The sequence below is a fragment of the Rummeliibacillus sp. TYF005 genome, from assembly GCF_003844195.1.
Classification (GTDB): domain Bacteria; phylum Bacillota; class Bacilli; order Bacillales_A; family Planococcaceae; genus Rummeliibacillus.
This window is the reverse complement of record NZ_ML122546.1, coordinates 1-57,671: the sequence shown is the minus strand read 5'-3', so window position 1 is coordinate 57,671 and position 57,671 is coordinate 1. Positions and strand designations below refer to the sequence as shown.

67 protein-coding genes, 1 pseudogene and 1 other annotated feature (1 of these 69 running past the window's edge) are annotated in these 57,671 nt (G+C 31.6%); of the genes and pseudogenes, 16 read left to right on the top strand and 52 right to left on the bottom strand.

Features of this window, described 5'->3' with window-relative positions:
* Both panF and CW357_RS05575 read right to left on the bottom strand, forming a co-directional pair.
* On the bottom strand, positions 1-76 hold the start of the coding sequence (panF, locus tag CW357_RS05580; RefSeq protein WP_119417314.1) for a sodium/pantothenate symporter. Its footprint begins 1,373 nt before the window's first position; only the first 76 of its 1,449 coding nucleotides appear in the window; it begins with the start codon at positions 74-76; the stop codon falls past the left edge of the window.
* Positions 76-342: a YhdT family protein gene (locus CW357_RS05575; RefSeq protein WP_124217546.1), complete on the bottom strand. Its 267-nt coding sequence runs from the start codon at positions 340-342 to the stop codon at positions 76-78. Before CW357_RS05575 ends, panF begins: the two co-directional genes overlap by 1 nt.
* A gap of 466 nt (positions 343-808) precedes the next feature.
* On the opposite strand from CW357_RS05575, the gene CW357_RS05570 reads away from it, so the two are divergent.
* A complete protein-coding gene (locus tag CW357_RS05570; RefSeq protein ID WP_124217545.1) occupies positions 809-1,846 on the top strand; it encodes a PTS sugar transporter subunit IIC in 1,038 nt (345 codons plus the stop codon).
* A 50-nt stretch (positions 1,847-1,896) separates the two neighbouring features.
* On the opposite strand, the gene CW357_RS05565 is transcribed toward CW357_RS05570, so the two are convergent.
* From CW357_RS05565 to CW357_RS05555, 3 genes are all read right to left on the bottom strand, one after another.
* Entirely contained in the window at positions 1,897-3,438 is a 1,542-nt protein-coding gene (locus CW357_RS05565) for a methyl-accepting chemotaxis protein (RefSeq protein WP_124217544.1), read from the bottom strand.
* A 233-nt stretch (positions 3,439-3,671) separates the two neighbouring features.
* Positions 3,672-3,947 (bottom strand): DUF3221 domain-containing protein, encoded by a 276-nt coding sequence (locus CW357_RS05560; protein ID WP_164489547.1) that lies wholly within the window; start codon positions 3,945-3,947, stop codon positions 3,672-3,674.
* A 180-nt stretch (positions 3,948-4,127) separates the two neighbouring features.
* Entirely contained in the window at positions 4,128-5,078 is a 951-nt protein-coding gene (locus tag CW357_RS05555; protein WP_124217542.1) for a tyrosine recombinase XerC, read from the bottom strand.
* Positions 5,079-5,239: 161 nt separating this feature from the next.
* Between CW357_RS05555 and CW357_RS05550 the strand changes: the two genes are divergently transcribed.
* The 4 genes from CW357_RS05550 (at position 5,240) to CW357_RS05535 (ending at position 9,475) form a co-directional block, all read left to right on the top strand.
* Positions 5,240-5,677, top strand: coding sequence for a hypothetical protein (locus CW357_RS05550; protein WP_119416774.1), 438 nt, complete (start codon positions 5,240-5,242; stop codon positions 5,675-5,677).
* Between the two features lie 703 nt (positions 5,678-6,380).
* On the top strand, positions 6,381-6,779 hold the full coding sequence (locus CW357_RS05545; protein ID WP_119416773.1) for a DUF485 domain-containing protein: 399 nt from the start codon (positions 6,381-6,383) through the stop codon (positions 6,777-6,779).
* On the top strand, positions 6,779-8,311 hold the full coding sequence (locus CW357_RS05540; protein ID WP_119416772.1) for a solute symporter family protein: 1,533 nt from the start codon (positions 6,779-6,781) through the stop codon (positions 8,309-8,311). The genes CW357_RS05545 and CW357_RS05540 overlap by 1 nt, the downstream gene beginning before the upstream one ends.
* A gap of 99 nt (positions 8,312-8,410) precedes the next feature.
* Positions 8,411-9,475, top strand: a complete 1,065-nt coding sequence (locus CW357_RS05535) for an AbrB family transcriptional regulator (RefSeq protein ID WP_124217541.1) — start codon at positions 8,411-8,413, stop codon at positions 9,473-9,475.
* Between the two features lie 154 nt (positions 9,476-9,629).
* Here the strand turns inward: CW357_RS05535 and CW357_RS05530 are convergent, their stop codons facing one another.
* The 4 genes from CW357_RS05530 to CW357_RS05515 all read right to left on the bottom strand — a co-directional run bounded on the left by CW357_RS05530 (position 9,630) and on the right by CW357_RS05515 (position 12,528).
* Entirely contained in the window at positions 9,630-10,181 is a 552-nt protein-coding gene (locus CW357_RS05530) for a flavodoxin family protein (protein ID WP_124217540.1), read from the bottom strand.
* Between the two features lie 29 nt (positions 10,182-10,210).
* A complete protein-coding gene (locus tag CW357_RS05525; protein ID WP_119416770.1) occupies positions 10,211-10,633 on the bottom strand; it encodes a GNAT family N-acetyltransferase in 423 nt (140 codons plus the stop codon).
* A gap of 97 nt (positions 10,634-10,730) precedes the next feature.
* Positions 10,731-11,129: a VOC family protein gene (locus tag CW357_RS05520; protein ID WP_119416769.1), complete on the bottom strand. Its 399-nt coding sequence runs from the start codon at positions 11,127-11,129 to the stop codon at positions 10,731-10,733.
* 22 nt (positions 11,130-11,151) lie between these two features.
* Positions 11,152-12,528, bottom strand: coding sequence for a MocR-like pyridoxine biosynthesis transcription factor PdxR (locus CW357_RS05515; RefSeq protein ID WP_124217539.1), 1,377 nt, complete (start codon positions 12,526-12,528; stop codon positions 11,152-11,154).
* 108 nt (positions 12,529-12,636) lie between these two features.
* On the opposite strand from CW357_RS05515, the gene CW357_RS05510 reads away from it, so the two are divergent.
* The gene (locus tag CW357_RS05510) at positions 12,637-13,167 is read left to right on the top strand and encodes a pyridoxamine 5'-phosphate oxidase family protein (protein ID WP_124217538.1); all 531 of its coding nucleotides are present in this window, start codon (positions 12,637-12,639) and stop codon (positions 13,165-13,167) included.
* Between the two features lie 92 nt (positions 13,168-13,259).
* Here CW357_RS05510 and CW357_RS05505 read toward each other — a convergent pair whose 3' ends face one another.
* The 10 genes from CW357_RS05505 to CW357_RS05460 form a co-directional block, all read right to left on the bottom strand.
* Positions 13,260-14,777, bottom strand: coding sequence for a cobyric acid synthase (locus CW357_RS05505; protein WP_119416766.1), 1,518 nt, complete (start codon positions 14,775-14,777; stop codon positions 13,260-13,262).
* Positions 14,778-14,889: 112 nt separating this feature from the next.
* A complete protein-coding gene (locus tag CW357_RS05500) occupies positions 14,890-15,534 on the bottom strand; it encodes an NAD(P)-binding protein (protein ID WP_119416765.1) in 645 nt (214 codons plus the stop codon).
* Between the two features lie 148 nt (positions 15,535-15,682).
* On the bottom strand, positions 15,683-16,465 hold the full coding sequence (gene trpA / locus CW357_RS05495; RefSeq protein ID WP_119416764.1) for a tryptophan synthase subunit alpha: 783 nt from the start codon (positions 16,463-16,465) through the stop codon (positions 15,683-15,685).
* Positions 16,465-17,664: a tryptophan synthase subunit beta gene (gene trpB, locus CW357_RS05490; RefSeq protein ID WP_119416763.1), complete on the bottom strand. Its 1,200-nt coding sequence runs from the start codon at positions 17,662-17,664 to the stop codon at positions 16,465-16,467. Before trpB ends, trpA begins: the two co-directional genes overlap by 1 nt.
* Positions 17,657-18,283 (bottom strand): phosphoribosylanthranilate isomerase, encoded by a 627-nt coding sequence (locus CW357_RS05485; RefSeq protein ID WP_371683790.1) that lies wholly within the window; start codon positions 18,281-18,283, stop codon positions 17,657-17,659. The genes trpB and CW357_RS05485 overlap by 8 nt, the downstream gene beginning before the upstream one ends.
* Positions 18,280-19,071, bottom strand: coding sequence for an indole-3-glycerol phosphate synthase TrpC (gene trpC, locus CW357_RS05480; RefSeq protein WP_124217537.1), 792 nt, complete (start codon positions 19,069-19,071; stop codon positions 18,280-18,282). The genes CW357_RS05485 and trpC overlap by 4 nt, the downstream gene beginning before the upstream one ends.
* On the bottom strand, positions 19,068-20,096 hold the full coding sequence (gene trpD / locus CW357_RS05475; protein ID WP_124217536.1) for an anthranilate phosphoribosyltransferase: 1,029 nt from the start codon (positions 20,094-20,096) through the stop codon (positions 19,068-19,070). Before trpD ends, trpC begins: the two co-directional genes overlap by 4 nt.
* Before the next feature lie 23 nt (positions 20,097-20,119).
* Positions 20,120-21,493: a chorismate-binding protein gene (locus CW357_RS05470; protein ID WP_124217535.1), complete on the bottom strand. Its 1,374-nt coding sequence runs from the start codon at positions 21,491-21,493 to the stop codon at positions 20,120-20,122.
* A gap of 96 nt (positions 21,494-21,589) precedes the next feature.
* Positions 21,590-21,802: a binding site (T-box leader), on the bottom strand.
* Positions 21,803-22,157: 355 nt separating this feature from the next.
* Positions 22,158-23,843, bottom strand: a complete 1,686-nt coding sequence (locus CW357_RS05465; RefSeq protein WP_124217534.1) for an SH3 domain-containing protein — start codon at positions 23,841-23,843, stop codon at positions 22,158-22,160.
* 791 nt (positions 23,844-24,634) lie between these two features.
* Entirely contained in the window at positions 24,635-25,279 is a 645-nt protein-coding gene (locus CW357_RS05460) for an alpha/beta hydrolase (protein ID WP_124217533.1), read from the bottom strand.
* 155 nt (positions 25,280-25,434) lie between these two features.
* Here CW357_RS05460 and CW357_RS05455 point away from each other — a divergent pair, with 155 nt between their 5' ends.
* Positions 25,435-26,586: an acyl-CoA dehydrogenase family protein gene (locus CW357_RS05455; RefSeq protein WP_124217532.1), complete on the top strand. Its 1,152-nt coding sequence runs from the start codon at positions 25,435-25,437 to the stop codon at positions 26,584-26,586.
* Positions 26,587-26,854: 268 nt separating this feature from the next.
* Here the strand turns inward: CW357_RS05455 and CW357_RS05450 are convergent, their stop codons facing one another.
* From CW357_RS05450 to CW357_RS05440, 3 genes are all read right to left on the bottom strand, one after another.
* Positions 26,855-27,256, bottom strand: coding sequence for a DUF3139 domain-containing protein (locus CW357_RS05450; RefSeq protein WP_256386320.1), 402 nt, complete (start codon positions 27,254-27,256; stop codon positions 26,855-26,857).
* 159 nt (positions 27,257-27,415) lie between these two features.
* Positions 27,416-28,087 carry a CPBP family intramembrane glutamic endopeptidase gene (locus CW357_RS05445; RefSeq protein ID WP_124217530.1) on the bottom strand — a complete coding sequence of 224 codons (672 nt, stop codon included), beginning with the start codon at positions 28,085-28,087 and terminating at the stop codon, positions 27,416-27,418.
* Positions 28,088-28,164: 77 nt separating this feature from the next.
* Positions 28,165-28,812, bottom strand: a complete 648-nt coding sequence (locus CW357_RS05440; RefSeq protein WP_124217529.1) for a class I SAM-dependent methyltransferase — start codon at positions 28,810-28,812, stop codon at positions 28,165-28,167.
* A 1,250-nt stretch (positions 28,813-30,062) separates the two neighbouring features.
* Here CW357_RS05440 and CW357_RS18850 point away from each other — a divergent pair.
* Entirely contained in the window at positions 30,063-30,347 is a 285-nt protein-coding gene (locus tag CW357_RS18850; protein WP_367269479.1) for a DUF5658 family protein, read from the top strand.
* Between the two features lie 369 nt (positions 30,348-30,716).
* Here the strand turns inward: CW357_RS18850 and CW357_RS05435 are convergent, their stop codons facing one another.
* The 6 genes from CW357_RS05435 to CW357_RS05410 all read right to left on the bottom strand — a co-directional run bounded on the left by CW357_RS05435 (position 30,717) and on the right by CW357_RS05410 (position 35,431).
* A complete protein-coding gene (locus CW357_RS05435) occupies positions 30,717-31,682 on the bottom strand; it encodes a quinone oxidoreductase family protein (protein ID WP_124217528.1) in 966 nt (321 codons plus the stop codon).
* Between the two features lie 19 nt (positions 31,683-31,701).
* Entirely contained in the window at positions 31,702-32,934 is a 1,233-nt protein-coding gene (locus CW357_RS05430) for an MFS transporter (protein WP_124217527.1), read from the bottom strand.
* Between the two features lie 50 nt (positions 32,935-32,984).
* Positions 32,985-33,581: a DJ-1/PfpI family protein gene (locus tag CW357_RS05425; RefSeq protein WP_124217526.1), complete on the bottom strand. Its 597-nt coding sequence runs from the start codon at positions 33,579-33,581 to the stop codon at positions 32,985-32,987.
* Between the two features lie 20 nt (positions 33,582-33,601).
* Positions 33,602-34,255 (bottom strand): VOC family protein, encoded by a 654-nt coding sequence (locus tag CW357_RS05420; protein WP_124217525.1) that lies wholly within the window; start codon positions 34,253-34,255, stop codon positions 33,602-33,604.
* A 112-nt stretch (positions 34,256-34,367) separates the two neighbouring features.
* The gene (locus CW357_RS05415; RefSeq protein WP_124217524.1) at positions 34,368-34,919 is read right to left on the bottom strand and encodes a hypothetical protein; all 552 of its coding nucleotides are present in this window, start codon (positions 34,917-34,919) and stop codon (positions 34,368-34,370) included.
* 26 nt (positions 34,920-34,945) lie between these two features.
* Positions 34,946-35,431, bottom strand: a complete 486-nt coding sequence (locus CW357_RS05410) for a GNAT family N-acetyltransferase (RefSeq protein ID WP_124217523.1) — start codon at positions 35,429-35,431, stop codon at positions 34,946-34,948.
* A gap of 258 nt (positions 35,432-35,689) precedes the next feature.
* Here CW357_RS05410 and CW357_RS05405 point away from each other — a divergent pair, with 258 nt between their 5' ends.
* Entirely contained in the window at positions 35,690-36,223 is a 534-nt protein-coding gene (locus CW357_RS05405; RefSeq protein ID WP_119417284.1) for a hypothetical protein, read from the top strand.
* A gap of 298 nt (positions 36,224-36,521) precedes the next feature.
* A complete protein-coding gene (locus CW357_RS05400) occupies positions 36,522-36,959 on the top strand; it encodes a GNAT family N-acetyltransferase (protein WP_119417283.1) in 438 nt (145 codons plus the stop codon).
* A 50-nt stretch (positions 36,960-37,009) separates the two neighbouring features.
* Here CW357_RS05400 and CW357_RS05395 read toward each other — a convergent pair whose 3' ends face one another.
* The 4 genes from CW357_RS05395 to CW357_RS05380 form a co-directional block, all read right to left on the bottom strand.
* Complete coding sequence (locus CW357_RS05395; protein ID WP_119417282.1) at positions 37,010-37,378, bottom strand: hypothetical protein; 369 nt, start codon at positions 37,376-37,378, stop codon at positions 37,010-37,012.
* Between the two features lies 1 nt (position 37,379).
* The gene (locus tag CW357_RS05390) at positions 37,380-37,970 is read right to left on the bottom strand and encodes a tetratricopeptide repeat protein (RefSeq protein WP_164489546.1); all 591 of its coding nucleotides are present in this window, start codon (positions 37,968-37,970) and stop codon (positions 37,380-37,382) included.
* A 198-nt stretch (positions 37,971-38,168) separates the two neighbouring features.
* Positions 38,169-38,975, bottom strand: a complete 807-nt coding sequence (locus CW357_RS05385; protein ID WP_124217572.1) for a cytochrome c oxidase assembly protein — start codon at positions 38,973-38,975, stop codon at positions 38,169-38,171.
* The gene (locus CW357_RS05380; protein WP_124217521.1) at positions 38,965-39,456 is read right to left on the bottom strand and encodes a DUF2243 domain-containing protein; all 492 of its coding nucleotides are present in this window, start codon (positions 39,454-39,456) and stop codon (positions 38,965-38,967) included. The genes CW357_RS05385 and CW357_RS05380 overlap by 11 nt, the downstream gene beginning before the upstream one ends.
* Positions 39,457-39,734: 278 nt before the next feature.
* Between CW357_RS05380 and CW357_RS05375 the strand changes: the two genes are divergently transcribed.
* On the top strand, positions 39,735-40,226 hold the full coding sequence (locus CW357_RS05375; protein WP_124217520.1) for a GNAT family N-acetyltransferase: 492 nt from the start codon (positions 39,735-39,737) through the stop codon (positions 40,224-40,226).
* A gap of 29 nt (positions 40,227-40,255) precedes the next feature.
* On the opposite strand, the gene CW357_RS05370 is transcribed toward CW357_RS05375, so the two are convergent.
* Positions 40,256-40,825 carry a hypothetical protein gene (locus CW357_RS05370; protein WP_124217519.1) on the bottom strand — a complete coding sequence of 190 codons (570 nt, stop codon included), beginning with the start codon at positions 40,823-40,825 and terminating at the stop codon, positions 40,256-40,258.
* Between the two features lie 91 nt (positions 40,826-40,916).
* Here CW357_RS05370 and CW357_RS05365 point away from each other — a divergent pair, with 91 nt between their 5' ends.
* Both CW357_RS05365 and CW357_RS05360 read left to right on the top strand, forming a co-directional pair.
* Positions 40,917-41,375, top strand: coding sequence for a GNAT family N-acetyltransferase (locus CW357_RS05365; RefSeq protein ID WP_164489545.1), 459 nt, complete (start codon positions 40,917-40,919; stop codon positions 41,373-41,375).
* A gap of 165 nt (positions 41,376-41,540) precedes the next feature.
* Positions 41,541-41,912: a hypothetical protein gene (locus tag CW357_RS05360; RefSeq protein ID WP_124217517.1), complete on the top strand. Its 372-nt coding sequence runs from the start codon at positions 41,541-41,543 to the stop codon at positions 41,910-41,912.
* A gap of 39 nt (positions 41,913-41,951) precedes the next feature.
* Here CW357_RS05360 and CW357_RS05355 read toward each other — a convergent pair whose 3' ends face one another.
* From CW357_RS05355 to CW357_RS05310, 9 genes are all read right to left on the bottom strand, one after another.
* Positions 41,952-42,809, bottom strand: a complete 858-nt coding sequence (locus CW357_RS05355; RefSeq protein ID WP_124217516.1) for a PhzF family phenazine biosynthesis protein — start codon at positions 42,807-42,809, stop codon at positions 41,952-41,954.
* A 1-nt stretch (position 42,810) separates the two neighbouring features.
* Entirely contained in the window at positions 42,811-43,305 is a 495-nt protein-coding gene (locus CW357_RS05350; RefSeq protein ID WP_124217515.1) for a GNAT family N-acetyltransferase, read from the bottom strand.
* 267 nt (positions 43,306-43,572) lie between these two features.
* Positions 43,573-44,043 carry a hypothetical protein gene (locus CW357_RS05345; RefSeq protein WP_164489544.1) on the bottom strand — a complete coding sequence of 157 codons (471 nt, stop codon included), beginning with the start codon at positions 44,041-44,043 and terminating at the stop codon, positions 43,573-43,575.
* Positions 44,044-44,203: 160 nt separating this feature from the next.
* Positions 44,204-44,758: a GNAT family N-acetyltransferase gene (locus CW357_RS05340; protein WP_124217514.1), complete on the bottom strand. Its 555-nt coding sequence runs from the start codon at positions 44,756-44,758 to the stop codon at positions 44,204-44,206.
* 40 nt (positions 44,759-44,798) lie between these two features.
* The gene (locus CW357_RS05335) at positions 44,799-45,023 is read right to left on the bottom strand and encodes a hypothetical protein (RefSeq protein WP_124217513.1); all 225 of its coding nucleotides are present in this window, start codon (positions 45,021-45,023) and stop codon (positions 44,799-44,801) included.
* Positions 45,024-45,046: 23 nt separating this feature from the next.
* The gene (locus CW357_RS05330) at positions 45,047-45,544 is read right to left on the bottom strand and encodes a GNAT family N-acetyltransferase (RefSeq protein ID WP_124217512.1); all 498 of its coding nucleotides are present in this window, start codon (positions 45,542-45,544) and stop codon (positions 45,047-45,049) included.
* A 299-nt stretch (positions 45,545-45,843) separates the two neighbouring features.
* Entirely contained in the window at positions 45,844-46,113 is a 270-nt protein-coding gene (locus CW357_RS05320) for a YesK family protein (RefSeq protein WP_124217510.1), read from the bottom strand.
* 95 nt (positions 46,114-46,208) lie between these two features.
* Positions 46,209-46,721: a hypothetical protein gene (locus CW357_RS05315; RefSeq protein WP_124217509.1), complete on the bottom strand. Its 513-nt coding sequence runs from the start codon at positions 46,719-46,721 to the stop codon at positions 46,209-46,211.
* A 14-nt stretch (positions 46,722-46,735) separates the two neighbouring features.
* Positions 46,736-46,921, bottom strand: coding sequence for a hypothetical protein (locus CW357_RS05310; RefSeq protein WP_124217508.1), 186 nt, complete (start codon positions 46,919-46,921; stop codon positions 46,736-46,738).
* Positions 46,922-47,209: 288 nt separating this feature from the next.
* On the opposite strand from CW357_RS05310, the gene CW357_RS05305 reads away from it, so the two are divergent.
* Both CW357_RS05305 and CW357_RS05300 read left to right on the top strand, forming a co-directional pair.
* Entirely contained in the window at positions 47,210-47,515 is a 306-nt protein-coding gene (locus tag CW357_RS05305; protein ID WP_124217507.1) for a hypothetical protein, read from the top strand.
* Positions 47,516-47,697: 182 nt separating this feature from the next.
* On the top strand, positions 47,698-48,735 hold the full coding sequence (locus tag CW357_RS05300; protein ID WP_124217506.1) for a WG repeat-containing protein: 1,038 nt from the start codon (positions 47,698-47,700) through the stop codon (positions 48,733-48,735).
* A gap of 579 nt (positions 48,736-49,314) precedes the next feature.
* Here the strand turns inward: CW357_RS05300 and CW357_RS05295 are convergent.
* The 4 genes from CW357_RS05295 to CW357_RS05280 form a co-directional block, all read right to left on the bottom strand.
* Entirely contained in the window at positions 49,315-49,773 is a 459-nt protein-coding gene (locus CW357_RS05295; protein ID WP_119417373.1) for a hypothetical protein, read from the bottom strand.
* Between the two features lie 74 nt (positions 49,774-49,847).
* Complete coding sequence (locus tag CW357_RS05290; RefSeq protein WP_124217505.1) at positions 49,848-51,386, bottom strand: NAD(P)H-hydrate dehydratase; 1,539 nt, start codon at positions 51,384-51,386, stop codon at positions 49,848-49,850.
* A 542-nt stretch (positions 51,387-51,928) separates the two neighbouring features.
* Entirely contained in the window at positions 51,929-52,567 is a 639-nt protein-coding gene (locus tag CW357_RS05285; protein ID WP_164489543.1) for a hypothetical protein, read from the bottom strand.
* Positions 52,568-53,206: 639 nt separating this feature from the next.
* Positions 53,207-53,575: a hypothetical protein gene (locus tag CW357_RS05280; protein WP_119417402.1), complete on the bottom strand. Its 369-nt coding sequence runs from the start codon at positions 53,573-53,575 to the stop codon at positions 53,207-53,209.
* Positions 53,576-53,761: 186 nt separating this feature from the next.
* Between CW357_RS05280 and CW357_RS05275 the strand changes: the two genes are divergently transcribed.
* Positions 53,762-54,427 (top strand): hypothetical protein, encoded by a 666-nt coding sequence (locus CW357_RS05275; RefSeq protein WP_124217503.1) that lies wholly within the window; start codon positions 53,762-53,764, stop codon positions 54,425-54,427.
* 78 nt (positions 54,428-54,505) lie between these two features.
* Here CW357_RS05275 and CW357_RS05270 read toward each other — a convergent pair whose 3' ends face one another.
* The 6 genes and pseudogenes from CW357_RS05270 to CW357_RS05245 all read right to left on the bottom strand — a co-directional run.
* Positions 54,506-54,811: a hypothetical protein gene (locus CW357_RS05270; protein ID WP_124217502.1), complete on the bottom strand. Its 306-nt coding sequence runs from the start codon at positions 54,809-54,811 to the stop codon at positions 54,506-54,508.
* Positions 54,812-54,964: 153 nt separating this feature from the next.
* A complete protein-coding gene (locus CW357_RS05265) occupies positions 54,965-55,144 on the bottom strand; it encodes a hypothetical protein (RefSeq protein ID WP_124217501.1) in 180 nt (59 codons plus the stop codon).
* Between the two features lie 577 nt (positions 55,145-55,721).
* Positions 55,722-55,886: a GNAT family protein gene (locus CW357_RS05260; RefSeq protein WP_124217500.1), complete on the bottom strand. Its 165-nt coding sequence runs from the start codon at positions 55,884-55,886 to the stop codon at positions 55,722-55,724.
* A gap of 76 nt (positions 55,887-55,962) precedes the next feature.
* Positions 55,963-56,157, bottom strand: coding sequence for a DUF6366 family protein (locus CW357_RS05255; RefSeq protein ID WP_124217499.1), 195 nt, complete (start codon positions 56,155-56,157; stop codon positions 55,963-55,965).
* 37 nt (positions 56,158-56,194) lie between these two features.
* A complete protein-coding gene (locus tag CW357_RS05250; protein WP_124217498.1) occupies positions 56,195-56,716 on the bottom strand; it encodes an AAA family ATPase in 522 nt (173 codons plus the stop codon).
* 157 nt (positions 56,717-56,873) lie between these two features.
* Positions 56,874-57,611 (bottom strand): annotated as a pseudogene (locus tag CW357_RS05245) (alpha/beta hydrolase); the annotation flags it as partial.
* Between the last annotated feature and the right edge of the window lie 60 nt (positions 57,612-57,671).

Below are 57,671 nucleotides of genomic sequence, written 5' to 3'. Positions count from 1 at the left end.
GTTTATTTGCCCATATCCCTATTAAAAAGATAATGACTAAGAAAAAGATTAATGGAAGGATAACTTGCCAATTCATCATTGATCGTCACCATCCTCTTCTTCAAATGGTACATCTTTAAAGAAAAATTTTATAATGACCATTAATAAAACAATCATAAAAATTGTGCCAGCTATACAGCTATAGAAAAACCAAGCCGGAAAACCGAATACATATGTATACTCTTTCGGATTTCCTGAACCAAGCCCATATGCAAAGCCAAACCATATTGCAAAATTGACGACTACTAATGCAATACCAATAAGTGCTTCACGATGAGCAACCTTATAACGCTTATCGTTCATATTTTTTCTCCTTCTATTAAATCGAATACTTTACTATTTTACTTATTTGTGAATAAAAAATAAAGTAGCAGTTCCTTCTTAAAATGAATATTTAGTTTACATAATAATATTATTTAACACTATTCTTCAATTAAAATAACTTACATAAGATTGTAGTTATCAAAAAGTAGATTCCAAAAGATATATTTCTCTCTATATAAGCATAAAAACTTTTAAAAATATATAAGAAACGGCCTATATAAGATTACATTAATACGTGAAGATCTAGCTGTTATACAACTAAATAAGCGAAATGGTTTGAATTGTCAGAAAAAATATCCTCTCATTTTATATATATATTTCTCTATAAAACAGTTTTATTCTAAAATACGTCATTTGTCTATAATTTTTAGAATATTCACTATTGACTGTAACATCAAGTGTTATATAATTTAGTACATTACTCGATTGAATGGAGATTGATATTATGAAGGACTTTTTCAACAAACTATTAACCGGTATGAGTTTGGGAATCATTGTAGCCCTTATTCCAAATGCATTAGTTGGAGAAATTTTAAAATTAATTATTCCATATGTTCCTGTATTCCAACATATTTTAGACATATCAGTTTTAGCTATGAGCCTATTACCAGTAATAACAGGTGTAATGATTGGTTTAACATTTAAGTTAACACCTATTCAAACAGCAAGTGTTGGTCTGGCGTCAATGGTCGGAAGTGGCGTTTGGACAATGGGTGATGGCGGTGCTATCACAATTCAAGGTATTGGGGTTGTTATCAATACAGGTATTACAGCAGCTTTAGCAGTGGTATTTGTACAATTTATCGGCGATCGTTTCAAGGATTATACAATTCTATTAATGCCAGCTTTATCATTATTCATCCCTGGTGGTATTGGTTTAATTACACTTCCTTATGTCCGCACAGGAGCAGGTTATGTTGGAGTTGTCATTGAAAATGTTACAGAATTACAACCCGTATTAATGGGTGCGATTATTGCAGTTATCTTTAGTATTTTAATCCTTTCACCTTTATCTACAATCGGTGTTGCAACAGTTGTAATGTTATCTGGTATCGGTGCTGGTACAGCAAATCTTGGCGTTGTTGCTTCTGGAGTTGGTATGTGTATCGCAAGTTATAAAGCGAATAATTTAGGAACTGCTTTAGCTCATGTTATGGGTTCTCCTAAGATTCAAATGCGTAACTTCTTTATGAAACCAAGAATTGCGTTTCCTATGATTATCACTGCAGCAATTTTAGGTGCCTTAGGTGGTATGTTGAATATTATTGGAACTTCATATAGCGCTGGATTTGGTCTTGCAGGTTTGATCGGACCATTAAACTATATGAATTTAGCTCATGGTGGTTGGGACCTCCACAATATTACCATTATGTTAATTATGTTCTTCGCTCTACCAATTATTTTAAATACAGTTTTACTTCGTATTTTCGAACGTAAACTTAAATGGATTGATTCAAAAGACTACTCAGTTAACTATCAATAAATTAATCATATTAAAAGAGGAGAGTCCATTATGGATTCTCCTCTTTTCTTTTAATTGCCTAATCTTTTTAACTTTGATTCCAAAGTTGAAGATATATTGTTTATAGAACCAATGATATTCTTTAATGAAATATTGGTTGTATACTGCTTTTCCGATGCTTCAGAAATCGTTTGTAAATGCTTTGTTGAGTCTTGATTAGCACTGACTAAATTTTGTAGTAATGAATTGGTATGATTCGTCTGTTCGATAAATTCTGATGTTGATTGGGAAATTGCATTTACTTCGTGATCAACGATTTTAATCGTTTCAAATATACTATCAAAGGTCTCTTCAGTAACCTCCATTTGCTTATTTCCTTTTGTAATTTCTTCTATACTAACTGTCATTTTAGATGAAACTTCTTTAATATGAGATTGGATTGTTTTTATAACATTTTCAATATTTTGGGCAGATTGTTGTGTATTAACGGCCAATTTTCCAACTTCACCTGCAACAACAGCGAAACCTTTTCCTTGTTCACCTGCTCGAGCTGCTTCGATTGATGCATTAAGGGCTAACAACTTTGTTTCTTGTGTAATATCTGTAATGATGGATAGAAAATCTCCTATTTTACTTGAATAAATCATTAAATCATTTGTAACTTGTTGCATTGATAATATCGTTTTAGAAATGACTTTCATTTGCTGATTAACATGATTCAATGCATGATGCCCTTCTTGAATTTGGTCTAAACTTGTGTTGGCAATAGATGAAACATTATCTGTTCTCTTATATATCTCGTTAAATTGTAATAGTAAATTGTTATTTTCTGTAACACCTTTTTCTAAAGTTGCTAATTCTTCTTCAGTAACTGATAAGTTCTCTTTAAGTGTTTTTGAAATATTTAAACTTGTATTAGATGAATCAGCCGCATCTAATTGTAATTTTTCTAGTAATTTATTCATTTCAATACTCGTATTTTCAATCTCATTTAGTGCAAGTTGTAATCGGTTTGTAGATTCTGTACGTGCCTTTTTTAGTTTTCCCTCGGTTTGCTGTCTATTGATAATCAGCTGAATAGTAGCTAAACTTGTGAGGATTAAGTATAAGGCATGTATTAGTAGTAAAGAAAATCGATAATTAGTGGTTCCGCAAATTAGCTCAGGAAACCAAAAGTAACCAGCTAAATGTTGTATAGCAAAAATGATCGTACTGACAATCACTAGTCTAACTCTTGAAAAGCTTGAGATAATTGCTAATACCATAAATATAGAAAAATGATACTCTACTAATCCATTTCCTCCAGCAATCATAGATATACTTGAAAATGTGAAAGTTAAAGTTAACCAAGTCGGAAGTTGTTCATAATCTCGTTTATTTAAATACAGAATGGTACTAATGATCAACAGTACAATGGGAATGGCTAATAAAATATTGAGGGACAAACTATTGGAATTTGTTATATCCGCCATACCTTGTTGTATGATATAATCTTCTAAAAAGTTAAACCCCCTATGCATAATATGAATGATGATTGATAAAAGTACAGCCATCGAACTCATAATTAATAAAAGTTTGTTATTACTAGAGACAGCATTCTTTGACTTTTCCAACGTTTTCCCCTTTTAATTTATCCGATCAAATTACATCGGAATTTTTTAAGGCTTTTTGTATCAATCCTTTATACCTATTTAACAGTCCCTATATATTCTACATTCGGTATTCCCTAAATACAACAGTGATAAAATATACAAAATAAAAGAACTTATTTCCTTATAAAGTGAAATAAGTCCTTTTCAATTATTAAATATCTGATTTTTAATATATTCTTTCATATTTATATATGTCATTCGGCCTTTTCAATATTTAAAACAGGGATTTGCGGAGGGTATGATTCTAAAATTCTATCATAACTAATTGTCACCTTATCTCTAGATTTTATATTGGATGGTAGTTGAAAGGTTTTTTTCGCCCCAACTATAAAATAGTAATTACTATATTTTTCTGTAATTTCTAGAATCGATAAATAATTTAATTCTTCTGATTCGATACCACTTTCTTCTGATAAAAATATAACAGATGAAAGATCTTTATCTTCATAAAAAAATATGTAGCCATCCATATGGGCGTTATTTTTCGAGTGCTTATGATTTTTATTGTTAGTAGAACATCCAGAAATAATTAAAAGTAATAGAGATAGGTACAATAATGCCTGCTTTATAATACAGACCTCCTTAATGTATTATTTCTTATTAATAAAATCACTGTAATCATTTAGTTTACATAATATAATTATCGTAAATTAAATATTAAATGGATTGTTTTCAATTACTTGTTGAATTTCTTTATCTTCTACGTGCGTATATATCTGTGTTGTTGAAACATTTGAGTGTCCAAGTATTTGTTGTAAACTTCTAATATCCGCTCCGCTTTTATACATCATTGTTGCGGACGTATGTCTTAGTTTATGAGGTGAAAGTTTCTTCTTATCTAATCCTGATGAATGATTGATCTGCTTTACAATTTTCGCGACACGTTGTCTAGTGAGGCGAGTTCCCTTTTGAGATAAAAATAGCGCTGGATTTTTGTCTGCATCTTTTATATGAGGTCTTTCATCTTCTAAATATGTTTTTAATGCTTTTACACATGCATCATTAAGGTAAACAGTTCTTTCTTTATCACCTTTCCCTCTCACTGTTATAAATCTTTCTTGAATCGAATCTAAGTTTAAATTGCAAAGTTCACTGACACGTATTCCTAAATTCAAAAAGAAAGTCATCATACAATAATCCCGATCATGATGTGTTTTAGTTCGGATGCCTGTCATAAAGGTTTTCGCCTCATCAAAGCTTAAGTAAATGGGTTGACGCTTACTTACTTTTGGGGTTTCAAGATCTTCTGCTGGATTTTCTTCTATAATATGTCGCTTTGATCTCAAATACTTGAAGAACGATTTTAATGTAGCAACTTTACGCGCTCTCGTAGTTGCAGCGTTATTTCGACGTTCCTCACAATATTCTAAAAATAAATACATATCTTCTAATGAAATTTCTTTAAAAAATTCAGTATTTATATTGTGTATATTAATAGTTTCTATCTGATCTATATTTAAGTCTTCTTGTATAGCACGCATAAATTTCATAAATAACGTTAAATCATAATCATATTCATCTCGTGTTCTTTTTGATTTCCCTTTAATAGCAGATAAATAGACAAGAAAGTCACGAAGGATTTTAGGCTTTTGTTGATTCATATGTATATCGTCACCTTTCACCTCTTATTTTAGCATAAAAAAGGTTCCCAAATATACATTTGGGAACCTTTTTACTAATTTAATTAGTTTAAAAGGTTTTAGTATACTAAAACTAGAATATATATCCAATAATCATTTAATCAGGAAGGAGTGCGAATCTATTGGTCAGATTTAAAAATTTGAGTGTTTTCTGTTTTCTTCTACTCTCTATATTGATTTTAGGATGCTCTAAAGAGGATCAAACAGATTGGACAATAACACCGACTTTTAAATATGAAGATTCCACTTTTTACGGAATTGATGGGAAAGTTGGTTTTATAAGAGAAAACGGAGAAAAAAATGAACCTGATTCCCCTGCAAACCAAGGTAGACTTTATAAAATTTATTTATTTGAAGCTAATAAGAATTTACTTAATAAAGAAGTGAAAATTACTGCTACCAGTAAAGAGACTGGAGATACTGAAAAGCTTAGCGAGTTTATTAATCATGGAATTAACCATCAGAAATTAGGTTTTGGTCAAGAAGGTCTTTGGAAAATTGATGTTATAGTGGAAGATAAAGAATATACTAGTTTTATAATAAAAACAGAGAAACCTTAAAAATCGCTGGTAGGCTTATTTTATCTCAAATGAGTTTATCAGCTTTCGTTCTTTTCATGATAAGTCATGCGCGAATTTTATTAAAAAGTCCATATTTCTTTAATTCTAAAAATAATAGAATTTATTGATATTAAACAGAAAATATCAATCATTAAATAGATTCGACTTTCTAATACTTCATAAATCGTTTTTAAAACTAATAATTATTAAAAAAATGGTAAATTCTCCATTTAATTTAGGATTTTTAAAAGTAGTACGTAAATCTTTATCGGCTCTTCAATATAAAATTCATGCCAAATGTATAAAAACTTAAAATTCAAAAAATACGCTTCCTTAATATAACTGATTCATATATTAATCTTTTTAAGGTAGTTATCCAGAAATCGTACTTAAAATCCCATATTTTAACGATTCTAAAAATAGTAGAATTTTTATGTTTAATTCAGAATTAATATTACATATAGAAGGTATTTTAGAAGACATTAATTTTCAAACTCTCTATTTCAATAATTAAACTTTTAAAATCAGATAATTTTTACGTGAAAAACTAATATTAATGATTTTAAGAGAAAATGCAATACATATTACAGAAAATACTAATTTTTATCGAAAAATTTGTTGCTATTTTTGTCAAATTTGAATATTATTATCTCAAGGATTTGAAAGTGCTTTCAAATTCTTAATAGACAAAGGGGGAATTTTTATGGGGCAAAACCTAACAAGTGTTTTAGGAGAAGATCAAGTAATTGATCTTAATCGAAACTCGAAACAAGGTCCAGGGAAAAAAGTAGATTTCGCAGCGGAAGAGTATATTAATATTTCAGAGAGTTCAGAATTTAAAAGTTTAGTAAAAAAGAAAAATAAATTTATAGTACCTATTTCAATTATTTTTTTAGGGCTTTATATTCTATTACCTATTTTGACTTCTTTTACATCCGCTTTAGATGGTAAAGCTTTTGGGGATATTACATGGGTTTGGATTTATTCAATCGGTCTTTTCATTATGACATGGGTTTTATGTATGACTTATGTTAAAAAAGCAGCTTCGTTTGATGGAGATGCACAAAAAATAATCGAGAAGGCTAAGGATGGTGGATATTAATGAGTGGAATTGGCATATTTTTCTTTGTAGCAATAGTAGGCCTAACATTAGTTGTAACATACATTGCCTCTAAACGAACAAACTCTGCAAGTGAGTTTTATACAGCAGGCGGCGGACTTACGGGATGGCAAAACGGTATTGCAATTGCTGGTGATTATCTATCTGCAGCATCCTTCTTAGGTATTGCGGGTGCAATTGCATTATTTGGGTTTGACGGTTTCTTCTATAGTATTGGTTATTTAGTAGCTTATTTAGTAGTTTTATATATTGTGGCTGAACCTTTACGAAATCTTGGACGCTATACATTAGCAGATATGATTACTGCACGTTTTGATCAAAAGAAGGTTCGTGGTACTGCTGCAGTTAGTACAATTGTAATCGTTTTATTTTATATGATTGCTCAGTTAGTTGGGGCAGGTGCACTTATTCAATTATTATTAGGTATTCCATATTGGGTAGCTGTTTTACTAGTTGGTATCATGATGACTATTTATGTTCTTTGGGGCGGTATGGCAGCTACTAGTTGGGTGCAAATTATCAAAGCCGTATTGTTAATGATTGGTACTGTCATTATTTCATTCCTAGTGCTTATGAAATTTAATTTTAATATTTTAGAAATGTTCACTTCTGTAAAAACGGCAACTTCACATGGTGATGCGTATTTAAATGCAGGGGTAAAATATACAAACGGTTTAGACACATTATCAATGATGATTGCTTTAGTATTAGGAACTGCTGGACTTCCTCACATCTTAATGCGATTCTTTACAGTTAAAGATGCAAAAACTGCACGTAGTTCAGTAGTTACAGCAACTTGGATTGTTGGGATATTCTATATCTTAACTATTTTCTTAGGATTCGGTGCTGCTAAATTTGTTGGAGCTGAAAAAATAGTTGCTGCGAATGCTGCAGGTAATATGGCTGCTCCTCTTTTAGCTGAAGCTTTAGGTGGAGACTTACTAATGTCATTTGTTTGTGCGGTAGCATTTGCGACAATTCTTGCAGTAGTAGCAGGTCTTGTATTATCAGGTGCCTCTGCATTTGCCCATGATATTTATGGTCAAATTTTCAAGAAAGGAAACATTACTGAAAAACAACAAATGGTAGCTGCTCGTTGGGCTTCTGTTGGTGTATCAGTATTCTCTATTTTACTTGCTTTAGGTGCACAAACGTTAAACGTTGCGTTCTTAGTATCTCTTGCTTTCTGTATTGCTGCAAGTGCAAACCTACCTGTTATTATTTACACAATCTATTACAAGAAGTTCAATACTACAGGTGCAGTATCCGCAATGATAACAGGTTTAGTTTCTGCACTAGTTCTAGTTATATTAAGCCCTAACATTTGGAGTCCAGAAGGAACTGCGATTTTAACTGGTACTGCCTTATTCCCATTAACAAATCCAGCTATTATTTCAGTACCTCTAGGATTTTTAGCAGGATGGATTGGCTCACTAGTCGGTGCAAAATCGGATGCTAAAAAATATGCAGAGGTTGAGGTTAAAGCGAATACAGGTTTGAAACCAAATCTATAATATAAAAAAGATTAGGGGTATTCTATATTCCTAATCTTTTTTATATTAGTTCTTTCCTTTCTAAGTATGATTCTGTCATAATATTAGTATAGAAAGGATATGATCAACATAAAATTCGACGTAAAAACATTTTTAAAAACAGCTATGATTGGAATAGTTGGCGTCCTCTTGTTTAAATTGCTCCATGCTCCAGTTCCCTATTTACTTGGTCCAATGCTTGCTGTACTATTGGCAAATCGTGTTTTCCACCTACAAATGTACTGGCCTAAACCAATACAAAATACAGGTTTAATAGTAATTGGATATTCACTTGGAATATCATTTAATAAAGAAATTTTAAAGGCTATGTTTCAAGACATCCCTCTTATGTTCTTGTTAACAACAATATTATGCGTATTTAGTTGTATCTTTGCTTTCTTCATATCTAAATATGGAAAAATAGACTTTCCAACGGCCTTAACTAGTAGTGTGCCAGGTGGCCTTACTCAAATTATTATTTTTGCTCAAGATATGAAAGGTATTGACCTATCAACTGTAACGTTCTTTCATGCAATTCGAGTAATCATGGTTGTGTTATTGGTTCCAATTGTTGTTCATCTTCCATTTTTACAAACGACTACTCAATCTGCTGCTGCAAACATTCAAAGTAATTTAGAAATATTAAATTGGAATCATTTCTTTATTTATATGATATTATGTACTATTGCAGCTCTTATCGGAAAGAAGATAAAATTACCAGCAGCATACATGTTAGCGCCTATTATTTTAACAATTTTATTGAATGTTACAATATTTCCTGCTTCTTCTATGCCCCCTGGGTTACTAAATATCTGTCAATTTGTTGTTGGAATACATATTGGATTACTTTTACATCCAGAATCATTAAAACATAAAGGTAGACTATTCAGTTTTGCTATATTCAGTAGTCTGATTTTAGTTTCTGCTTCTTTTATCATGAGCTTGTTAATCATGAAAAACTTAGAAGGTACATCTATTATAACTGGGTTCTTAAGTCTAGCACCTGGTGGCATGGACCAAATGGGCATTATCGGACATGAAGTTCATGCAGATATTGCTACGATTACCATTTATCAATTATTTAGAATTTTGTATATCTATATATTAATACCACCTGCACTTACACTAGTTAATAAAAAGTTTTAAAAGGTAGATGACTAGTAGAAGGTTGAATGTAGTTTGGCGTCCCAAATCACATATAGTAAAAAACAGATATAAGAAAAACCGATTTTCCCTACATTAAGGCTAAATCGGTTTTATAGTTATGTTTAGAATGTAACATTATTTTAATCCGTTTCTTCTACAATAATCCTTCTTTAAGTTTTTCATTTAACCAAACAGCTTCTGATAAAGCTCGTTTGTCTTTTAGAATATCACCAGGTCTATTGGCTTCTCCTATAATATAAGATAAAAAAGGCATATTCAAAAATTCAAATATGTACTGAAACTGCTGTATAAGTGGCATTCCTTTAATCCTTGGTTCATCACCACCAACAGCTACAACGATTGTTCGGATTGTTTTTAAATGCTCTTTCAAATTTGGATATCTTTCATCTCGAATTGCTTGACTAAGTCGGTCTATCATATTTTTCATTATACCTGACATGCTATACCAGTAAATAGGTGTTGCAAAGATTACCACATCGCTTTTCTCTATAACTTCAATCAACTGGTCGTAATCATCATTTACAGTTTCAAACCCTTGTTTAGTATGACGTAAATCTTCTATTGGTAGAATATTTAAGTCTTTTATATATACTTTTTCATGTTCGATATCTTGGACAACTAAGTCCGTCAATAACTCGCTATTTCCACCTTTTCTTGAACTTCCAACCAATACTGTAATCTTCATCTTCGAGTTCCTCCTATAAATTCCTGTCATTAAGTAAGTCTTTTCGAAAGATAATACTGCTTATGATCTTTAGTAGGATGTTCTTCTATTACACCAATTATTTCATAACCATACTTTTGATAAAAATTTGGTGCCTGAAAGCTAAATGTATCCAGTTGAATAAGATTGCATTTATTCTTTTGTGCAATATCCTCTATATATTCTAACAACTGACTTCCGTATCCTTTACCTCTAAGAGATTCATCTACCCACAAAAAATCTATATGTAAGTGATACCAAAAAATTGTTCCAGTAATACCACCTAAAATTTCATCCTCTTCATCTCTAAGTATAAAACTAATGTTCTTGACTGGGTGTTTGACGTCGTCTGGTAGTTTAGAAAAATTGTGTTCTATTACTTTTTTGCGAATATAATCACTGTCTTCTTGATCCCATTGTTGATATATTTTCATAATTTTAACTCTATTCAGTTTATATTTTGGATATATATTTTACCATTATTACCATTTTTATACACATTAGAAAAAGGAAGATTTTTTATAAAAGTTTCTAAACATCTTTCGACCCAATTATCATTTTAATGCGCTTCTGTTCCTCACTTTTATCCATATATTCAAAAAGTCCAAGTTGATTACCCCAAGGATCTTTGAAGGTTCCCCATTTCACTGGTACTTCTGGTCTTGAGTGTATTTCAAAGTGATCAATATTCAATATTTTTACAAGTCTATCTCTTTCAGCTTCAATATTAGGAACCCCTAATCGTAATGGTCCATTACCCTCAGTAATTGTTCCTTCAACGACTTGTAACCAACAACCAGGAATGATTTCCCACTCTGCAAATCCTTCGTGAGGAATAAAATCCGGTTTCTTATTAAACAGTGTTTCATACCATTCTTGCCCTTCTTTAATATTAGAAACCCGAAACTGTGTAGTCATTTCAAAAATCATTGATAACCCCTCCTAAATTTTATTATTTAAAACAACTTTCTAATTTAGTGACTCCTGTTACTATTTCTTCATTAGTTAACCCACCAAATCCAAGCATAATATAGCTGTTTGATAATTCAGACGAATTCATCCAATATTTTCGAGTAGAATATAATTTAACTCCGACTTTTCTTGCACGATTTATTAATGTTTCAGCATCTATATTTTTTAATCTTAATAATATATGTAAACCGCCTTGTTGCCCTATTATATCGACTTCATCCTTTAACTTTTCTTTAATATTTTTTATAAGTAGCTGTTGTTTCTTTTGATAGGTTGTCTTCATTTTTCGTACATGCTTTTCAAAAAATCCCTCCCTCATAAAAATAGCAATAGCCTTTTGTAAAATAGGAGAGCAATTTTGTGTTTGCTGATTAATCATTATTCTACCTTTATTAATTATTGACTCAGGTAGTATCATATATGAACATCTAACAGCTGGAAGTAAGCTTTTTGAAAATGTTCCTAAATAAATAACCCTTTGCAACTGATCTAATGATTTTAATGAAGGAATTGGTTTTCCTAGATAACGGAATTCACTATTGTAATCATCTTTTATAATATATGAATCTCGTATTTCTGCCCATTTTAATAACTCATATCGTTTTTGAATAGATAATATGCTTCCTAATGGAAACTGATGCGAAGGGGTTACATATAACGCTTTAGCTTCGTTTTTATTAAGAATACTTACACATACACCATCATTTTCTACCGGTAAAGGTATAATATCACAATTTGAAACTTGAAAGACATTTCGAGTTTCGTTATAACCAGGGTTCTCAAAAAACACAGGGTGATTCATTAACTTTAAAAGCTGAATAATAAATGCTACTGAGCTCTGTGTACCATTGTTGATCAAAATCTGATTTACTGTACAAGAGATTCCTCTTGAACGAGCAACATATTTTTTAATTTCTTCTCTTAAGTCTAAATCTCCTTCAGGCTCTCCATATTGTAAATTATTCAAATCTTCTTCCATCGCTTGCTTTATACATTTGCTCCAATTAGTTAAGGGGAAATTGTTAACATCAATCGTTCCATAATGGAAATCAATGAAAGGATGTTTTTCTCTATTTATGCAAAGTGGTTTTTGAATCACTTCTTGTGTAATTTGAAAATTTTCGATTGGTAATACATATAAACCACTTCTAGCTTCACTTTTTATATAGCCTTCTGCTAATAATTGTTGATATGCCGCATCAATTGTATGTTTACTTAGCTTTAGTTCTTGAGCCAAATAACGAATAGATGGAAGTTTCTCTCCGGCAACTAATTCACGATGCATAATTTTGTCTTTTAGTTGTTCATATATTTGTATGTATTTAGGCTTTCCCTTTGAATTTAAAAATAGCTCCATATTTACACCCCTTCAAACTGTCCTGTTTATAATATTTGAATCTGTCTATTTTGACATGGTCAAATAAATGTTTAAATAAACTATATCATAATAAAGGGAGGAAATAAGATGAGAATGCAAGATAGAATTTGTAATGACAAACAAAAAATAGAAGGATTATTATCTTCAGCAAAAACCGGATTTCTAGGATTAACGAATAATGATGTACCCTATGTTGTTCCTTTAAATTTCGTTTGGTATGAAGGAAGTATCTATTTTCATGGGGCTTCTGAGGGGAAAAAGATAAATTACATAAAAAATAATCCTGTGGCTACTTTCGTTATTAGTGAGTTTCAAGGTACTATGGTGTCACCAATTCCTGCTAATACGGATACTGCTTACTTAAGCATTATGTTATTTGGAGATATTGAAATTGTAAATAATCTAAGTGAGGCAACCAATGCGATGCAAGCTCTCTTAGATAAATATGTAGCAGGATATTACAACATGCCCTTATCTTTCCAACATGTAGCACGCCATCAATCTTCACTAGGAAGTAAAACGTGCATATTTAAGCTAACCCCAACTGAAACAACAGCGAAAGAAAATATTAAAATTGAAGAACAATTATATTTTCAAGGAAGAAATATAGATCATTAAACTTATCAAAACAAAATGAAACTACGCTTATAAAAAAGGCTATAAACAAACTTTAGATAATTGGTTTGTTTATAGTCTAATAAAATACTGCATTATTTTGATACAAGTGGAATGTCGATTAGGTTGTACACCTTTTCTATATCAATATGTTTTCTTACATGGTCTGCTAATAGCTGGTAGGCAGATTCTCTACGTTCAGCATCAGTTTGAACTTTTTGATTGAGTGGTTGCAACCCTTTTTGGATTCGTAATTCATTAACAAATTTTCGAGTGAATTCACGGTTATTAAATACACCATGAAAATAAGTACCAATTACCTTACCATTCTCTGAAATAGCACCATCATAACGTCCATCAGATAGCTTCAAAAATGGTAGAACAGTTGCATCATCAATAACTGTCTTGCCAAGATGGATTTCATAACCAGTTAACGATAACACGCCAAAACTTTCAGACACTATTTCTCCAGTCATTTGAACAGTTTTTTTCTCTTTATTGAAAATAGTTGTGACTGGTAATAAGGAAAGTCCTATTGCACTTCTGCCATCTCCCTCAACTGCATCAGGATCATGGAGGAATTGCCCTAACATTTGAAATCCACCACAAATCCCCAAAATACGTGTTTCTCTTGCGAATAGTTTATGAATTGCCTGTTCAAAGCCTTCATCTTTTAACCATTGCAAATCATCAATTGTATTCTTGGTACCTGGGATGATCAAAAGATCAGGTTCGCCCAGTTCCTTTAAATTACGAACTAAACGGACTCCTACTTCAGGTTCATCAAAAAATGGATCGATGTCTGTGAAATTTGAAATATGAGGTAATTGTATCATCGCAACGTCTATTGAAAACTCACCTTGTTTTGGTTTTTTAAAACGTAGTGATGAAAGGGCTAAAGAATCTTCAGCTTCTATATTAATATCTATATAGGGGATAATGCCAAGAACAGGAATTCCCGTTTCTTTTTCAAGCCACTTAACACCATCATCTAAAAGCTCCCGCATACCTCTAAACTTATTAATAATTATTCCCTTTACCCTTGCTCTTTCATCTTCATCAAGAAGAGCTAATGTACCAACTATAGAAGCGAACATTCCACCGCGATCAATATCAGCTACCAAAATAACAGCAGCATCTGTGAGATGAGCCATACGCATATTTGCAATATCTCGATCTTTCAGATTAATCTCAGCAGGGCTACCAGCGCCTTCCAATACGATTATGTCATATTCATTTTGTAATTTATCTATAGATTGCTCGACAATTGGCATCGCATTTTGTACAAAATCATTACGATAACTCATGGCACCCATGTCCATAAAATGCTTACCATGCACAATGACTTCTGATACCATGTCTTGCTTTGGTTTTAACAATATCGGATTCATGTCTGTAGTAGCGATGACTCTTGCTGCTTCTGCTTGTACGCCTTGAGCGCGTCCAATTTCACCACCATCAATCGTTACAAAAGAATTCAATGCCATATTTTGCGATTTAAAAGGGACCACTTTCATTCCGTCATCCGAAAAAATGCGGCAAAAAGCTGTACAGATTAAACTTTTACCTACATCCGATGCAGTTCCCTGAATCATTAATGCCTTTGCAGTCATATTTATCCTTCTTCCTTTAAAAGTCTAATTCTTAGAGTGCAGATATTTCATAATACTTTATTATATTGTAGATACATAATCAGCAAGTTCGATGATCTTTTATGTATTTCAGTTATTTAGAAAATGTCTTCGTTTTTAAAATTCTCTTTAACAACTGTTCACGCTCATCGAATTTTTTTGCTTTTGTGAGTGTTAAAAATTGTGAATCTAGTAGTTGTTCTAAAAGTTCACTTTTCGCTTTTGGTTCTTTTATTTTCTCTATAATTTGACGTCTGGCTTTTTGTAAGAATAATATATAATCCTCGTATGTATCATCATACTGTACTTCTAATTCTTGTTTGATTTTCTTTGCTAGTTTTGGATTCGCACCAGAGGTTGAAACCGCGATTGTTAATGGTCCACGCTGTACAACAGAAGGGACAATAAATTGACTTAATGCTTCATTGTCTACAATATTGCAAAGCTGATTTGGACTAGCAGATTTTGAAACAAGTTTATTAACATTTGTAGAATTTGTAGCAGCAATGATCAAAAATGCATCCTTTATATCTTCAGAAGAAAATGATTTTTTTCTCCATTGAATCACATTTTCCTTTGCTAATTGTTGCAGCTTAGGTGAGAGTTCAGGACTGACTACTGTTACTAGAGCTTCAGCTTTAATTAAACTTGTGACTTTTCTAGTCGCAACAGAACCACCACCTACAACTACGACTTGTTTTCCTGAAATATTTAACATAATGGGATAGTAACTAGTCATAGTATCCACAGCCTTCCAATATATTATAATATGTCTCTATTTTAATGCTAATTCTACAAGGTCTCCAGTTTTTCTAATTTTCCCAATATAAAAACCCGTTATTGCAACCATTAAATGCATAACGGGTTCTTCTTTTTTAATACGGTTCTTATTCAGTCACTTTAACTTTTGGAATTAGCTCTCTGATAAATTTCTCGTTTCCTTCATGAAAGGCTTTTACAATGGCACTTCCTACTATAACGCCATCTGCTAAAGAACCTATTTCTTCTACCTGTTCAGGTGTAGAAATACCAAAGCCTGCAATAACTGGTACCGTGCTAATTTCCTTTAAAGCGTGTATATGTTCATCCAAAGATTTTCCGAATTCGCTACGTACTCCAGTTATTCCATTTACCGTTACAGCATAGATAAATCCTTCCGCAACTTCTGCTATTTTTTGAATCCGGTCTTCTTTACTTGTTAAAGAAACAAGTTGAATAAGAGCAATGGATGTTTCCTTTATTTTATCTTGAATCAATTTCGCTTCTTCAATAGGCACATCAGGAATGATTAAACCCGTAATTCCTACCTCTTCACATTTTGCAACGAATTTTTCGATTCCGTATGCAAGTATTGGATTTAAATATGTCATAACAATTAAAGGAACTTGAATTTCTTCTTTAAATGCTGCAATTTCAGCTAAAATCACTTTTAAGTTCGCACCTTCTTTTAAAGCACGATTGCCAGCTTCCTCTATGACTGGACCATCTGCAACAGGATCAGTAAATGGAATCCCTACTTCAATCGCAGTTGCACCGGCATCTTGTAAGAAAAGAATTTGTTTCCTTATTGCTTTTAATCCGCCATCTCCTGCCATAATGTATGGGATAAATGCTTTTTGACCTGTGTTTACTTTTTTCTCTATAGCTATTTGTAACGGTTTTACTGTCATTATTTTTCCCCTCCCATTGCAGCTCTTACTGTTTCTACGTCTTTGTCTCCACGACCAGATAGATTTATGACCAGAATTTCCTCAGGTTTCATTTTTTTTGCAATCTCTGCAGCTCTATAAATTGCATGAGAACTTTCTAACGCTGGGATAATCCCCTCTGTGCGAGACAATAATTTTAAACCTTCTAAGGCTTCATCATCCGTCACAGACGAATATTTTACTCGACCAATGTCATGTAAATAACAATGTTCTGGACCAACAGCTGGGTAATCTAAACCTGCTGAAATGGAATGTGCCTCTTGGATAAATCCATTGTCATCTTGTAATAAGTACATATAAGCACCGTGTAATACCCCTTCTTTTAAATCTGCAAATGCAGCAGCGTGGAGTCCTGTTTGGATACCACTACCAGCAGCTTCTACGCCATATAATTTGACTAATTCATCATTGACAAATGGATGGAACATACCAATTGCGTTACTACCGCCGCCAACACATGCAACAATTGCATCTGGTAACCTTCCTTCTTTTTCTAAAATTTGTTTTCGTGTTTCCACCCCAATAATTCGTTGGAAATCACGTACTATTCTAGGAAATGGGTGGGGGCCAGTAGCAGAACCTAAAATATAGTGTGTATCTTCTACATTTGTTACCCAGTAGCGGAGCGCTTCATTGACTGCGTCTTTTAAAGTACCGCCGCCTTTATCAACGGAAACAACCTTAGCACCTAGTAACTCCATCCGAAAAACATTTAATGCTTGGCGTTTTACATCTTCTTTCCCCATAAATACTACACATTCAAGATCAAAAAGTGCACAGACAGTAGCGGTTGCAACGCCGTGTTGACCTGCACCTGTTTCCGCAACAATTTTCTTTTTGCCCATTCTTATTGCTAATAGTGCCTGCCCTAATGCGTTATTAATCTTGTGCGCACCTGTATGATTCAAATCTTCGCGCTTTAAGTATATTTTTGCTCCTCCAATTTTCTTTGTTAGACGTTCAGCAAAATAGAGAGGATTTTCTCGACCTACATAATCTTTTAGATAATATTGCAATTCTTTATAAAAAGATGGATCTTTTGTTGCTTCATTGTAAGCTATTTCTAATTCATTTAAGGCAGTCATCAAAGTTTCTGGAACAAATTGTCCACCAAATTTTCCATATCGTCCTGTTTCTTGCTCATTTAATTCTTTAACCATTAGCGATACACTCTCCTTTTACTGTTTCCATAAAACGATGTATTAAAAGATTATCTTTCTTTCCGTTATTTTCTACGCCACTTGAAACATCTAGCATATAGGGATGTGCAATGTTAATGGCATTTTTTACATTCGAAGCATTTAAACCACCTGCAAGAATTACTTTTCTATCTTTTAATAAGGGGTTATTTAATAAATCCCAATTAAAAGTTTTGCCACTTCCACCAGCAAATTGAACCCCAGGTGCATCTAAAAGTAAAAAGTCTGTGTCATATGTTAGTGCTCTTTCTATATCCTCTTCACTTTTCACTGAACATGCTTTAATTGAAGGAACACCGATTTTCTTAATATCCTCATTCGATTCATTTCCATGAAATTGAACATAATCTAGAGGCACTTCTTTAAAAGCTTGTAGTATATATTCAGAAGGTGCATCTACAAATACACCAATTTTTAATACATGATCTGGGATATGTCTTGCTAACTGTGCCGCTTTCTCTATGGAAATTTGTCTTTTACTTTTTGCAAAAACAAATCCAATAGCATCAGCACCGGATTTAACAGCCGAAATGACATTTTCTTCTTCCATCAGTCCACAAATTTTAACTTTTGGAATCATATTCGTACACTTCTTTTTGGAACTTGAAGTGAGTGTAATGTTGTTTCAATATCACCACTACGCATTAATGTCTCTCCAACTAAAACTGCACTTGCTCCAATTTCTGCAACAAACTTTGCGTCAGTAGAATCCTTAATACCACTTTCACTGATTAATACTCGATCTTCATGAAATGGGAATAATTTAGCTACTCTTTCTGTATGCTTTAAATCAACTTCAAAAGTTTTTAAATTACGATTATTGATGCCAATCAGTTTTGCATCAATTTCTAACGCGACTTTAAGTTCTTCTTCATCGTGAACTTCTACTAATACTTCCAATCCTTGATCAGTCGCATAATGATATAATTTTGACAAGTCCTCTTTAGAAAGTGCTGCAACGATTAGTAGAATAACAGAAGCCCCATGTGCTTTTGCAAAGTCAATTTGAACTTCATCAATGATAAAATCTTTACAAAGAACAGGGATTTTTACAATTTGAGTGACATTTTTCAAATCATTAAAACTTCCATTAAAAAACGGTTGATCGGTTAAAACAGAAATACATGCTGCACCAGCCTTTTCATAATCTAGTGCCTGATGAACTGGATTTACGGTACTATTGATAACCCCTTTTGATGGTGAAGACCTTTTAATTTCTGAAATGATTTGAAGATTTTTAGCATTTTTTAATTTTTCAAAAAGAGAAGGCTTTTTTGATACTTCAAAACTTAGTTGAGTAGATTCCTTTTTAAGTCTTAAAACCTCATTTCTTTTTTCAGCAATAATTTTATCTAAGATAGTTGTCATAGGATTTTCTCCTTTCGATGTGCTTCGCTAAAGGCTATTACAGCTTCCAATTTTTCTAATGCTTTTCCAGACTCAATCGTATCGATTGCAAGTTCAACGCCTTCTTTAATTTTGCTAACAGTTCCATATGCAAATAATCCAATTCCTGTATTAAGAGCAACTGCATCAAAGTAAGCATCTCTTTTACCTTTTAACAATTCTCTTAATATAATCGCGTTGTCATCAGGATTACCACCTCGAATAGCGCTTATAGGTGCTTCTTTTAATCCAACATCTTCAGGACGAAGAGAAAAAGGAATTAAATCTTCATGATCAACAAGAACAAACTGATTTTGTCCTGCTAGAGAAGCCTCATCCATTCCACCTGCACCTGTAACAACAATCCCTCTTTTTCTTCCTAACATTTTCATCACAGTTGCATATTCCATCAGAAAATCTTGTCGATATATACCAGTAAATTGAGTTTCTAAATCAACAGGATTTGTTAACGGCCCTACTAAGTTGAATAATGTCGGTTTACCAATTTTTCTTCTTACTTGACCAATTCGTTTTAGCTTTGGATGCACATTCGGTGCGTATAAAAAAGTAACATTTTCTTGTTCCAATAATTTAAGAGTTTCTGGAATAGTCAAATCAGTATGGATGCCTAATGCTTCTAGTACATCTGAACTTCCAGCGGCACTTGAAATTTTACGATTTCCATGCTTGGTAATTTTAGCCCCCGCAGCAGCTAAAACAAGAGCAGATGTCGTACTAATATTAAAGCTATTGCACCCATCTCCTCCTGTTCCACAATTATCCATATAACGATCCATTTCAGCCGGAACCGATAAAGCAAATGATTTCATGATTGTGGCAAGACCTGCAACTTCTTGAGCGGTTTCTCCCTTTTTCGATAAAGCTATCAAAAACTCTTCTATTTCTTCAAGTGGTGTATCATCTTGGAACATTTCCTTTGCGGCATCTAACATCTCCTCATAAAATAGATGTTTGTTGTTTTTAACCTTTTCAATCGCTTGTTGCATTGACAACCTCTCCTCTCTCAGCTCTACTCAACATTTGACAATGCGGTCAAAGAATTTGTTTTTTCGATTGTCTCTTCAAATTCTCTTTCCACTTCTGAATCTTCGACAATACCAGCCCCAGATTGTATATAAGCAATTCCATCTTTTAATAGCATCGATCTAATGGTAATAGCAAAGTCGATATTGCCATTAAAACCTATATATCCAATTGCTCCACCAAAAATATTCCGGTGAGCAGTTTCTATTTGATCGATTAATTCTATTGCAGTTCTTTTTGACAAACCTGTTATCGCACCAGCAGGATAAGTTGACATTAAAGCATCTAATGAGTGATAAACAGGCGATAACTTTCCTTGAATAGTAGAAACTAAATGCATGACATGCTCGTATCTTTCTAATTTCATATATTGTTTTACTTGCAATGTTCCTGGTTGAATCACTTGAAGTAAATCCTTTTTGGCTACTTCTAATAACATGCCGTGTTCATTTTGTTCTTTAGCATTATTTAATAATTCTTTAGCAAGAAGTTGATCTTCCGCTTCATTCATGCCACGTTTTCTAGTTCCACCTATTGGATTTACAGTAATTACATCATCTGTGACTTTAATTAGACTTTCTGGTGATGTACCTAAAACAATATGATCATCAAAATCCATGTAATACATATATGGAGATGGGTTTTGTTTTCTTAATTTTCTGTATATAGAAAATGCATTTCCTGAATAAGTTGCTTGTTGCTGTCTTGATATCACGATTTGACTAACCTTTTTATCCAGAATATAAGATTTTGCTTTTTCTATTTGTTTTAAGAATTGTTCCTTTGAAATGTCGCTTGTAAAAGATGAAAGCACATAACCTTTCTCTTCTTTATCGGTAAGCGGCGTTTGGATTTCCTTAACTAAATAATCTAAATCAACTTTTTGTTGTTCTGGATTTATTTCTGTATGAATAATGATTACTTCATCTTGCAGGTGATCGAATATAACAAGCGTTTCGTAGATAAAGAAATTTACACTAGGGATTTTTAAGGTATTAGGATGCTGCGAATTCACCGCTGTATTATATGAGATATATCCAACTGCGCCCCCAGTAAAAGGAAACTCGGAAGGACCAGTGATTCTAGGCATTACTCGTTTTAAAAGTAATAGTAAATCTCCTTCATAACTGTATTCTTTTCCCGTATAGAATTGTTTTTCTATTAGCTTATTATCACTACCACTATACGATTTGATCGGGTTAACGCCGATCATAGAATATCTGCCATCTTCTTGGAACTTCGCAGCAGATTCAAGTAAGAATTTCCGTTTTCCCTTTAATCTTTGAAAGATTAAGATGGGCGTTAAAGAATCACCATTGAGCTTTTTTACAGTCGTTCTATAATTTTCTTGCTCGATCATCAAAAATCATCTCCTATTAATGTTCAAATTTGAGAAAAAAGATTCAAATCGTTTAGCTAAAAAAATAAAAAAGCCCTCATGAAAGATGTACTCTTTCATGAGGACGATATTGACCGCGTTGCCACCTCAAGTTGAAGTTTTGAAACTCCCTCTTAAATCCGTAACGAGGATTAGACGTCATCCATTACTCACTTTGTTTTGACGGATGCTCTCATAAGTCCATTCACACACTACATTGATCAGCTTACACCAAACGCTGACTCTCTATACAATGTCAAATATGCTACTACTCTTATTCTTCAATTTCTCAGCTATGCTTAACTATTCTAATCTCAACTCATCGGACCAATCTCGCTACCGAAATTGCTATCCATTCGAACCATTTATTAACTGTTATATTAAAGATTCAACATGAAAATGTCAACCTTTTTTATTATTCTGAATTATATTTTAATTAATTTTTAGTTTTTAAGTGTTGGCATTACAAACCATCCCTTTAAGTATTTACTTTGTATGTTTGCCCATTTCACTTTTTAATAATCTTTGTTACTTTTATTTCTAATTCTAAGCCATTTGGAATAATTGCAATGATACTGCTTTTGTTATCTGGCTCATTATATAATTTTGTTTGTTCATCTAAAATGATGCTGTTAGTTACTAAACTTTATTTACTTGCTGTTGTATTTGTTGCTTTTGTTAAATAAGAATAACATATCCAACCTTTTTTCCCGTTATAGCTTCCATAAGCCCATTTCACATTATTAACCGTCGTAGTTTTAGAAATAGTAAGTTTTGTACCTTTAGGAATTGTCACTAAAATAGCCGTTTTTGTTGATGCTGTTTTACGTAGGTTTACATTCGCTGTCGTTAACACTGTCTCTTTTACTGATAATGTCGTTAATGTTGTGGCTTGATATTTTTTTAAATAGGAATATGAAACCCAGCCTTTTTTCCCGTTATAACTTACATAAGCCCATTTCACATTATTAATTGTCATAGTTTTTGTAACGGTAAGTTTTGTTCCATTCGGAATTGTCGCCAATTTTGTTGTTTTTGTTGATGCTGATTTACGTAGGTTGACATTCGCTGTTGTTTTCACTGTTTCTTTCATTGATAATGTCGTAAATGTTGTGGCTTGGTATTTTTTTAAATATGAATATGAAACCCAGCCTTTTTTCCCGTTATAACTTACATAAGCCCATTTCATATTATTAACCGTTGTGGTCTTTGTAACAGTAAGTTTGGTTCCATTCGGAATTGTCGCCAATTTCGTTGTTTTTGTTGATGCTGATTTACGTAGGTTTACATTCGCTGTCGTTAACACTGTCTCTTTCACTGATAATGTCGTTAATGTTGTGGCTTGATATTTTTTTAAATAGGAATATGAAACCCAGCCTTTTTTCCCGTTATAACTTACATAAGCCCATTTCACATTATTAATTGTCATAGTTTTTGTAACGGTAAGTTTTGTTCCATTCGGAATTGTCGCCAATTTTGTTGTTTTTGTTGATGCTGATTTACGTAGGTTGACATTCGCTGTTGTTTTCACTGTTTCTTTCATTGATAATGTCGTAAATGTTGTGGCTTGGTATTTTTTTAAATATGAATATGAAACCCAGCCTTTTTTCCCGTTATAACTTACATAAGCCCATTTCATATTATTAACCGTTGTGGTCTTTGTAACAGTAAGTTTGGTTCCATTCGGAATTGTCGCCAATTTCGTTGTTTTTGTTGATGCTGATTTACGTAGGTTTACATTCGCTGTCGTTAACACTGTCTCTTTCACTGATAATGTCGTTAATGTTGTGGCTTGATATTTTTTTAAATAGGAATATGAAACCCAGCCTTTTTTCCCGTTATAACTTACATAAGCCCATTTCACATTATTAACCGTTGTGGTCTTTGTAACAGTAAGTTTGGTTCCATTCGGAATTGTCGCCAATTTTGTTGTTTTTGTTGATGCTGATTGTCGTAGGTTGACATTCGCTGTTGTTTTCACTGTTTCTTTTACGGAAATTGTTGTATTTTTAGGTTCTTCGTTTAATTTTAAATAATTTTTTGCTACCCAGCCCACATGATCTTGCCATTGTATTTTAGCCCAATTAATGCCGTCAACCTTTTTAGTTGAAATAACTTTCACTTTATTTCCTTTTTTTAATACAAAGAGCAGTTTACCATTTAAACCAGCTGCTTGACGGAACTTCACATTTGCTGTTGTTAAGTAGTTTGCAGTTGCTGCTTTTGCTTGTAATTCTTGCAAATTGAATGGATTTTCAACATAAAAAGCTGTTCCGACAGAACCTGTAATTGCACTAATTAACACTAATTTCGATAATTTTTTAAATGACAAAGTAAAAATCCCCTTTTATCTCTTTATTGATTAGATTTTTGTCAGGTACAACTATTGATCCTTCTCCAACAAAGAATAATTCTATATTGCAAGTCAAATTAATGAATGAGTTATCATTCAGTTAATTTCCATAACGTTAATTTTTAGTATAAAATTATTAATTTATTTATATTTTAAATCATATTCTATTTTCTGCTTGCAAGAATATGAAAATAGGCTTATAGTAATCGCAATTTTATAGTTATAAAACGCTAAAACGAATGACCCTAATAACTAAGCATTTCCATATATTTCATTCTAAAAATCCTGGAGTATTGGTTTAACTTTTTTGACTTATTTATCTTATCTAACTATACTAAATGTTTTTTACATAACATTGTATATGTGTTTGATCTTTATAATTTTTATAAATAGCCAAAGCTAATACATTAAATACCTACCAATAACCTCTATCTGTAAGAATCAAATTCTACGAACATATTTAAATTATTTCATGCCTTATTTAAGCAATATAGATAATATATACCCTTTGCATAGTTTAAATGAATAAAACCTAATTAGTGCATCTTCTAATTATTTTTTTAAATATTTATTCTATGTAAAAATAGTAATACTTTTAGTGGATAAACTATCAATAGAGACCAATGACGACACCTGAATAAGTATAGCACCAATATGTAAAATTATGTATATATCTTTATAACCACCATGGTAATAATGTTATATTATGGATATGCAAAAAAAGAAAAGACCATTTTCTATATAAGAAAATGGTCTTGGTAATTTTATTATTATAACATATTCTCTTTTAAGAATATGACCAATGAACTAGCTATTTCTGGTGTAACACCATGTCCGTCTTCAAAACGTTTGAATGTAACATCTGCACCGTTTTCAATAAAGAAGTCTCTACTTGCTTCTCCCCATTGATATGGAAGTGCCATATCATATGTACCATGTGATATGAAAACAGGCATACCTTCAATAGAATGTTTTTTGTATTCATTTTTAACGAATTCCGGAATATAACCGCTTAATGCTACAATTCCAGCTAACTTTTCTTTTCCCATTGCAAAAGCTAAAGATTTTGCTAAAATTGCACCTTGACTGAATCCCATTAAAAAGATTTTTTCTGCATCAATTGAATATTCGGTAAGAGCTTCTTCTATAAAATTCATAATATGGAGTACAACTTGATCAAATACTTTTCTATGAGGTTTGCCAAACTCTTCAATTGTAAAGAATGCATAACCTGGTTCATGTATGATGGGGCCTTGTAGACTAAATATGTGACATTGATCTTTAATATCATTTAATAATCCTGGTAAATCATGTTCGTCGCTTCCCATACCATGCATTAAAAAAACGGCAGGATATAATTTTCCATGCTCCATATCTTTTGGCGCAGAATGTATAAATGTGAATGGTGAATTCATTAATATCTTCCTTTCAGGATAATCTGGTTCTATGATAACATACTATTTTTTTAAGTCATAACAAGCTTTCTCGAATTCGACAATTTTTCACATTAAGCATAGAAATAAAGTAGGAATAAGATGTATGATATGAATAAAGATTGGGAGGCGTTATCATGGATAGTTTTTTACGAACAGATACTCAAAGAGACTTAATAGCAAAGCTTGAGGAATTAATCCCTGTTTTTCAAAAGCGTGAACCTCAATTAGACATTCGAGGATCTTTTCCATTTGAAAATCTTGAGGATTTGAAAAAAATAGATTATACAAAATTGACATTACCTAAGGAATATGGTGGTCTAGGTCTTGGCTTATATGAATATATTCTAGCTCAAGAAACTATTGCAGTTGGATGTGGTTCTACAGCTCTTGCTCTTGGTTGGTCAAATGGTACGATTCTAGAATATGTGGAAAGTCAACATTGGAATCCAGAAGCTGCTAAAATCGTACTAAATGCCATCGCGGATGGTGGCCTTATCAATACAGCAGCATCAGAAAGAAATGCAGGGAGTCCAACTCGCGGAGCTTTACCTACGACAACTGTTGTAAAAGATGGCGATGAGTTAATTATTACGGGAGAAAAAATCTTCACATCTGCAGCTCCGGCCCTAACTCATTTCATCATTACTGCCACAAATAGAGATAATGAAGTGGAATCTATACTTGTTCCAAGTAATACTAAAGGCATTTCATTGGAAGATTCATGGGATTCACTAGCCATGAGAGGAACTGCCAGTCAAACGTTGATATTAGATCATGTACGTGTTCCAAGTACATACATTTTGCAAACAAGCGCTCAAAGAGCCAAAGGAACGAAAGGTTGGCAATTACACATTCCTGCATGTTATATAGGGATAGCAAGAGCAGCTCGAAACTATGCGATGAAATTTGCTACATCTTATATTCCAACTTCTTTAGGTAAACCTATTGCTGAAGCACCTAATATTAAGCACATGATAGGAGAAATGGAACTAACTCTCACAACAGCAAGACATATGTTATATGGAACGATCGAGAGATATGAACATTGTGATGATAAAGCGAACTTTAAGGAACCTTTAGAAGTTACAAAAATTCACGTAACAAATGCAGCGATGAAAGTTGTTGATCTTGCGATGAGAATTGTAGGAGCAAGGGCATTATCAGAATCCAATCCAATGCACCGTTATTATTTAAATGTGCGTGCAGGATTATATAATCCTCCGATGACTGATGTGATTCAAACAAAATTAGCGAATGAAGCAATTAATACGTTTTTGAATAAATAGAAGCAAAAAGCCGATTCTCAACTAAGAGGATCGGCTTTTTCATTCGTAGAAATCCATATACTTTTTATCTCCTTATATTAAGCTAACCTATATTCTATTGTACCTGTGTGGAATTCGCACATGCATTTACGAGATCTTGCCGTCTTCCGCTCCACAATTATTAATGTTGCTTTGAGCTAAAAATTTGATCGTTTTTTCTGTTATTCATAATCGTACCTGTTTATTTAATTAAGCAATGATAAATTTTAGAGATTTCATTGAATCACATTTAATTTCGATTTTCTAGAGAATTAACACATTTTCCTTCACTGTGTTTTGTCTTACCTTCAAAAATATCTGTAACACCATCAGATAATAATTTATCTTTTTCACAAAATTGTTTAACTGTTTTCCTTTTTTTGGTGATTCCATAATAGTATGTCACATCTTGTTCATCTTTAAAAATAACCATGTAATGGCCATGATAAAAATCTTTATTTATAATATATTTCGGCTCTACGTAACTTGCTTCCATTATGTCCTTTTTCGTATAACCCTTTTTCTCTAAATAGACTGGAACATTTTTATTTGCTATATATTTTGTATAAGGATTTCCGTTATTTAATACATAAAAGAAACCAAAAGGAAACGCCACGATAATGAATATAATTAGACCAACAGCAAACCATATAATTTTCTTCTTGATATCATTTTCCTCCCTATTAATAAGGCATTAATTTAGAGTTTAAAAAAACTTTACTTAAAGTCGTGCCTCAATTGTTGTTCGATGAAGTCAAACTTGTTCGTTTATTGGTTTTTACATTATTTACTTGAACCCATATTTTAAAAGCTAACTGATCGTAACAATAAAATTATGAAATATATGTAAAATAACAACTGACCATAATGAACCCGTCTTCTTGTAAACAAAACCAAAAAGTAAACCAACAGCGAAAATATATATATGACTCCCAAACACGAAAAACTCTGAATTATAAATCCAAATTGGATAGTGTATTATTAAAAATAATAAAGCTGTAATGATATTCGCTTTCCAAAAAGTAAATTTTTTATTAATCTCTTGTAAAATTAATCCCCTGAAAACAATTTCTTCAGCAATACCTGCCATAAGAAAAGAATTAAGATAGTCGTCAAAAGACAGTGAAAATTGAAACGATTTTCCATTAAGAATATAAGTTCCAAATGCAAAATATAAACCAAGCACGAGTGATAGAACTGCTCCCCATAGTAATCCTTTCTTTACATTAACATTCAGTTTTAAATAGTGAACTGGTGAATTGTTTAGATAGTATTTTATATATAACCAAGCAGGAACTATCCAAATTAAAAACTTAACTATTGCCTCAAATATCGCTGAGGTTTTTTCATCAAATAAATCAATATACTTTACAAACCAAAGTTCTTTTAGAGCCCACATCAAGTAAAATATTAATAGATACATCAGCATTATTTTTACTTCACTAATTCTATCTCTTTTTTTGATACTTAACTTTGATTGCATAACCCCCTCCATAAACCATAAATTTAAAATTTAAAAATTTGCTTAGATTACCAATAGAAATGAACAAAATGAATATATTATTTTCTCGATAAGATCTCAAAACTGCTGTGATAATGTGGTTTACCATGCGATAAATCCAAAGAATATGAATTGGAAAAACTAATAATTTCATATTCAGAAACTAATCCTTTAAACTCAGTTTCCGTGAAATAATGTAGATTCATGTTTTTGTTATGATTAAAATATGTATTCTCATCTATTTCTTCATATTTCTTCTTTATATTTTTAATACTAGCTTCATCTATATTAAAAGCACTTATGTAAACATGTCCATTCTTTCGTAAGCCTGCATTTACTTTATTGATAATTTTACTTATTGCATCTGGTGTGAAAAAATTTAATACATTAGATAAAATGATTAAGTCGTATTTTTCAGAAGAAATATCGAATGATAGAATATCATTTACACTGGCATTTATTTGAACGTCCAACTTATTAGATAATTCTTTACATCTTTGAACTGCAGTTTGCGAGAGGTCTATCCCCTCTACTTCAAAGCCAAGCTTCGCAAAAAATAGTGCGTTTCTACCTTCACCAATTCCTATATCCAAAACCTTTCCGTTATCCGGTAGTAATTTTACATATCTAGTCAACACTTCATTTGGCTTTAATCCCCATAAAATGTCGTTTGATTTGTAATCCTCTTCCCAATTATATTGATTCATAAGTACCTCCACCCACGCGAAATTTTTATAAAGAAAATAATTCAATTTTCAATTTAATTAACATATAATAATAGAATATCGCATTTATAATACATAATTATACCATATATACATTTTAGAGGGATTTATTAAATGGATTTTAACGGAGGTTTCAATGAGGAAGTATACAGGGATTTTATCAATATTATTGCTTCTTTTTAGTATCAGTTCACTTTTCTTAGGGTCTCAATTCAAATTTTTTTCTGATTACTTATACCAAATTATGTTTCTTTCATATATATTATCTTGGATCTTTACACTTATTTCAAAAAAGGGCATCTGGAAAACATTATCTCTAATTGCATTAATACTCGTCTCTATTGCATTCATCGGATTCTTTCTAATAATGACTATACTTTGGGATAGACCATAATCGTTCTTCTTTATTTTAGGCTGATTTATAGCTATTTTGCGTCTATAAAAAGTTTCCACGAATTAAAGGATTACATCACGAAACTATCAATGAACGTCAGAACACCATCATAAGAAAATTGGATGAAACATTTTCAAGGTGTAGGTCGCTAATTCGAGGCCATCTATTAGGTACAGAAGTATTCTAAAAAGAAAAAGCAAACAAACGTTGGTAAACCAAAGTTTGTTTGCTTACTTTATTGGGGCAATGCTCTAGAATTTTTCCGATTCTTTTACTGAAATACTGTTATTTTTTATAAGACGATAGTGAAATTATTTAATTTCGAGTATTTTTCAAATTTATATATAAATCTAAGGTAAATTTCCTATACTAATAACACCATTCACAGGAGCGTCATCATGATTTCATTCATCCTAACTAGAAACCGATACTTAAAGATTTAATGCATTCATTCAAAGAAAAAGTGTTTTTATCTTTCCTATCAACGTTACTTCTCATTAATTTACCTAGTGTTCTCTATTACACATAAATTGAAGGCTGGCGCACTCTGGAGGCGACCTACTTCTCACGGGTTAGCTTGATCCCAAGTAGCCTTGAAATTGAGCTATTTCCGCGAACCAATCCAAGAAAAATCTTTACAATGTGATGTATTTAATAGTCGGCGTAGGAGTCATGATTGGGCTTTTGGCGATTAATGCAAAAGAGTTCATTAATTTTGTTTAATAACTTGATAAAAAAGAACATCCTATGGAGAGTTTGAAAGAAAAGTGCGACAAGGAGAGCTTGCGCTTATAGCGAGGAGTGATATACAACGATTCATTTGTTCGATATCAAAAGGATGCTGTTGGTCATTTTGGTGTTAAATCTAATAGATGGCATTTGTACGGCTTGGGGACTCAGCAATCAATGGATTGAAGAAGCGAACCCACTGTTGAGTTCGTTTTCGCCCTTAACGATTCTTGGAATAAAGGTTTTCTTATCTGGTTTCATTTTGTTTTTGTGGAAATCAAATTTCCCTACAAGGTTAACGAATGTTTGGCGTGTAGTACTTTCTTTCATCATGTTCTTATATAGCGGGATATTCTTTCTACACATGACATGGATGGTTCTTGTGCTAATATAATTTGTTAGAAATATAGTCCCTCAATAGACTATAAATCTGTGAATTAAGATACTACACCAAATAATCTATATATGAATTCAATCTCGCTTTTGACAGACTTCTCCCTTTTGGGAAGTTGTCCTTTTCTGAACGTATGTATAAGATATAGATAATTTGTTTGGTTGTTCGAAATGTTTTTGTTCCAAGCATAGAACTATCTGTTTCTTAATTTATCCTACAAGGATGCGCTATATGAATTGCTCTTTCTTTATAGCCAAGTATACGCGGTGAAGTTTTCCTAACAACCAAAGGCAAAACAATTTAATAGTTTTAAAAGAATTAGGGGCTGATCCACTCATTTTGTTAGCCCCTAAGCCTTATATCAAATCATCATACCTTCAACAAAATCTTGCCTTGATATTGACGGCTTTCCATTAAATCATGAGCCTTAGGTGCATCACATAATTCAAATATACGTGCAATTGGTAGTTTTAATAAGTCTTCTTCAAATAGTTTACATACCTTTTCAGCAACAGGTTTTAAACGTTCAGGATGGTGCTTTCTAGTTGTTCCTAAACTGAACCCTTTTACATTTCTACAACTAGAATGAACATCACTCGTTTTAAAGTGTCCTACTCTCCCACTACTATTTCCAAATTGCACAAGTGTCCCATAGAACGCTAAACACTCCATGCTTTGACTTGTCACATCACCAGCGACAGAATCGAAGATAACATTGGCACCTTCTCCATCTGTCAAATTTAATACAGTTTCAACAAATGTGTCATATGTAGTCACTACGTCTGCACCTAGTTCTTTTACATAGGCTTCTTTTTCAAAATTTCCTACTACACCTATAATTCTTTTTACTTTTGCTAGTTTTGCAAGTTGAACAAGCATTGATCCTACTCCACCGGCAGCACTATGAATGACAACTGTATCTGTTTCTTGTACCTGTCCTATTTCATGAATAAGTATGTATGACAATATTGCAACTGTTGGAAAAGTTGCAGCAATATCAAATGACAAAGCATCAGGAATTTGATAAACGAGAGCGTCTTTTGCAACTACATATTCTGCGTAAGAGCCATTTTTAGGAAACGCAATCACTCGATCCCCTTTTGAAAAAGAACTATTTTCACCCACCTCCTCAATTGTCCCAGCTACATCTAAACCTAAAACCATTGGGAAATTTCCTTTAGCTTTCTTTCCCGTTCTATTTTTTACATCTGCAAAATTCACGCTTGTAAAGGCTGTGCGAATTAATACTTCATCCTCACCTAATACAGGTTTTACTACATCTGTATACTTTAATACATTTGAATCACCGAATTCATTTTGAATAACTGCTTTCATCATTATTCCTCCCTCGTATTTATCTCTCTAGGGTGTTCTTTATTGGTTCATTATTTCTTAACGAATTAATCCCCATCAAACCAATAAGTACAATAACTCCTCCTCCGACTAAAAATATACTAGTTGTAGAAAGAAGAGGTAACACACTACCAATGACCATTAAAGATAACGTATCACTAGTATAATTAATAGATGATGATATGCTGAACATTTTGCCTAACATATTGCTAGGAGCATGCTTTTGGATGATGACAATTCTTGCAAGGCCTTCACTCGCCTGACCTATTCCAATAATAATTGCGGCTAAATAGATCACAAAAATCGTTGGTGATAACCCCATTATCAATAAACCACTACCCCATAGAGTGATTCCTATATTAAAAACTATTATTGGATTAAAACTTTTCAGTGTACCTAGACTAATAGAAGTCGAGAATGCTGCAGCACCAAGTATCCCTGTAATAATCCCGAAAGTTGAAATATCTTTACCTAAATTGGAATCTAAATAAATGGGCAATCCCACACGCCATAATCCTGTATTGATCAGTATACTGATTCCTTGAACAAATACAATGAAGAGAATACTTCTATTTGATGTTAAGAAAGATAAAGTAGATTTAATTTCGCCTATTGTTCCTTGTTCACTTTGATTCGTATCAAAATGAGTATGATAGTTAATCAGTAAATGAAAGATAATCGATATACTTATTAAAATAAATGCTAGTGTTAGAATATGAATTTGATATGTAAACTTAACAACTATACCTACTGAAGCTGGAATTAGAATACTAGCACCACGTTGAATTGAATCTAAAAGGGCGTTACTTCTTTGTAATTTAATATTCGTAACTAATTCTGGCAACAAAGCTCGAAAACTAGGTTCTGCAAAACAATTTAGAACACTTATTAAGATTGCTATACAGATTAGTAAAACATAATTTAGAACCCCGGAAAAATACATAATCGGAATAGCACCAATTAAAATCGCAATTAGAAAATCACAATTAATCATTAATCTTTTTTTGTTCCATTTATCAGCTTTCACGCCCCCATAAATACCTAAAATAATAAATGGCAAAGTTTCAGCCATAACCATGAAAGACAAATACAATGGTGAATTATTCGTTAACTCCATCGTTAACCAAATTAGTTCCAAGCTAAATAATATTAAAGAGCTTCTTTTAAAGAATCTACCCATTAATAAAAAGATAAAATTTCTCTCACTTAAAGTATGTTTAAATGGAAGTTTCAATTGCAAGCATCCTTTCCGGTAAAGTTTACAAGTCTATTAATAAGATTGTTTTACTTCGATGCATAAAAAGTTAACTCCTCTTCTGAATATGGTGGTTCTTTACGAATACCAGAAAATAATGACTCATCAACAGGTATATTGAGCATTTGACCAACCTTAATCGCAAATTCACGATACGCGAAGGCGATTGCTGTAATGATATTCTTATCTACAGTAATTGGTTGCCGAACAACATTCCTTTTAGAAAGAAATTCAAACATATCAAATGCTTCCTCAAACAATCCTGAACTAAATTTTGTGTCTTCTAACAATCCTGCTTTCGCTAACAAAACAGGAGAACTTGAAATACTTGCTATTAGAATATTCTTATTATTTTTTAGACTTTTTAAGAATTGTATATTACGTTCATCTTCTATCGCTTCTTTAAAATCAATCATTCCCGGTAAGACAAGTACATCATATTCAGCTTGATTGAATTCAGCAAAGGTCTTATTAGGAATAACTTGGATATAATCCTCACTCATATAAATTTTATGTTCTGCACCGAACACATCCAACTGCTTATTATGAAACATAAACAATGACGTGAGACAGGTAACTTCTTGTAATGAAAAGTTTGGATATATCATAAGTGCTGCTTTTTTCACTATATTTCCCCCTCTAAGACTCAATTTTCACTAGAGTTAATAACGCCTCGATTTGTTTTAATGAGTAAAGGTGCTACGATTCCTTTCTTGTCTGAGAAAATCCATCTTCTCCCCACAGGCGCTACAATTATATAAACCCCATCTTCATATTCACCCATAAAGTTTAGGTATTGATCATACGAAATTGGTTCATTATTTTTGGATGATATACCTAGTTTCTGAATCTTTTCGATATTCTTTTTAATATCTTGTGAGGTTAATCCAATTTCACTTATATTGACAACATGCATAGGGGTAAATGTTTCTTCAGTTGCAGGTGCAGTTGTTTCTCTAGCAATGTACTCTACAATATTGCCTGCAGGATCTTCAAAGTAAAATGATTTCGCTTTCGATTCAACAAAGTGTACTTCATCTTCACCATCTTCTGTTGCTAAAGATATTCGTTGTTGAATCCATTTTTTTGCCTCATTAAAAAGATTAGGTGGAATATTAAATGCAAAATGATAATAATAAGAATTGTTTTCGTCCTTATGCAAAGTTAAAATACTACTGCCTGTTTGAAAATTTGCAACTATATTATTTTCAGAAATACATCTAAACTCCAAAATATTTTTATAAAAAGAAACTGTTTCTTCGTAATTCGAAATATAAAGCTCAATTTGTTCAATTTTCACATTAATCTCCCCCTTTTTCCCTATCATAAATTGGAAACGGAAGGATTAACATACATCATTAGATTGAACTTCAAGTTTAAGATTCAAAACTATAAATCTGTACTTACTATATTTAAAACATTATTTTTGTTTTCTTTTTCTTCGGCCATATAAAATAAGAAATCGTAAAAAGAAAATCAATGCCTAGTACTAGCGCCCATATTTTAATCACATCAAGTAGTGCTTCCGTTCGTGTTGTATCTTTTATTAAGCTAATCATCATTATTATTAAGCCAGCACCAAGTAGAAATGATAATATGTGCTTACTAAAACCTTTTAAATAATGCAATGCATAATCCATTCCGGATAACACAACTGGCTTTGTACCTTCCTTTTTAACATAGAAAAGGAATCTCTTATCTGCCCAATCAATCATACTTTTTCCAAATCCAATTGATATACCGATATAAACGGCAGCGATACCATGCGATACTGTCGCAGTAGCACCACGATATAAATCGAAAGTTGTTATGATTAATAAAATCAAATCAATAACAGGTGTTAAAGCCATTAAGAATAGCCCTAATTTTTTTCGATTGAACACATATCGTGTGACAAGTCCTAAAATAATAACAATCCAAAACATGATTTCACATGCTACAATCATCCATGCTACAAAATTCAAAGAAACCCTCCATATCTAATTATTTTCTATAAGTCTTTATATAATATCTCCCCAGGTAAACCATCAATCTCGCATACCTTTAGAGAATGAAAACCTAAGCTTATTAATATTTTCCTCGATGCTACATTATTTGGGTCAATAATGGCAGTCAATTTTTTTAATCCATCTTCTTTTGCTTTTTCAACTAAGGCATTAGCTATTTCACTACCAAATCCCTTTCCCCAATATTTTGGTAGGAGCATATAGCCTATTTCCGCTTCATTATCATTATCTTTATTGATAGTTAGATTACCTGAACTTAGAAATTCATTTGTGGCATTATTAAAAACTTTGAAGCTTCCATACTTATCAAAAAGTGCTTTTTGTTTAATCATTTTATTGAATCTTTCCCTAGCAACTTCTAATGGAATGGCCTTTTCAGTAATCATGGCCATTACCTTTTCATTTGAAACCAACGAATAATAAAGTTCAAAATCATTTACAATAAATTTAGCTAATTTAAGATTCGACAATTTATTTAATCCTTTCTATAAATTTCCTATTTTAAATAGATAATATCTATTATAGTATAAAGATGGTTTTAAGTTTCAAAAGAATATTCTATAATTATTTAATATCTTATTGCGCTCTTCTTTTTTTGTTTATATAGACTATCGAGGTCTGTAATTTTAATAAAAATCAATTTTTATTATTAAAAATATGAACGATTTACATAATATTCGTATTTTGAATCAGCCTAACTATAAATAATTTATATAGAGGTGATTCGAATGAATAAATACTTCGTTTTTCTGTTTACATTTATGCTCACTTTTTTCTCACTCTCATTTTCATCAAATGCTGATTCAACAAGTGATGACATTGAGTTGTATTATTACGACATCGGCTATAAAGATGTGGCAAATGCTGTTATAGATGGTCAAAAACATTTCAAGAAACAAATATCTTTGCCATCAAAATTGCCGGAAGTAACGTTTACACATGCTTTTGGCCGGATGAATGACTTAGAAGGTGATGAAAGTGATGAATTAGAGTTTACTTTTTTACACGAAGACAAGGCACAAAACCATTTTAAAATTCTCATTAAACCAGTGAAGTATCAGCTTCCTTTTGAAGAAAAACATATTAAGCAAAAGATCAAACTCAATAATGGAGATGAAGCTATATATAGTAAAAGGTTTACTGGATTTGATACTATTGCTTTCGAAAAAAATGGATTTCAATATCTATTAAGCATGGATGAAGACTGTGGGAAGAAAATGTCTGTTGATGCACTAATTGATATAGCTAACTCCATTAAGTAAAACAATTCAATTAGTGTTGTGACCTTATCCCTACATTTGGACATTTAGGTTATTACAGAACTGAATATAGATGAAATTAAAAGAAAGACTTGACTCAACACCTTTTGTTGAATCAAGTCTTCAAAATTTTGATGATTTATAATATAGTTTATTGTATTATTCATTTGCAATTAAACTTAAAATTGTATAAGATTTTGTCTATGCAATTATAAGCTTGTTATTTGGTATGCTCATTTACTAAATTACCTTTTAAGCATAATAGTCAATTTTAAATACAATTACCAATAAAGGAGAAGCCATGGACATTTTAATAAGACCTATTAAGAGAACTGATTATAGTAAGCTCAAACCGTTATTAGATGAGTTAGGTTATCCTTCTTCAGCTGAGGATATTACTAATCGTTTTATTGAATTACAGAAACATCCTGATTATGAGGGTTTGGTAGCCATAAAAAACAGGCAAATCGTTGGTTTCGCAGGAGTTTGTAAAGCTTATTACTTCGAAATGACAGGTAAATACAGTAGAATCTTAGCATTTATCGTAAGGTCAAAAGAACGTCAACAAGGTATTGGAACAAAATTACTAAAATCATGTGAGCAATGGGCTATCGATCAAGGTTGTAATGCAATCACACTTAATAGTGGTAATCGTGAAGAACGTCAAATTGCACATACTTTTTATAAAGGAAATGGCTATACTGGAAAAAGTACAGGGTTTGTTAAGAAACTTACTTAATCCATTAAATGAATAAATCGTACATATCATTGATCAATAAGACGACTATCTCACTCTAATAAATCTGATATTTCATTTTCTGTAATTGGTTTATTTAGTGAATAGTAAATGTCATTGATTTCAATTCCATCATCTAAAAATGTAATAGAAAATTCTTTTTCGTCACTAAAAAGGTTTGCATGATATATATACCCCTTTGTTTTTTCATGATGTTTCATTTTCTTATATATTCTCTCGGTTAATAGATCAACAAATTGTTGTTTATCTTCTTTTAAACTGTATCGTTTACCATTTCTTCCATCAATGACATCTATTTTGGATAATGATTTCACGTCAACAATCTCTTTAAATTCCTTTGAGTTTGTCTGAGTGCAGCCGCTAAGGGTTAAAAGAAATACAAACGCAACTACTTTTTTCATATTATTTTTCCCTTTCATTCTGCACTAAGTTAGAGTTTCTACCTATAAAATCAATTACTTGGCGAGTTGAATAAATTAACGCATCATTTTCTATTTTCTCTCTTATACTGAGTGCATCATGAAGATTATCTTTTGCTAATGTTACATCACCTAATTCTAAGAAACATTTCCCTTTGTGTTGATAAATGTAATGCTTGTAATCTTCTATTTGATATACATTTGATATATTTATAGCATCATCCAACAATTCGAGTGCTTTTTTATGTAAATTCGCATATTTGTATGCTTCACCCAAACGTATCATTGTTATGATCTGCTTCCGTGGTTCATGTTGACTAATGGTTAAACATTTTTGGAAATATTTAATTCCTTCAGTAGGATTGTTTAGTATGCGATATGAGTAACCTAGAAAGCTAAATATACAATATTGTTCATCCATTGTTAGTGAAGTTTCTAGTAAAATCTCTGTCTCTTGAATAAAGATATGAAAATGTGATTTTGAATTTGTTTGTTCCCTAAAATATTGATCCTCATCAAAGAATACATGTTGACTTAACCTATTAAAATCTTTCTTCACTTTTTCTATACTCATGACTACCTCCATCACTAATTTTCAGTAAGTCCTTTCTTGAATAAACCATTTTACTAATATCACGATACTCAGCTATTTTGAGTGATAAAGCCCCAAAAAAGAATATATTATACTAAAAGCTTAAATTTCCTGCTTTAGCAAAGAAAATTTAGGCTTCACACTCAAAATTTCATTGACGATTATTTTTTCAATTACTGATCAATGGGCTAGCATTGTTCGAGGTCGAGTTGCCTTAAACCAATGTAAACAAAGTATGAAAATGATTACGATATCAATAATATCTCCCCCATAATACATGAGCATGCCACCAAGTTCTGCTTGATCTACGGTTACTCCATTAGGCGGGTTCGCATAAATATACTTTGATAGAATACCATGGCCAGCTAAGGCAGCGACTAATACGATTGCTCGGGTTCTAAAAGAAATTCTATGAGGTATTGGATCGATATAAATCATTGATACTGTAAACAAATAACCGGCCAAAAATATATGGAAATGGACAATTAGATGTAAAAGGATATACTCATGCATAAGTGAGAATAGATTGGTAGTGTATAAAATCCAAAGCCCTCCTATGTTAAGAAGGGATGCAACAACAGGATTAGTAATTATACGGAATGGCCAGCTTCTTATAACTTTTGAAAATCTTCTAGCTATTGGAACACTTAACGTTCGTAGTAAAAGTGTCATTGGCGCAGCAAGGACCATAAGCAGCGGCGCAAGCATGCCTAAAAAAAGATGTCCAAACATGTGAGCTGTAAAATCTACATGTGCGCGATTTGCTAAAGGGCCTACAACTGAAAAAGTTGCTAAAATACAACCAAGAGCCCAACAGAAAATACGATGGATTGGCCAAGGTTTGTAACGCTTATTGGATACCACAACAGCAACGATATACATGACCAAAGCCAATACAAACGGTAGTCCCAAGACAAGCTGGGGAATTATTTCGACTATATTGTGGAATTGTGTTCCATTGCTATGATGAATATGGTTATTGATAATCATGCGAGATATCCTTCCTCAATTGATGTCTATCTCTTGTACTTACAAGAAGACGAAGACCATTTATAATCATTAAAAACGCCAATATATTCCATATTAAATCGTAAATAATTACATTCTCTACATAACGAATTTGGTGTATCTCCATTATCTTGTGTTGAATGGTACCGTCATATAATTGAAATCCGCCAGAACCTGTAAACACTCCTCCTAACCATCTCTTAAACCACAGTGCATTTCGTCGCCTGAGATCTGCGAAAAGAAATAATCCTCCAATAGTTGCAAACCAACTAAATGCATGAAATAGTCCGTCTGAAATGAGTCCAATATCAGTTGTGGATTTGTCATAAAAATGATGCCATCGTAGAAGTTGATGAAAAACTGTCTCGTCTATAAAGGCTGCTAGCCCCATTCCAAATAGAACTCCAGACCACAAATTACGACTTAAATAAACAGATTGAACATTATTTTTGTCAGCCATTTTTTACTCCCTTATAACATAATTATCTATATTCAGTGTAACCTCCAATTTTCCTAATTAAACAAGGCTATTCAGGATTATCAGAAAAATGGCCATCTATTTTCTTAGTTAACGCTTGCTCAAATACTAACAATCTATCAAATTCAAAGTTTATTATTAATTTGTAGGTCTGACTTTTTTATCACCATACAAAATAAACCGAATTATTTTATTTCTATTTACTTACCAATTAACAAGTGATAGAATTTTCAATTAATATATAATGCGAGGTGATAACCATGAACTATACGATTAGAAAAATGGATAAAAAAGATATATCCGGAGTACAACAGGTGGCCAAAACAAGTTGGCATCATACATATGCTGGGATCATACCTTTTGATATTCAAGAGAATTTTTTAAACATGGCATATAATGACGAAAGGTTGCAAAGAAGGTTAGAACTATCGCATATGTTTGTTGCGGTTTCAGAAGGTAAAATAGTTGGTTTTGCTAATTACTCCCCTTTAAAAGAGGATGCAACAGCTGAACTTTCTGCCATTTATCTATATCCTGAATATCAAGGATTCGGCATAGGCACTTCCCTTTTACACGAAGGCATAAAACTTCTAAATGGTGTTAAAGAGATATATATTAACGTTGAACGCGATAACAAATCTGGAAGAGATTTTTATCACGCAAAAGGATTTACAATTGTTTCAGAATTCGATGATAACTTTGATGGCCATATTTTAAAAACTGTTAGAATGGTTTTGAAAGTTTCATCATAACAACTAAAAATGCAGAAATATAGATAATACTATTTCTGCATTACTTTTATTTCTTTATGATCTTGATCATAAGTAATGATATTTTCCGAAGCATCATTTGATTTTATAGCTTTCGGTAATCGATCAATTTTCATAAAAAAATCCTGGTTTGAATTGATATTAGTCGAATATTGATAGTCATAGCTTAATAATTTTACTTTTATAGAGTGGATTTTCCCCTGTGGATTAGAACCATAGACAATACCAAATCGTCCATCTTTGGTATTAACTGTTCGATATTTTAAATGATTTGTTCCATACCCAGCAGATATTATTTGAAATTTCCCGTTCCATCCTTTATCTAGTTTCACTATGCCAAGTTTTTTAGATTTGAATTGTAGAAAACCAATATATGAATTTGAATTGCCTAATTGATGTAACTTAACGTGATTATTTAGAGTGATCTTTTCATTTCCTCTACTTAACCATTCTTCTATATTTTCTGTTAGATGTTCGTCATTTTTCACATTGAAACGATGGTTATAATTTAAAATATAGATAACACCTATAACAATCAATATTCCAATAACAGAAAAGAACACGACTTTTTTATGTTTCATAGTAACCCCCTTATTCACAAGAAATTTATTCCATTAATGTAATTAGTATTATATACTAAAAGAATCAATAAACGAATATGGAGAGATGAAATTGAAGCTATTAGTGAAAATGAATGAAACAGAATTTGAAGAATATATAGGAGACAAAGAAAAAAGATATGCTGAAACTTTAGCATCTCATACATATGAAATCACAGAATCAGCAGATATCCGTGCGAAAAAATCGATACAACAATATTTACCAAATGGTTTTTATACTAAACAACATGAATTCTATAAGATTGTATATAACAGTGAAGATTGTGGTTATGTATGGATTAAGATCGATGAGGAAAAAAAGAGTGCCTTTTTATATGAGATTTTCATCTTTGATCAATTCCGTTCTAATGGGATTGGCACAATGGTAATGAATGAAATTCAAGAATATTTATCATGTAAAGAAATTCAATACTTTAAGCTACATGTATTTGGGACAAATGTGAAAGCTATAAAACTGTATGAAACACTGGGATTTGAAGTAGCTGGGATTAATATGTACAAAAAAATTTAATCATTTATAAGTTGCCCCCGAAAAATTCATCCTATTAGGTGGCAAGTACATTTCATAAGATGTACAAATAGTATTCCTAATCCAATAAAGAACCCGTATATTCCGTATACCCTGATATTTTTTCCATTTTATCCCTCCAAATGATATTTTGAAAGGATTATTTTTATGAAATTATATTGGCAAGCTTATAAATATATTTTAAAAAAGGATATAATGTTACTGATTATAGCTTGTTTTATGTTATTTTTTACATTTGGTCTTTGGCTCGGCATACCTGTGTGGGTTATATCAACCTATGTAGAAAAGTATACAAATAATATTATTCTTGTGATTATAATTGTTCCTATATCAGTTGGAATATTTTTTTCACTATATTTTATGCCTATTAATATCAAAGTCGCTAGAAGAATAGCACATATCAAAAAAAGCAGCACATGGAAAATATTACTCAAAATTGAGAGTGTATTTGTCTTGATGATTGTTATTATTTTTATTTTAATAGTTTTTATTATTCTTTTATTGAATCAATTATTATGAAAAGAGCCATTGCAACTTGTTACGTATTCGATGAAATAATTAGTAGATTTCCCCTTTTGTTAAGATTACAGCGTTCCCACCTACTATAACAGTTGGATATCTTTTATCCACAATCTTTGCAACAATTGTTGACGGTCTCCCCATACTGTATCCTTGTAGGAAAGTATATTCTTTGTCAAAATCATTTAATACTTTGTTCTTGAATAGATAATAGGTTAGTGCACCAGTAGAAGTGCCTGTAGCTGATTCCTCATTAATCCCATAAAGTGGACAGAAGTTTCTGGATTCTGCTATTCCTTTACTACAATCAAGTGTAAATGCATGAATTCCACCAATTGCATTATTTTCTGTGTATTTAGCAATTGCTTTAAAATCAGGTTTTAATGCATATAGTGTTTCTTTTGTTTTTATCGGTAGCATAATATCCCAAAGACCTGTGCTTGCGGCCTGAGGTACTAGATGGAATTCTTTACTACCTATTTGATCTTTATCAATGCTAAAAAGATTTGCCAAAGCCTCATAATCTTTAAATAATCCCCCTAACTTTGGCTTATCTTGTTCCATCAAAAAGAATGAACGATTGACTTCAACTGGAAGTATCCCTGCAAGTGTTTTCATAAAATATGTATGATTTTCCTTAATATCATTGTTATCTAATAATGCTTTAAAGGCTGCAATTGTTGCATGACCACATAGTTCAACTTCATTTGTTGGTGTAAAGAATTTTATTTCAAAAGTATTATTATTTATGTTCTTAACAAAGGCAGTTTCAAAAAAGCGAACTTCTGCAGCAAATTTTTGCATGAACTTTTCATCTAAATCTTTATGAATTACTACTCCTGCTGGATTTCCACCAAATTTACTTTCTGTAAATGCATCAATTACATAATAGTCCATACTATTTCCCCTTTTCCATTGTTACTGTCGCCATTGTAAAACCCGTTGGACTAGTTGTGAGTTCCTCTTTTGTAATGTGATAGCCAAGCTTGTTATATAATTGAATATTATCTTTTTCAGATTTTCTAACTTTGCATTGGACACATTTAAAATTCTCTTCAGAGGCTACTTTTTCAATATAAGTCACTAATGCCGAAGCAATACCTTTTCCTTGATATATAGGCAGTACCGATAATCTAGAAAAATATAAAAAATCTTTTTGGTTCTTTACTTTAACAACACCAACTAATTGTTCTTTTACATAAGCTCCAAAAATACGTATGCCATTTTCTAAATTTTCTTCGATTGTCATACTTGTTTCAGATAAAGCACTCGAAGGCATCGGATCAGATTCGTATCGTTTAAATGCTGCATGAATAACATCAATTATTTGTTTTGAGTTTGTTACGGTTTGGATACTCTCAATAAGATTTAATTCTTTTTGGTTGATTTGCATAATAGCCTCCTAATTTTTTGAAATATTTTGCAAGTTCCCTTTGATTATATAAAAGATTAGTGATCTTCTGAAATTTTTATTCGCTTTTGACAAGAACTTATTTGCTAATTAGGAGGTTTTATTCGCTCCTGCAGTCAGTTTATTCGCTCGAAATGAAATTGAATTCGCTCTTTCGAAAATTTAAGTCCTTATAGGAAGGCAACTTAATAAGAAATCCAGCTCAATAATCTGGTCCTTTTGCTAAGTAGCGGAGTCGATGGAATGGTACTACTCAACTTCTATAACAAATGCATAAGAAGCATCACCTTTAGACATATTCGAATCTTTTTCATCCGTCCATCTAACTCCATATGAATAATAATAAATACCTTTTTTCATGGGTGCTTTTATCTCGTTATCTATTATTTCTATATCCGATACTTTGTTGTTCATAAACTGTTCTACCGTAAATTCTGTTGGTTTAGGTTCATAGTCCATCAGGAATGATATTGTTTCACCAGGTTTCACCTTAATAGGATCTTTTCCTTCTAAAAGTTTAACTGGTCCAACAGTATCAACACATCTTGCTTTATTCGTTTCTTTCCAACAATAAGTTCCTAATTTCGTTTCATACTTTTCATTTCCGATTTGAAGCCATACTTTTGGTGGCTTTCCATCAGTCATCTCATTATCATTATTAGAACACCCTATTAGAAAACATCCTACAAGAATTACTAAAACAAACATCCACCTACTCATATAACACCCCTTTTAATTATTAACCAATTTCTATGAAAATCACTGTCTTAGTTTTCTTTTTCTCAGGAGCTTCTTTCCTCTTGGGTTATAAGTAAAGGTAACTAAAAAAATAATAGCTATAACGCCTTTCTGATTAATCTATTTTAATCCCCTTTGTTGATCAAGCTTTCGTATTCTGCTCCCACTCATTAGCTAGTAAACTATAAGTAACAATATCTTCATAATGATCGTATAGCCATTGCCCATGTCTTTTAATGCCTTCTTTTACAAAACCTAATCTTTCAGGTATTGCTATGCTTTTATGATTATTTACTGCACATTGAATTTCGACCCTAGTTAAGTTCAAATTTTTAAATATGTATTCCAATAAAGCTGTTATTGTTCTTGTAATAATTCCCTTCCCTTGAGCCTCTTCAGCAAGAAAGTAACCTATACTTGTTGCTCTATTATTCCAATCTATATAGTGAAGTCCAACCATGCCGACTAATTGATCATGGTATAGAATCCCTGCATCAAAACCGTTATTATTGGCATAATTACTGATCCAAATCGGAATAATTGGTTCAAAATCTTGAGCAGACTTCCTTTTATCTACCCATAGCAACCATTTTCTTAAATGTTCTCGATTAGTATCTATAAGCTTGAATAATTCTTCCTTATGATGTTGTTGTAATAATACAATAGAAATTTCTTCATCTACTTTAAATGAAAACACAAATATCCCCCTTTGTAATTCCCAACTGATTAACTAGACATCATTTCATCATTTGATAAGAAATATAGATGTTATATAATAAAGGAACTAATAAAGCTATAGCTAAACAAAGTACTGCCCCTTTTTTGGCTTGCGCTGTCTGACTTTTGTCATCAGCTTTTAAATATTGTAAGAATGTCAATGTAAAATAAAAACATAATACTATAAATACATTTGAAACAATTCCAATCCACCCTGCTGAACTTAGTATATTTAAATTATCCATTTATTTATCTCTCTTTCTATTATTTAAATTGTAAAAATCTTCACCTGTTTACCTTTTAAATCAATCTCCCTTTCCTCTTTCATCCCTATATTTCTTGCTACTTTTTGGGAAGCCAAATTATCAACTTGTATAAGCGCAATCATCTTTTGTAAATGCAATTCTTTTTCTCCATAATCTCTTAATGCTTTTGCTACTTCAGTTGCGAATCCTTCCCCCCAGTAATTTGTACTTATCCAATATCCGATTTCTATAAGCTCTTCACCATTGATTATTTGCGGTACTAATCCTGCATGTCCAATTCGTTCCCCTGTGTCCTTTAATTCAATTATTTTCAAACCATAATCTTTGTTTTGATCATAGGATGCTTTGATCCAATCATAAAACGCTTTTGCTTCTGTTTCATTTTTAGTTTTACCATTGCCGATAAATCTCACCATTTCGGGGGCTTTTAAAAGCGAATTTAAAAAATGAAAATCATCCGTATTATAATCTCTAAGTTTTATTCTTTTAGTTTCAATCATTAACGTCTCTCCTAACTCCAAATTATATTAAGACAACTATTTTACTTAATCGAAAATCTGAACATTTCGATTAGGATAGTCAATAACCAAGCGTTTTCCCTTTATAATATCAATTCCAAAAACACCGTCCAACTTGAAAAACGTTGCAAATTCACTTAACACTTGATTTAACTTTTCAAATTGGATTGCTTGATTTGTATTAAAAAGAACAGGAAATTTTCTATATGTTTTACGCATTAAAAAAATGGGTCAGCTTGTAAAACTGCTGACCTTATTAGAACTAGTCATCTTGAAATGCCTTAATGAGTAGATTGAATTTTTCTAAAATTCAACACAAACGTTACTATTGAAAAGACCACAATCGGAAAGCCTAAAAGTAAATATGCAAACCCTTCAAATCCTCTAACAACTAAATAACCATAGAATGCGATTGCTACACCAAGAATCATAGTTCCTAAAGAATAGATTTGTATATAGGTTTTAGAAACACCATTCTTATTTAACACTGTAGCAATGACAGTCAAAATAATCCCGGCCAATACGCCGAGTAATAAAGGCACAAAAATCATTTTTTCACCACCTTTAAAATCTAATTATAAAAAGGCTCTACTTATTATATTATACAAATTATTGTAGAAAAACATGATTTTGTATATACGGATTATTACTTAGTTTTTTTAAATTCCATTATTTCGCTTAATTGAAACTGTTGATTTACTTTCTTATTATTTTTATCAGTCCAAGAAATAGTTGTGTGGGCATTTTTAAATTTGGCTTTGAGCTCTTTTTCAGATAATCCTTTTGCATAAAAAACAATTTTCGCTTTATGTTCTATAGAATTTTCTGTTGGACGTTCTTCTTCCATTATATTACCGAACCAGTATCTCTTAATATCATCAGTATCTCCTAGAGCTTTTTTCCAATCATCGTATGAATGAATTTTAAGGTTCTTTATTGTATTCGTGTTTGTAATTCGCAATTTATAGTTAATTTTTTGAAAATCTGTTTGCTTTGGGTTATTTAACTCTTTGGTCCCGATAACTCCATATTCTTCTGCACTTATTGGTGAAATTTTAAATTGTACATTAATTATTGGCTCTTCGCTCTTACTACAGGCTGTTACAAGAAAAAACGTCAACATTCCAACAAAAATCATGAATATCCTTTCAATCTTCATCTTCATCTCCCCTCTTATTCATTTAGAATCCCTACAATTATTAGGGCTAAAATAATGGCAAATATGATAATACCACCCACAGTTGGGCTACCGAAATATGTTCGATTATAATAATCATGACCATCGATTATTCTCTTTTGTTTTTCGTTCCACTTCTCTCTATCCTTTTCAAACATATCCATTTTTTTCTTATCAAGCATTTTCCTACCCCCTAAAGAGAAAACAGACAGACATCACAGTTCTTCAAAAATGATATCTTAATAATTTATTTTAACATTCCGGCCTCATCATTTACAGTAATTTCTAATTATAGAAGTTCAATAATTAGACAATTTTTAGAAAAATAGATGTTAAAATCAATTCTGCTATCATATTATTTTATAAGATGATTTATTGAAACGTAGGCTTATTTATCCCTAATTATAATGGAATTACTGTTTTTCTTAGACTGAAGTGAATGACCATTTCTTTTTAGGGGGGAATATTGATTGGATAATAGGCTGTTGAATTTTATTTCGATTATTTCTTTCGTAACTACAATTGTCTCTTTTCTAGTTTGCTTTTTATTGTATCGATTCACAAATGATACAAAGGCAATCGCTGAATTTAGTAATACTGGATTTATTGGTTATATCTTTTTCATCTTGGTATTTACAGCACCATTAGCTGGAATCCTATTTGCAATACTAAGTAAGAAGACAACTCTAAAACCTGCATTAATTTTAGGAAATACAGTTGCTTTTTTAACGCTTGCCTTAATCGTAGCAAGTAAAGCATTTTATGATTTTATATAACAATTGAAGAGTTCGTCCATCATAAAAACACCTTATTTTTAAGGTGTTTTTTCTTGTATCCTCTTAACATTCCATTAATAATTAGCCTCCTTTACATTTATCTGGTAGAATAATCTTTACCATTTCTATAACTCTTAATATTATGCAATTAATTCAAAGATTCCAAGATAGGAGAGTTTTATATGAAGAAAATTATCGGCAGTATTATTGCAGGGATCATATTAAGCTTTACAGTTCTTACAGATGCAAATGCTGAAAATAACTTTTTGCCTTACAATGAAGTAAGAAATTTTAGTGAAGGTTTAGCTCCTGTTTCAATTTTAAAGAAAAATGATAAAGGCATTGAATTCGAGCTATATGGATTTATGGATGAAAAAGCTAAAGAAGTAATTGCACCGAAATATGAGGATGTCGGTAAATTTAGTGAAGGTTTAGCAAAGGTACAACTAGAAGGAAAATGGGGATTTATTGACCAAACAGGTAGGCTTATAGTTTCCAATAAATACGATCAAGCTGATAAATTTAAAAATGGCTTAGCAGCTGTTCGTAAGAATGGAAAATGGGGGTATATTAATACAAAAGGTAAAGAAGTGGTTAAACCTCAATACGATAAAGCTTATGCATTCAGCTATAATTTAGGCGCAGTTAAGAAAAATGGTCATTGGAGTTACATTAATAAAAAAGGAACAGCGGTTATTAAAACGAAATACACAAGTGTTAAACGTTTTATCAGTGGATACGCTGCTATCAAGCACAATGGGAAATGGGGGTATATTGATACAAAAGGAAATGTGGTAATTCAACCTCAATACAAGAAGGTCCACTCTTTTTATGAAGGGCTTGCGGCAGTTTATAAAGATGGAAAATGGGGTTTTATCGATAAAAACAATCATGTGAAAATCAAATTCAAATATGAAGATATAACAGATTTTAGCGAAGGACTTGCGGGATTTCAAAAAAATTGGCATTGGGGTTTTATCGATAAAAAAGGAAATGTAAAAATTAAAAACAACTATTTACAAATTTACTCAGGCTTTAGTGAAGGCTTTGCTAGTATTATGAATCGAGCTGAAAATGGCGGTTATATTGATCAAAATGGCAATGCTTTTCCTAAGTTTGAAACGGATTTCGTTGGTTATCCATTCCAAAATGGAAAAGCAATCGTAAATGTTGGCGGAGATGGTCAATACTATATCTTAAAAGTACTTAGTTTGCATTAGATCAAAAAATTTTATAACGATAGAAGCCTTGCTACTAGTTAATAATTAGTAAGGCTTTTTATTTTTATCTCATTCCTCACGTAAGCTTCTTTTTCCCTTCTAAATATTCATTTAAGTTATTATAATTAATTAATTGATTAGTTATATTTTCCTGATTACTATGCAATAATCTATCGACTCTCTCAATATACTACTATATACATTTATGCAATATATATTAAAAGTGGAGGTGTATAACCATTAAGAAAAAAATATTGCTAGGCTGGAGAATTTTTTTAATACATGCAATAGTCTTATTGTTTGTTGCTGGAAAGATTAATTTCTTTTATTTCTCATCTTTTATAAGTGGATTATTGATTATGTTTGTAGTGGATGTGTTACAAAAAAGAAAAAAATCAAAAAAAATAACTGTAATTGAAAATGCGGAAAATATAGACTGAATATACCTCAAAGCCATGGATAAATCATTCACTTTTCGGCGATATTTTTGTGTCATTCTTATAACTTGTCTATAAAATTCCTAATATAAAAGCAGCTCATACTTAGTATGGGCTGCTTCTCTTTAAATCTCCATAAATTCTAATGCATATCAATTTTTCTACCAAAGAATCCGCAAAAGAATGCAAGAAGATGTATTAGTAAGAATGTATTTTCATTAAAGTACCAATTATTCGTATAATAATTTAAAGCCCCTTTTCCAAAAATAACCGAACTTGGATTTTGCCAATTACCATGTAATTCATTTAGGGAATTTTGTAAAAGTTGATACTCTCCCGTTATACCGATTAAAAGTATTAAGACTGTAATAAATATCAACAACCAAAGCTTTTCTAGGGGTTTAATTGCAAAATAATCTCTTCCAACCGTCCACGTGATAAAAAGACTTAATATTAAAAATGGGATTAGAAGTGTAATTGGTATAAGTGCTTCATTTCCGTGTTGATCAGTTTTTGTTGGATCAAGTGTAAAATAAAATTCAATGATGATAAATCCGAAAAATGTAATTGCCAAAGATATGTACCATGCTAAGTTTCGCAAGCTAATTCTCCTTTCGAAGACAAGATTCTTCAAATTTCGCAAATAGCATAGAGTATATTCGACAAAATTAGTTATTAAAACATTTTGTTTAAAATTTGAGGTATTCCATCAATTACGTTGTTTGGTGTTACGCCATAATGAGATAATTCATTTGCTTTAACTTCTGCAGTTTTTGCATGTAAATAGGAAGCACAAACTACCGCCTCTTCTGGTGTTGCACCTTGGCATAATAATGATAATATTACGCCAGTTAAAACATCTCCACTACCGCCTTTTCCAAGTGCATCATGACCTAACGGATTGATCCAAGTCTTGCCATTAGGATTTGCGATTATTGAACGGTGCCCTTTTAATAAAACATAAACATTAAATTCTCTAGCAAATTGTTGAGCGACTTCGATTCTATTTTCTTCAACTTCTTTTACTGTTGTATTAAGTAATCTAGCCATTTCACCAGGATGTGGTGTAATAATTACTGAACCTTCATAATTCCTTACTAAATGCATCTGATTTCTTAATATAGTAAGTCCATCCGCATCTACTATGATTGGCTGACCATTAAGTCGTTGAAATAGACTTTGTACTAATTTTTCCGCGCCTGTAAATCTCCCCATACCTGGTCCAAAAGCAATCGCTTTGTAAGATGATAAATCGATTTCATCTAGTGCAGTTACTGTAAAATGTCCCTCTTCAGATTTTAATGGTAAAAATAACACTTCTGGAACTTGAATAGCGGATAATTCGTAATTACTTTCTGGCACAGCTAAAGTGATTAAACCAATTCCTGTTTGAAATGCAGCTTTTGCAGAATACAAAGGTGCACCTACATATTGTTTCGATCCACCGATGACTAAACCATGTCCAAAAGTTCCCTTATGCCCATTTTGTGGTCTTTTTGGCATTTGCGCAAAGACATCACTTATTGTAATACATTTTGGTAAGTCCATATTCAATTTCTCAACCAATGATAGCGGAACTGAAATATCTACTACTTTCCAATTCCCTATATAATCGGGTCCATTATGTAAAAAGAAACCTTTTTTCGGCATTACAAACGTAATGGTTTCATCAGCTTTGACAGCAAGTTCCTCAATACGTCCATCATCTGCCTGAAGACCAGATGGAATATCTACCGATAAAACAAAAGCTGTAGATTGATTGACCATTTGAATTACAGATCGGTAAGGTTCTCTTATGATGCCATGAGCACCAGTTCCTAACATAGCATCTACTATGATGGTTGCACAATTTACTTTTGCTTGAAGTTCAGATAAATTTTCTGTTGTCAATTGGAAAAAAGGTAATTCACGGTTACGATAAACAGTTAGATTAATCAATGCATCCCCTTTAACCTTATTTTCATCAACTAGCAGACAAAGTTCAACATTCATACCTCGTTCATAGAGTTTTCTTGCTATAACAAAACCATCGCCACCATTGTTACCAGCACCAGATAAAATAAGAATTCTTGCTTCGACATCTTCAAAATGCTCTAATAACGTCTCCGCAACTGCAGTACCTGCATTTTCCATCAAAACAATTCCTGGTAAACCTAATGATTCTGCTGTATATGTATCTAAAATTTGCAAGTCTTTTTGACCACCTATGTACATACAATACCTCCCATTATCCAATTTCCCACTTACTTTAATCTAAAAGTTCGTAAACTATTGAAAATACTTGATACAAATAGTCTAAAGGTGATAAATACATTCTTAAGAATAAGTCTACCTCTAAGTAAGAAATTTGTACACAACACAAATTTCCTCTTTTAATATTTAAGTGTAGCGTTTTCTTACTACCTATTCTAACGAAATTATATTAACTTTAATATTGAGGAATGTTAATAGTTTCAAATTTTCTATCAAAAGCGACATTATTTTCTATATTATTACAAAATTTCTACAAAATCAATACCATCAATTACCAAAAACTTGAACTCCATTAATGCAGTTGCTTATCCCGTATATTTTTAGTAGTGTACTCTTCCAAAGCTAAGGTAAATAGAAATAAAGCTTCGTGTACACAATTTTCAAAATCTTATCGCTTTATTTTCGAAATAATCAGAGTAGTGTAACAAAAATATTAAATTATAACATATTAAAAGCAGCCCATTCTTCTTTTGTGTTTAAAGAAGAGGACTGCTCTATACTTTTTAACTATTCTTTCTGATATTATCCATTAATCCGCCATCATCAAAATATTTGATTTCACTTATTTTTCCGCTTTCCGGAAGTGTTGCTACACCTTTGATATTATATTTTTTCTCAGTACTACCATCTTCTTTATATTTTACTTTAACAACAAAATCAAAATCTTCATCATCATTTTTATTCTTTTTTATCTTAATATCATCAACTTTTATATGAATATCTTTAGATTGCAGTGTATAGTTAAAAGCAGAGCTGATAAAGAACTTTTCAAATCCGGATTGTGTAAAGTAAGGTTGGTATAAATCTTCAACGTATTCGTAAAGTTCGCTTCCGCTCGATGCTTTTACGACAGTTTTCCCATCTACATTTGTAAGATTTTTGGGGTTTTGAATGATTTTATTGTACTTTTGCTTCGGACTGGTAAATTCCGATTTTAGTACTTCTTCTATTGATTGAACGCTTTTTTTATCAATAATTTTATCGTTTTTTTCAACTATAACAGAATCTGCTTGTACCTTTTGATCGCTGACCATTTCTTTATTTTGAGAACAACCAGCTGCTACTAGTAATATAGAAAACAGAATACCTATCTTATAAAAAGCATTAAAATTGATCAATTTATTGAAGTGTCTATTTAACATTGAACATCACCTTTCGCTCTAGTTATTTGAGTATTCCAAAATTCTAATTAAAATCGCCGATTAATAATCTTTAAAGCTTTTAACTTACTTTTATCACTCCCAGTTAATATTACGAAGTGCCAATTAATCGCTTTCTTCCAGTTCTCTCTGCATGTTGATAATCTATTATTTTTTGTTGTTATACATCTTATTGAGAACTTCAAGACATTATCATTACAGTGTGTTTAAAAATTGGTATTCATTTGATATGTATTTGTAACATGATTGTAATCTTTTGTTTTAAGATCTATATATCTTGTTATTGAAACTAGATGCGATTTTAAAAATACTTTAAATACATACAAATAGGTAAAGCCTTGATGGCAATTATAAAGGATTACATTTACAGGATTTAGACAATAGTTGAGAGGGTATTTTCTTCATTTTAGAAATATGAGCTGACTAGTGTAACATTCAAAGAAATAGTTTTCATAAATCGAAGTTTTGGCATTTATAGCTTGAGAAGAAATAAAGATACTAAGATTTTTTATTCAAACAAAACAGTAATTAAAATAAGTCAGTAGCTACCAAATTATAAATGGTCACCCCCTTTGAGAAATATTAACTTGTTTTCCTTCTATAAATACACGATTCTTGATTTTAATCAAGAGGTATCGTTTCAATCTTTCCATTAGAGTTTGGTAACGGATTTGGTCCGAATCCACTTCGAGCATCTTCTCCACTGAACTTTTCTGATTGAACAGTAGATTGTTCTGCAACTTTATACTGTTCCCTCATCGTTATTGCAAATTCTCTTGGTGTCATACTTTTCACACTATCGTAAAACCTTTCCTTATTTTCTTCAGCCACATAATGAGTCACACCTAATTCTTCACTAAGTTGACTAAGTACTTTTAAGTATGGAATCATTTGAATTTCTAATTCATTTAATCGATTGTTAGAGGCCATAGTTAAGGAACTAGATATCCATAGTAACATTATGCTTAATATAACAGTTTTCTTTAACATGCTTTGCTTTTCACCTCTCAAACACAAAACTTTCTTTTTTGTGATACCTTCTTATATATTCTTTCTCTCGTAATTTATACGAAGAATATTCTTTTTTTATAATAATCTTTCTAAAAACTGTCCATGATGAATATGATATGACAACAGAATTTTTACTATATATTCTGAATAGGATGGTATATATCCATGAAATTATTACGATTTATATTTTTTGTAATCTTCGTATTTTGCTTTTGGTACTCTGTCAATATAGAAAAATTTCAATACGTTGAAAAAGCTGCTGTTTTTCAAGAAAAGATTGAACCAATGAGTGAATTCACTGTAGATTCTTCGAAGGAAATACCAGATAGAGAAATTACATTACGAGAAGCAATTTTAATTTCTATAGAAATAGCAAAACAATATGATCCTAATCCAGAACTATTAAATATTAATAGTGTGGCGGATAAAAAAGGAACTGGAAAAGATGGTAAAAAACCAAATTGGAATAGCATGGTTAGCTTACCTCATGCAAATTATCGTATGAGTGTCACCATTGTAAATGGAAAACTTAAAGAATATAAATTTTTAGATCCATCTGATGATAAACCAATTAAGAATATAGATATTAGTATTGACAGTGATACATTTATTCAAAAGGCAATACAAAAATACAATCTCAAACCAATTAAAGCAAAAAATTCCGCCAAAGAAAACTACCATTTTAAGATTCAACGAAACGATGAACAGATGCCAATTTTTAGTATTGAAGGCTATACAAAATCTGGTGAATATATGGAAATTTACTTTAATCCATTGAATGGAAGCTATTTAGGTAAAGGAATTAAACAATTTGAAAATGGGGAAAAGTGATTGATCTATATCTTTATTAAAGACTTGAAGTATGTATTTTTTCTCCCCTTTCCAGATTCACTTTAGCTATATTATTATTTAATGTTCATGTTCTTCACAATTACATGCTTCTGGAATAATGTAACCGTCTAAAATGAGTTCTACCTCATCTTTGGATTGGTCAATACCTATCGTAATATCTTTTAAGTCATCAACCACTGCTTGTTCAATAGCTATCTGGATACCTTCAACAATTTCAATTTTATCACCAGGCTCAGCTGGTTCAAATTCGGCTGTCAATGTTGGATGACAACACCCCGCTAAATTATAAAAACGTATCGTGTCATAGTTATTTTCCTCCATTTCTTTTTTGAAGAATTCAGATGCTTGTTCTGTCATTTTCATTCAAGTCGCCTCCAAATATTTGAAAGTCTTTGCCGCATTATCCTTATTGTTACCACTTGGATTTTGCTTCATACATTATTAAGCAAAACATAATTTTTTCGTAAAGATTAAGACATCTCTTTTCGGCGAACTCTTAATTTTTGAGTACTTAGTTTATTTTTTAGGAAGATTTTCATAAATATTAATCAGTTCTAATAATTTTTCTTTATATTTTCCTTCCATATCATTTCCATATATTGCTGCATCAATAACTGTATAGATAATCATAAGAAGACTTTTTGCTTCATTTTCATTTAATTTCACAATATTTTCCCTTGCTTCCTCTATTTTCAAAATACGATTCCCACCTTAGCTTTTTTCATTTACAATAATTAATTTTGATCATGATATATTTATAACCAACATTATCTAAATTGAAGAAACTTGCCTTATAAATTACTAAATTTCGATAAAAAGTAGGTTTTACCTTTAATAAATTTCTGCTATTCATAACATTTTTTTGAACATTACAAAGATATTTATAGCATATTCAAAATTAACATTATTTACCTCACCCCCTATTTTTGTTATATTATTTTACAAAGTAATAATTGGGCCAAAGACTTCAGAAAGAAAAGAATGAGGTGATATAATGAGTAAAATTGATTCTCCATTATAGCTAATTGGTGGATTGCTTAATATTGGATATTATATTTTTATAGTTTTTGCTTTAATCTACATAATTATTTTATTAAAACAAATAAAAAATAAACTATAACTCTCTCGCTCTTTCTTATGATAAAAAATGCCCTAACATCATTTCGGATGACAGGGCTTTGACCGTATTATAAGTTATATATTTACTCAACAAATTCTTTATTTACAGTAATAATTAGACCATGAACCAGATTTAGCATAGCAGATGCTCCACTTATTTTAAAAACTCATTGTTTAGAATACTTATTCTTAAACGGTCTACAAATTTACCATTTGTGAAATAATCATGTCTTAAAATAACTTCTTCAACATATCCCATTTTTTTAATTGCCTTTTGGTTATCAACTTCCACTCTTATCCGAGTTTTGTTAAGCTTCAAAATGTTAAATCCTCAAAGAAGCATTTCATTCATTGCTGTATATTGTTAAATACCAAATGTTTGCCTTTTAGCAGATTTAATTGAAAAAACTTAAATATATAATAATACCAACTATTATTACTATAATAAGAATTCCTGTTCCTTTCCATCCTAAATCCCCGATTAAATCGTGAAGTCCTCCACCATGAATACTTCCTGCTGGGTTTCTTTTTAATTCTTCTTGTCTTAATCTTTCTCTTCTTGCTGCGGGAGTTTCTTTAGCTTTGTTCATCAATACACCTCTACTCTTAAATGGAAAGGGAGCACACCTATGAAAGAAACGCGCACTTTTTAATACAATTTACGTTTTTAATAACTTCTATCTTGTCTTTATGTATGCCATAATTGTTGAAAAAATCAACTTTACTAACTTCTTCAAAATAACGATTCCATTTAAACATTTTAAAAAATATTTCTAATGTTGGTTTGTAATTTGCTTCCTCTAATTTAAGTTTTTGTTTGAGAAACCTTTTTATAATTCGGTATGTTCTTATTGAATATTTTGTATCTAAAAAGATAATTAAATCTGCACTATTAAAACAATTGCTTACCCATTCTTCATTGTGCACTCCTTCAATTATCCAACTGTCGGTTTGTATTATACTGGTTAGATACTCTTTTCTTTCTTGTTCAGTTCTTTTTATATCACCAGACTTATTCCTTATCCAAACTACATTATCCAATTCGTAATACGGTATACCTAACTTTGAAGATATTTCTTTTGCTAAAGTTGTTTTACCACTTCCAACTGAGCCGATAATATGTATCCTTTTGTATATTTTCTTTTTCATAAAAGCACCAATTCCGTAATGACTTTTTCAAAAGACAATTCGACATTACAGTTGGATTTACCTCTTATTAATTGAAATGGAAATTCTATTACCTTTGAATAAATAAGCACAAATCTATTTTTCTAGAAATGCGTCCAAATTATTGAATAAAATTATATTAAAAGAATTGGTTCGATTTACGAGATAAAAATGTAAATAGTTTAGGGACTCTATCCCTAAAGGCCAAATAGTTATGTTCTGCTTCTTTAATAATTTGAAACTTTGTATTTGGTATTTTCTCTTTTAAGATTTCATATATGGCTTTATTCGAAGCTAAAAATTCCACACTTATTGCTTCGGCATCTCCAGCTTCCTTAGTACCGCAGTCTAAGTAGACACTTTCAATCAGTGATAAATCAGTACATTGTATTAACTTTTCAATTTCCTCCTGGTTACGATAAAATGCTGAAGACAGAATTGCTATATTTCTGAAAATTTCAGGATAGCGACACATTGCATAAGTTGAAATGAGTCCTCCTAAGGAAATCCCTGCCATAGCAGTATGCTCTTTTAATGTCCTATAATTATTATCTATGAATGGCTTAAGTTCATTCACTATAAACTCAACATATTGTATCCCTCTTCCACCATCTATTGATTCCTTACCTAAAAATTTCTTACTATATTCCCCACATGTCCAAGGACAATATTCATTTATTCTTTCTTCACTATTTTGGTCTATCCCGACAACGATAACATTTAATTCATTTTCATCTAAATATTTTTCGAGTTTTAAAGAAGTACCCCTAATTGCATCATTATCTTGGAAGACATTCTGACCATCGTGCATATACAACACTGGGTAGCTCTGATCTTCGATAGTGTAATTTTTGGGTAGATATATTCTAATAAATCTTTCTTGTTGTAAACGTTAAACTAAAATAGACAGTTATCGCTAAATAAGATTGAACACTTT

Excerpts from the sequence above, each read along its gene's own strand:
- CW357_RS05575 (WP_124217546.1), bottom strand. The coding sequence starts at position 342 with ATGAACGATAAGCGTTATAAGGTTGCTCATCGTGAAGCACTTATTGGT.
- CW357_RS05570 (WP_124217545.1), top strand. The coding sequence starts at position 809 with ATGAAGGACTTTTTCAACAAACTATTAACCGGTATGAGTTTGGGAATC.
- CW357_RS05560 (WP_164489547.1), bottom strand. The coding sequence starts at position 3,947 with ATGGATGGCTACATATTTTTTTATGAAGATAAAGATCTTTCATCTGTT.
- CW357_RS05555 (WP_124217542.1), bottom strand. The coding sequence starts at position 5,078 with ATGAATCAACAAAAGCCTAAAATCCTTCGTGACTTTCTTGTCTATTTA.
- CW357_RS05545 (WP_119416773.1), top strand. The coding sequence starts at position 6,381 with ATGGGGCAAAACCTAACAAGTGTTTTAGGAGAAGATCAAGTAATTGAT.
- CW357_RS05540 (WP_119416772.1), top strand. The coding sequence starts at position 6,779 with ATGAGTGGAATTGGCATATTTTTCTTTGTAGCAATAGTAGGCCTAACA.
- CW357_RS05535 (WP_124217541.1), top strand. The coding sequence starts at position 8,411 with ATGATCAACATAAAATTCGACGTAAAAACATTTTTAAAAACAGCTATG.
- CW357_RS05530 (WP_124217540.1), bottom strand. The coding sequence starts at position 10,181 with ATGAAGATTACAGTATTGGTTGGAAGTTCAAGAAAAGGTGGAAATAGC.
- CW357_RS05525 (WP_119416770.1), bottom strand. The coding sequence starts at position 10,633 with ATGAAAATATATCAACAATGGGATCAAGAAGACAGTGATTATATTCGC.
- CW357_RS05520 (WP_119416769.1), bottom strand. The coding sequence starts at position 11,129 with ATGATTTTTGAAATGACTACACAGTTTCGGGTTTCTAATATTAAAGAA.
- CW357_RS05515 (WP_124217539.1), bottom strand. The coding sequence starts at position 12,528 with ATGGAGCTATTTTTAAATTCAAAGGGAAAGCCTAAATACATACAAATA.
- CW357_RS05510 (WP_124217538.1), top strand. The coding sequence starts at position 12,637 with ATGAGAATGCAAGATAGAATTTGTAATGACAAACAAAAAATAGAAGGA.
- CW357_RS05505 (WP_119416766.1), bottom strand. The coding sequence starts at position 14,777 with ATGACTGCAAAGGCATTAATGATTCAGGGAACTGCATCGGATGTAGGT.
- CW357_RS05500 (WP_119416765.1), bottom strand. The coding sequence starts at position 15,534 with ATGACTAGTTACTATCCCATTATGTTAAATATTTCAGGAAAACAAGTC.
- trpA (WP_119416764.1), bottom strand. The coding sequence starts at position 16,465 with ATGACAGTAAAACCGTTACAAATAGCTATAGAGAAAAAAGTAAACACA.
- trpB (WP_119416763.1), bottom strand. The coding sequence starts at position 17,664 with ATGGTTAAAGAATTAAATGAGCAAGAAACAGGACGATATGGAAAATTT.
- CW357_RS05485 (WP_371683790.1), bottom strand. The coding sequence starts at position 18,283 with ATGATTCCAAAAGTTAAAATTTGTGGACTGATGGAAGAAGAAAATGTC.
- trpC (WP_124217537.1), bottom strand. The coding sequence starts at position 19,071 with ATGACAACTATCTTAGATAAAATTATTGCTGAAAAAAGAAATGAGGTT.
- trpD (WP_124217536.1), bottom strand. The coding sequence starts at position 20,096 with ATGCAACAAGCGATTGAAAAGGTTAAAAACAACAAACATCTATTTTAT.
- CW357_RS05470 (WP_124217535.1), bottom strand. The coding sequence starts at position 21,493 with ATGATCGAGCAAGAAAATTATAGAACGACTGTAAAAAAGCTCAATGGT.
- CW357_RS05460 (WP_124217533.1), bottom strand. The coding sequence starts at position 25,279 with ATGAATTCACCATTCACATTTATACATTCTGCGCCAAAAGATATGGAG.
- CW357_RS05455 (WP_124217532.1), top strand. The coding sequence starts at position 25,435 with ATGGATAGTTTTTTACGAACAGATACTCAAAGAGACTTAATAGCAAAG.
- CW357_RS05445 (WP_124217530.1), bottom strand. The coding sequence starts at position 28,087 with ATGCAATCAAAGTTAAGTATCAAAAAAAGAGATAGAATTAGTGAAGTA.
- CW357_RS05440 (WP_124217529.1), bottom strand. The coding sequence starts at position 28,812 with ATGAATCAATATAATTGGGAAGAGGATTACAAATCAAACGACATTTTA.
- CW357_RS18850 (WP_367269479.1), top strand. The coding sequence starts at position 30,063 with ATGCTGTTGGTCATTTTGGTGTTAAATCTAATAGATGGCATTTGTACG.
- CW357_RS05435 (WP_124217528.1), bottom strand. The coding sequence starts at position 31,682 with ATGAAAGCAGTTATTCAAAATGAATTCGGTGATTCAAATGTATTAAAG.
- CW357_RS05405 (WP_119417284.1), top strand. The coding sequence starts at position 35,690 with ATGAATAAATACTTCGTTTTTCTGTTTACATTTATGCTCACTTTTTTC.
- CW357_RS05400 (WP_119417283.1), top strand. The coding sequence starts at position 36,522 with ATGGACATTTTAATAAGACCTATTAAGAGAACTGATTATAGTAAGCTC.
- CW357_RS05395 (WP_119417282.1), bottom strand. The coding sequence starts at position 37,378 with ATGAAAAAAGTAGTTGCGTTTGTATTTCTTTTAACCCTTAGCGGCTGC.
- CW357_RS05390 (WP_164489546.1), bottom strand. The coding sequence starts at position 37,970 with ATGAGTATAGAAAAAGTGAAGAAAGATTTTAATAGGTTAAGTCAACAT.
- CW357_RS05380 (WP_124217521.1), bottom strand. The coding sequence starts at position 39,456 with ATGGCTGACAAAAATAATGTTCAATCTGTTTATTTAAGTCGTAATTTG.
- CW357_RS05375 (WP_124217520.1), top strand. The coding sequence starts at position 39,735 with ATGAACTATACGATTAGAAAAATGGATAAAAAAGATATATCCGGAGTA.
- CW357_RS05370 (WP_124217519.1), bottom strand. The coding sequence starts at position 40,825 with ATGAAACATAAAAAAGTCGTGTTCTTTTCTGTTATTGGAATATTGATT.
- CW357_RS05360 (WP_124217517.1), top strand. The coding sequence starts at position 41,541 with ATGAAATTATATTGGCAAGCTTATAAATATATTTTAAAAAAGGATATA.
- CW357_RS05355 (WP_124217516.1), bottom strand. The coding sequence starts at position 42,809 with ATGGACTATTATGTAATTGATGCATTTACAGAAAGTAAATTTGGTGGA.
- CW357_RS05350 (WP_124217515.1), bottom strand. The coding sequence starts at position 43,305 with ATGCAAATCAACCAAAAAGAATTAAATCTTATTGAGAGTATCCAAACC.
- CW357_RS05345 (WP_164489544.1), bottom strand. The coding sequence starts at position 44,043 with ATGAGTAGGTGGATGTTTGTTTTAGTAATTCTTGTAGGATGTTTTCTA.
- CW357_RS05335 (WP_124217513.1), bottom strand. The coding sequence starts at position 45,023 with ATGGATAATTTAAATATACTAAGTTCAGCAGGGTGGATTGGAATTGTT.
- CW357_RS05330 (WP_124217512.1), bottom strand. The coding sequence starts at position 45,544 with ATGATTGAAACTAAAAGAATAAAACTTAGAGATTATAATACGGATGAT.
- CW357_RS05320 (WP_124217510.1), bottom strand. The coding sequence starts at position 46,113 with ATGATTTTTGTGCCTTTATTACTCGGCGTATTGGCCGGGATTATTTTG.
- CW357_RS05315 (WP_124217509.1), bottom strand. The coding sequence starts at position 46,721 with ATGAAGATTGAAAGGATATTCATGATTTTTGTTGGAATGTTGACGTTT.
- CW357_RS05310 (WP_124217508.1), bottom strand. The coding sequence starts at position 46,921 with ATGCTTGATAAGAAAAAAATGGATATGTTTGAAAAGGATAGAGAGAAG.
- CW357_RS05300 (WP_124217506.1), top strand. The coding sequence starts at position 47,698 with ATGAAGAAAATTATCGGCAGTATTATTGCAGGGATCATATTAAGCTTT.
- CW357_RS05290 (WP_124217505.1), bottom strand. The coding sequence starts at position 51,386 with ATGTACATAGGTGGTCAAAAAGACTTGCAAATTTTAGATACATATACA.
- CW357_RS05285 (WP_164489543.1), bottom strand. The coding sequence starts at position 52,567 with ATGTTAAATAGACACTTCAATAAATTGATCAATTTTAATGCTTTTTAT.
- CW357_RS05280 (WP_119417402.1), bottom strand. The coding sequence starts at position 53,575 with ATGTTAAAGAAAACTGTTATATTAAGCATAATGTTACTATGGATATCT.
- CW357_RS05275 (WP_124217503.1), top strand. The coding sequence starts at position 53,762 with ATGAAATTATTACGATTTATATTTTTTGTAATCTTCGTATTTTGCTTT.
- CW357_RS05270 (WP_124217502.1), bottom strand. The coding sequence starts at position 54,811 with ATGAAAATGACAGAACAAGCATCTGAATTCTTCAAAAAAGAAATGGAG.
- CW357_RS05255 (WP_124217499.1), bottom strand. The coding sequence starts at position 56,157 with ATGAACAAAGCTAAAGAAACTCCCGCAGCAAGAAGAGAAAGATTAAGA.
- CW357_RS05250 (WP_124217498.1), bottom strand. The coding sequence starts at position 56,716 with ATGAAAAAGAAAATATACAAAAGGATACATATTATCGGCTCAGTTGGA.